Here is a 57,671-nt window from a genome sequence, read left to right as displayed (position 1 = left end):
ATACTGTAGCCTTGATTCGCCGGATAGGGTTGTGGCCAGGCTTTTCTATGCGGATTAGATGGGGGGTTGAGTTCGTAAAATTCGATGTTCGGTGCCACCCAAAAGGCCATTTTCTTACCCCCAGGCCAGCGTATTTTTGGGCGATTTTCATAAGGCCAGTAATCGTAGTAGCCGGGTTCGCATTTCATGATTTACCTCCGCCTATTGCTGTTGAGCAAGCCAATCGAACACTTCTGAAACACTGAGTACATCGGCGTATTTCAGAGACAGATCAGTGAGATTGGCGAAGTGAAAGCTCTCATGCTTATCGGCTACGCACTCTTCCGGTACAATCGCCCTGTATCCTCTGGACAGCGCATCAACGGCAGTGGCACGAATACAGCCTGAGGTTGAACCACCGGTAATGATCACCGTATCTACCTGATGCCAAACTAAAAGAGACTGCAACTGGGTTTCAAAAAATGCTGAGGGCATTTTCTTGAGATAAACAACGTCTTTTTCTCTGTCTATGTGGAGCCGGTCATCAAACTCACTACGGTGAGAATTGAATTTGATATTTTGTAGCGAATCCGGCGTGTCGGTTCGGGTGCCCCAAACACCGGCATCGCAGGCATCAGGCATGTAGGCAACGTGAGTCCATACCACGGGCCAGTCAAGTTGCCGAAATAGTGCAGCGAGTTTGTTAATATATTCCATTTGGTTTGGATCGGTCTCGTACGCCGTTTTGTAGGTATTGACTTCTGTGTAGGCTTTCTGCGGGTCAACGTTTACCAACACGGCTTTATTACCAAATCCAAAGCGTTTGCGAGCCGGATTATTTTTTATGTCGTTATATATCTCGCGGGCAGTTTTGTTACTCAGTTCCATGGGAATTCCTGATTGTTACTTTGGGAAACGGAATAAACAGATTACCCTGTAAACCTACAGAAGGCAGCCCAGAGGGGCTGCAGAGATGCTCAGGTTTTGATTTTTATCAATGGGAGCGGGCCCGAATTACTCAACAATGGCGCAATCGATAATAGAGAGACAAGTAAACGATGGGTAAAGTACTTAGTAACTGGGACGATATTCTGCTGTTGAATAATCAATTGTCAGAAGACGAGCGCATGATCCGCGACATGGCACATGATTTTTGTCAGCAAGAGTTAATGCCGGGGATCTTAATGGCCAACCGGCACGAAGAATTTGACCCAAACATCATGCGAAAATTCGGTGAAGTAGGGTTACTGGGGGCAACCATTAACGGTTACGAATGTTCTGGGGTTAATTACGTCAGCTATGGTTTGGTTGCCCGAGAAGTGGAAAGGGTAGATTCCGGCTATCGCAGCGCAATGAGCGTGCAGTCTTCTTTAGTTATGCACCCTATCTATACCTTTGGAACAGAAGCTCAGAAACAGAAATATTTGCCTAAACTTGCCAGTGGAGAATACATCGGCTGCTTTGGATTAACCGAGCCTGATGCGGGTTCTGACCCGGCGGGTATGAAAACCCGTGCGAAAAAAGTAGAAGGTGGCTATCGCCTAAGCGGCTCAAAAATGTGGATCACCAACTCCCCTATTGCCGATGTATTTGTAGTGTGGGCGAAAAATGAAGCCGAAGATAATCAAATCTGCGGCTTTGTTTTGGAAAAGGGCATGGACGGGCTAAGTGCACCAAAAATCGACGGTAAGCTGTCTCTCAAAGCATCCATCACCGGTGAAATAGTGATGGACAATGTGTTTGTTCCGGAAGAGAACATGTTCCCGGAAGTAAGGGGGCTAAAAGGGCCATTCAGTTGCCTGAACATGGCTCGGTATGGCATTTCCTGGGGAGCGCTGGGAGCGGCAGAATACTGCTGGCATGCGGCCCGTCAGTACGGACTCGACAGAAAGCAATTTGGCAAACCTTTAGCGCAAACACAGCTGTTCCAAACCAAGCTGGCGAATATGCAAACAGAAATTACCTTGGGACTGCAAGCCTCGTTGCGGGTGGGACAAATCATCGACACGGGAAATTGGGACCCGACTATGATTTCTTTAGTCAAGCGCAACAATTGTGGCAAGTCTTTGGATATTGCGCGTTGGGCGAGGGATATGCACGGCGGTAACGGGATTGCGGATGAGTTCCACGTCATACGTCATATGATAAACCTGGAAACAGTGAATACCTATGAAGGTACTTACGATGTGCATGGCCTTATTCTGGGACGGGCTCAAACCGGATTACAAGCGTTTTTCTAAACTAGAAAGGGGCATCAAGCCCCTTTTGTTTATTGTATTTGACTTATATATTCTGCTATTTCTTTTACCTGTATTGACGAAATACCTCGAGACATCATCCCCATTTGCTCACCGTGGCTATCGTTGTCAGCCGACCCCCGAATGCCCTTCTGAAAGTGTTCCATTTGTCTGATGAAGTAATTCTCATCAAGCTCTGATAAGCGCGGTGCGCCTAAGGTTTTATTGCCTTGTGCCTCACGTCCGTGACAGGTTGCACACTTGTTTTGATACACCGCCTTGCCAGGCTCAGCTGTTGTTGTCTGCTGTTCTTCGCGGGGCGAAGCTGATGGCAGTTCACTGAGGTATGCGCTAACTGCTTCCATCGCGTCGCTATCAAGCGTGCCTGCAATACCTGTCATTATTTTTCCCTGTTGGTCGTCCGGATGAGCGCCCCGTGCTCCAGACTTATATTGCATCAACTGACGTAAGAGATACGCTTTATGCTGGCCGGCAAGTGCGGGAGATTGCATGACGGGATTACCTTCGCCGTTCACACCATGGCAGGCAATACATTGTTGATACACCGTTTTACCTTCTTTTGTCTCGGCGCTGACAACCAAAGGTATTGTCGAAATCATGGCAATGTGAATTATTGTGGTTAGTTTAATCATATTGGGTTCCGCAGTACGGCCGCTAACGGATAGCAGGCAAATTTTTTAACTACGTTACCATTACTTTTTTGACTCGGGCTTTAACAAATGTCAAAGGCTGAGTGTTTTAAAACTGTCACAGTGATGAAAAAAACAGCGATATGTTCCTGCATTCCGATATTTGATAAATATCAATTTCAGCGAGGTTTCGCTAAAGACCTTTCACCTAAAACAAGGCTATGCTGATTTTCACTGAAGGAAAATAAATTCATAATAACAATTTGCTAACAAGTATTTAGCAAGATGGGAGAGCAGGTCGTGAGTATTCAAAAACCCCAATTATCGCCAATCACACTGGCATTAATCGCAGCAACACTTTCTTCTCCGGTGTATTCACAGGAAGAAGAAAAAAACGAAAACACCTTGGAAGTGATTGAAATCACGGCTCGGAAAAAATTGGAGAGCATTCGCGAAATTCCCATCGCAATTAGTGCATTTAGTGCAGAAGAAATCGCAAGATCAGGGATGTCAGACGTCCAGGATCTTGCCCTGGCAACACCGGGGTTCTCCTATCGTGAAGGTTATGGACGTACAACGGGTGGCGCATCTAAAAGACCTTCTATTCGCGGTATGTCCAGTATTCTTGGTGAAGCAAACGCCTCTTTTTACGTAGATGGCGTATTTGTGGATGGCCCAATAGGTTCATTTAACCTTGAGAACCTTCAGCGCATTGAGGTTATGAAGGGGCCGCAGTCAGCGTCATTTGGTCGCGGTGCGTTTGGCGGCGCTATAAACTTTATTACCCGTCGCCCGGACGGCGACACCCGTGGAAATGTTACCGTGGAACTGGGGCAGTATGACCTGGCCAAAGTTCACGGCTTTCTCTCGGGAGCATTGGTAGATGATGTGCTTGCAGGAGAAGTGTACTTTTCTACTTACTCTCAGGGCGGTATGTACGACAACGCCTTCAATGGCAAAAGAGAGTTAGGCGAAGAAGACACAGATCAAATCGGGTTTCGTTTAAATTACACGCCTAACGACGATTTAAGTGTGTATTTCGATTACAGCCACACTAAAGACGAAGACGGACAGATTGCATACGGGTTGTGGAATGGTGGTGACAATGATGACCCTACCACTTACTTGCCCATCACTGAAAAATCGAATTGCTATACGCCTACAGAAATATTTGTACCTCCCTATTCATTTTTTGCCAAGCCGATGTCAACTCGCTCGCGGGGCTACTGGTGTGGTGAAATAGAAGCACTTGATGCTTATTATGCTGACAATGACGGCGCACCGGGTAACGAGCGTACAACTGACCGAATGAGCCTTATCGTAGATTATGATTTTGGCGACTGGTCGTTTAACTCTACGACGGGTTACACCACATTTGATTACCGTAACGGCTTTGGCAGCTTTGGCGATGGCACCACAGGGTCGTTCAGTGGTCGCGATGGACAAAAGAGTTTGTCTCAGGAATTGCGAATGGTATCTAACTTCGACGCGCCACTAAACTATCTCTTTGGGTTGTACTACTTCAAATCGGAAAACGGCACGCTGCATAGCAATAGCTGGTCGCTGGCTGACGAAGACTATGACGCATCAAGAGCCGTGGTCTCTGAGGACAATTCCAGCGTGAAGAATCAGGCCGTTTTTGGCATGGTAGAGTGGGACGTATCTGACAAACTGAACGTCTCACTGGAAGGACGTTATCAAAAAGAAGATATCACCCTGGATATCGAAAACTACAGGCGTTCTGACTCAGAGTCTTTTACGGCTTTCCTGCCCCGGGTCGCGTTCACCTATAAGTTTAATGAAACCACGAATATGTATGGTTCTGTGGCGAAAGGAAACAAACCGGGTGGATTTAACAGCGCGTACTATGACCCGGATTACTCAGCCGATCAACTAACAGAGGCGTTGCAAAACGGCCGTTTTGCTTACGAAGAGTCTGAAGTGATGGCCTACGAAATAGGCTTTAAATCGCTGTTTTTAGACGGTCGCTTGTCGTTAGACACCGCTTTGTATTTTCTGGATTGGGACAAGCAAATCCTCACTACTACGGAAACCATGGTTATCGTGGCACCAAACCCAGAAACCGGAGTTGAAGAACCCACTGGCGGTTACTATCCCGAGTCAATTCTTATCAATGCGGGTGAGTCATCTATTAAAGGTGTGGAAATAAGTGGAAACTATCAGATGACGGATGACTTACGGGTACGCTTTGGTTATGCCTATTCTGACGCTCAGTTTGATGATTATATTGATGAAAACGTGCAGGACTTACTCGACACCAACGGCTTGATTAATGACGCGGCCGATCCTGACGGGCAGGTGGCTGGAAATATGATCCCACAAACGCCCAAGCATATGGTCAACCTGGGTATTAGTTACAACACGGAAGTGACAGATAACTGGTATGGCTTTGCCCGGGTCGACTACAACTATGAGTCTAAGCGTTATGTGCAGTCAGCTAACCTGGCTTATGTCAGTGGGTCGTCTGAAGTGAACTTACGAATGGGGCTGGAGAACGAAAACTGGCGCATTACGGCCTGGGTACAGAACGCCTTTGATAATGATACGCCTGAAGCCGTTACCCGTTTGCTGGATTTCCGCGAGTTTATCTTTATTCCTGATGAAACCCGGGCTTCCGGGTGGCGTGGTACGTTTGCCAGAGACTTCGCAGTTACCGCGCCTCGTCCTCGCCAGGTGGGTGTAACCGTGTCTTATAATTTCTAAACGGGTTTATTCTCGGCTCACATAGCTGAACTGCGAAATGGCGTTGTAGTTCGGCTTTATTGGATATTCCCATGCAAATAAAAAACTCAGAAAAGCGCTGGGGAAGTGTCAGTGTTATTATCCACTGGATCTCAGCTGTAGTGATTATTGCTGCCATCACTGTTGGTTTGTGGATTTCCACACTGGAAGAAGGCCAGCCAGGCGCGTTTGAGTTGTGGCTACAACTTATGCCGCTACACAAGTCTCTGGGGATTACCGCATTAATTCTCGTGGTCATGCGCTTTGTGTGGTTAACCCGGTATAAGGTTGTGCCAGCTCGCCTTAATAGTGAGTCGACACTCACACATACGTTGGCCACATGGGCGCACAGGCTGTTGTACTTTCTTATTTTCACAGTGCCATTAATGGGGTGGTTTGCGTCTATGGGCAATGGCGCGAAAACCTATTTCTGGGGCTGGTTCCTCATTCCGAATTTCATCGAAAAAAGTAAGCTTTCTGTCACTGTGTTTTACTGGGTTCACTTTTATCTGTCGTGGGCGTTAGTTGTTTTACTGGTGGCGCATGTTGTCGCTGCAATGTGGCACCATTTTGTGGTTAAAGACAACGTGCTAAAGCGAATGCTCCCTTTTTCCAAGCTACCGTAAATGCAGTGCTAATTAATCGGTCTCTGGTGAGCTTTTTGACAAACGTCAACGACTTATTTTCAGCGTAAATTATTGTCGTAGTCAGTCGCACAAAAACGAGTTAAGCCAATGGTACACAGAACTATAAGAGGCACTATTCAGTACACCAGTAAACAGCCTGAGCGCATGGATAAGGAGCGCGGCAGAGAGTATTTTACGCTGACACAGCAAGCCGATGGCACGCAGGTACTGCAGGCGCATTGTGAAATTGACGATACGCCAAATGTGATACGTGACGTGGTACTCGCCATGAATGCTGATTCCAGCCCCATAGATTGTTCTGTCAGGCTTACCGTGGGCGATCGCTACGAGGGATCTGGCTGGATGCGCTTTGGCAAGCAAGCCGTTGAATGTGAGACTCACAATCAAAGGGATGGTCGGATAAGCCAGAAGGTTGAAATAGACAAACCGGTAAAGTGGCTGCAGGCTCATCCCATAGTAGGCGATGCTTTGCTCATGCGCCTTTACGATCTAAAAAGTGGCCCTGGCAAAACATTTTTTCCCAATCTGTTTCTTACTTCTCCTGATCATCGCGGCGCGACAGGTCCCTTGTTATTTAAAACTGGCTTCGGCATTCGTTACGTGGGAGAGGACGTTGTGACAATAAAGGCCGGGCGCTTCAAAGCCAGGCATTTTCAACTTGTGGATACTGCTGGCAATCTTCCCGAGGAGCACCCTCCCTATAACTTGTGGTGTACTGCTGATGAAGACTACATGTTCTTAAAAGCCGGCGTGGAGGGCTACATGCAAACCCACTATGAGCTTGCTGACTATCAAATTATTGAAGGTGCCTTGTGATGACAAAAGCGTTACCCACCTGGGATGTGTTAACAAAACACGACGTATTTCCCCATGCTAACCACGACGAAGTGGCTCGGTTGAATTTCCTCACGCACTTAAATGTGCATTTAAGCAGCAGTGTGGTACCAGGCATAAAACAAGCTTTCGAAAGCGAGGTGAAACCTGAGTTTGTATGGGCCAATGGCAGAGCGCCGTCTGATCGCCATGAACTGCGAGAAGCCATGTTGCAAAATAGCTATTTTCAAATGTGGTCAGCTTTGCGCAGGAATACCATGGAAATGCGTCAACAAGCTGGGCGAGCTCAAGTGTTGCGACAAATCGAGCCCTTGGTAAGCAAAGTTAACGAGCTGAATCACAACGCGCCTACGTTGCAACTCGATGATGAAGTCACTATTCCGGATAATGTAGGGCTGGTCGATATCCACTGCCAGCCGGGGTGCTACTACACCGAGTATTTTCAGGGTGATGTGACCGTAGCGGCCAGTTATGATTTAGGGTTATTTGTTACCACTGCAGGGCTTTTAGGAGCACTGAGCGATGGTGGTGGTCAGGGCATAGGCAATTGGTTGAAAACTCACCATCCCGATTTTTCGCCTAAACGCATTCTCGATATTGGTTGTACTGTAGGCCACAATGCTGTGCCACTGGCGCAGGCATTTCCCGATGCCGAGGTTATCGCCATTGATGTTGCCAGACCAAGTTTGCGCTACGCCCATGCTAGGGCAAAGTCTTTGGGTGTAGACAACATTATATTTAAGCAGGCAAATGCAGAATCGCTGCCTGAGTTCGAAGACGAGAGTTTTGACCTGATCACCACCGCCATGTTTTGGCATGAAACCTCCTGCACCGCAATGCCAAATATCTTAAAGACAATACATCGGCTGCTCAAACCCAAAGGGCTCACACTACACCTGGAGCAGCCGCAATACGACGGCATGGACATATACGAACAATTCATTCGCGACTGGGACACCTACTTCAACAACGAACCTTTTTGGGGGCCCATGCACGATATGGATCTGGCTGAACAACTTTCTGCAGCCGGGTTCGCCGCAGAGGATATGTTCGAAGTCGGTATCGTGTCTTTTGTGGACGAAAAGGTATTTGGCAAACCAAAAGCAAAGAACAACGGTGAAGATTACGGCCGGGCTCCGGTGTGGAATGCGTTTGGGCTATGGAAAAAGTAAGGGGAAATCATGGCAGATATAGACAAAGTAAACTTAGCCGGCACAAAAGCCAAAGGAAAGCGACCGTATTTTCTGGCTGACAAGCAAACCGAGCAAACCCTGTCAATTACCATGGCGTTGGCAATGGAGTTGGCTGTAGCCAGAGAGCGCATTGATACGCTGGAATGTCTCCTTGAAGAAAAAGGCGTTATTAGTCGAGAGGAAGTGGAGCACTACAAACCCAACGCTGAAGAGGTCGCGCGGCGTAGTCTGCAAACCCAAGAGTACCTCGCCCGAATACTGCGAATTTTGCAGCAAGACAGAGAGGCTTTAGCGGTGAATGACTTGTCTGTTCAAGAGGTGCAAGACATTTTAACCAGGCATCCTGAATGAGAAGGCGACAATTGTGGCAGCGTATTTGATTGTACAGGCAACGGTGACTGACTGGTCTCGCTTTAAGGATTATACCGACCTGGTCCCGCAGCTCATCGAACAGTTTGGTGGTGAGTATGTGGTCATGGATGGTTCGCCGGAGTGGATCGAAGGTGATAGCTGTCCGGGAAGCGTAGTGATATCAAAGTGGTCATCGAAAGAAGCGGCAAAAGCCTTTTGGCATTCGTCGGCATACCAGCAGGCCATTGGTCTACGAGCGGGAACGGGAGATTTTAATATCATGCTCGTTGACGGGTTGAAATAAGGAGTCACATGTATGTCGCAAGCTTATACCGCAATGGCGTTGCAAACCCGGTGTTTTGCAGTGAATCGTCTTTCCACCGAAGATGCCAGAGATAAAATAAACGCAAATATTGACCGTGTGGGCCGACATATTCGCGGCGCTAAAGGGTTTGTCGGTCCAGGGGTTAAACTGGTGGTGTTACCCGAATATTTTTTGACGGGTTTCCCAATGGGTGAGAGCTTTGCCCATTGGCAACAAAAAGCCTGCATAATACCCGAAGGCAAAGAATACGCATTACTCGGCAGAATTGCACAGGACAACGGCATCTATTTGTCAGGCAACTTGTATGAACTGGACGATCATTTTCCCGGTTTATATTTCCAAACAAGCTTCATTCTCGATGATACAGGTAACTGTATACATCGTTATCGCCGACTGGTGTCAATGTTTGCACCTACACCTCACGATGTACTTGATAAATACCTTGATATCTATGGCTTAGAAGGGCTATTCCCCGTTGCACAAACGCCGTTAGGGAACCTGGCTACCATTGCGTCGGAGGAAATTCTGTATCCGGAAATCGCTCGTGCGCTCGGTATGCAGGGAGCAGAGGTGTTCTTGCACTCTTCGTCAGAGGTAGGAGCACCAAACCTCACACCGAAAGACATTGCGAAACGAGCAAGAGCACAGGAAAACCTCGCTTATGTTGTTTCGGCAAATTCTGCCGGCATTGCAGATATCGATTTCCCGGCGGAATCCACAGACGGTCTTTCCAAGCTGGTGAATTTTAAAGGGGAAGTCATGATTGAAGCTGCTATGGGAGAATCTATGGTGGCCAACAGCGAAATTGATCTTGCTGCGCTGCGTCGCTATCGCAATAAGCCGGGTATGGGTAATTTATTGTCGAGGCAGCGAAATGAGTTATTTGTACCCTTTTACAAGCAGGAGGTATACCCGGCAAATACCATGCTAAATGAAAATGGTGATATGAAAACCGTTGAGCGAAGCCATTTTATGCAAACTCAAAGTGACACCATCGCACGCCTTCGGAAAACCGGAGTGATAAAGGAATAATATGCAAATACGCAACCCGAGAACGGGTGAAGCAGATTTTGAGTTGGAAGTCTGTAGTACAGAGCTCATCCACAAAAAAGCCGCTTTACTTCGCGCCAGTCAACCTGAGTGGGAACGCGCAACCGTACAGCACCGAATTGCTGTGTTAAGTGATTTTGCTGCGGCGCTAGGCGATGCCAGAGCAACGCTCATAGATGCTCTGGTGACCGACACCGGTCGATATCATGAATCGGTACTGGAAGTGGATGTGGTTATCAATAACATCAAACGCTGGTGTGGTGATGCCGCAGTGTTACTTTCAATGCCCCCGGCCAGAGCAGGGCAGATCCCCTTTCTGGAAATCACCCAGTCTTATTTGCCCTACCAGTGTGTGGGCGTGATAAGCCCTTGGAATTTTCCTTTGCTGTTGTCGATGGTCGATACCATTCCCGCGTTACTGGCGGGGTGTTCAGTGTTGCTCAAACCCAGTGAAGTCACTTCCAGATTCGTTTCGCCATTTCGTCAGGTACTGGCCAGTGTTCCGGCTTTACACCGGGTGTTTGACGTGGTCACCGGCACCGGTGAAACAGGGCAGGCACTGATAGATACAGTGGACGTAACTTGTTTTACTGGCTCCGTTACCACCGGGCGCAAAGTAGCGCAAAGGTGTGCGCAGCGGTTTATTCCCGCCTTCCTCGAGCTGGGTGGGAAAGATCCTGCGATCGTCTGTGAAGACGCCGACCTGGATGTTGCAGCCAGCGCATTGTGTTGGGGGAGTATGGTGAATGCCGGGCAGTCATGCATGAGCTTGGAGCGTGTTTACGTGCATGAAAAGGTGGCTGAGGTCTTTATCGAAAAACTCACAAACTGTGTGCAAAACCTAAAACACAACTTCCCAGATGTCACCGCAGGGCACATTGGTCCCATTATCTCGTCTGCACAAATTGACATTGTTAAGGGTCAGTTGGCAGATGCAAAGGAAAAAGGGGCCAAAGTCCTTTGTGGCGGTGAAGTCGTCGAGTTAGGTGGCGGTGCCTACTGCCAGCCAACGCTCTTGCACAACGTTACCGATGAAATGAAAGTACTTAAGGAAGAGACCTTTGCCGCTATTTTGCCGGTAGTGGTGGTGACGTCCGATGCGCAGGCAGTACAGAAAGCCAATGATACGGAATACGGGCTCTCGGCGGCGGTATTCAGCCGCAACCTGGATCGCGCTTACAGTATTGCATCACAGTTACACGCAGGTGCTGTGAGTATCAACGACGCATCGTTAACCGCTCTGGTTCACGAAGCGGAAAAACAGTCGTTTAAGTTGTCGGGAATGGGGGGCTCGAGAATGGGGAAAGATGCCATCATGCGGTTTGTCAGGAAAAAAGCATTTATCCGCAACACCGGTACGCCATCGCCATGGTGGTTTTAACCCGGTTTGCAAGCTTACTCCCGGCGCGTACAACACAAATAGTGCCGAATTTTTTCACCCGTTGCGACGATTTGAGAATTGTCAATTTCCCCCTGCCTTGCATCCTTGCTCTCGTTGACTTTACACACTGCTATTAATAAATTTGTCCGTACAAATTTAAATAAGAAATAACCTCACAGCAAGGACATCCCTATGACAACTATCGTTGTGTTATTTAACCTCAAACCCGGCGTTGATGAAGCGGTTTATCAAAAATGGGCAAGGGAAACTGATATGCCTGCAGCTGGTAGGTTGCCGTCTGTAGACAGATTCGATGTGCTAAAAGCAGAAGGTTTGTTGATGTCTGAAGCCACGCCGCCCTATGCCTATGTAGAAATTATTGATGTCAACGATATGGAGCAGTTTGGCAAGGATGTCTCTACTGACGTTATGCAAAACGTGGCCGCTGAGTTTCAGTCCTTCGCTGACAATCCGATGTTTATTCTGACTTCAAAGCTAGGAGCATAATCATGGCTAAATATCCGGAACTCGCGGACAAGGTGGCATTGATTACCGGCGCCGGTCGTCACAAAGGGCTGGGCGAAGCCATGGCAAAAAGACTTGCGGAAGAGGGCTGTAAAGTTGTGATCACCGATATTGGTAGTGCTCAAGGGCAGTTGATGCCAGAAGATGCTATTGGCACTACCAAAGAGATGCAGCAAATCGTTGAGGAAATTAAATCCGCTGGCGGAGAAGCCAGCAGCTATATCTGCAATGTCATGAGTCCGGAAGAAGTCAAAGGTGCCGCGCAGTTTGCAGTAGATACTTATGGCAGCCTTGATATCTGGGTTAACAATGCTGGCATTGGGTATTTGATGAAACCCATTTTGGACATGGATGTAAGCGAATGGGACGCGGTGATGAACGTCAATTTACGCGGCGCGTTTTTAGGCGTCAAATACGCCGCAGAAATGATGGTTGAGCAAGGTAAGGGAGGCCGGATCATCAACATTGGCTCTCAGGCATCGAAATCTGCTTTCCCACACGCATCCGCCTACACCACTTCCAAACACGGCATGAATGGCTTAACCCGCACGGCTGCGCTGGAATTGGGGCCACATCATATTACCGTGAATCAGATTTGTCCCAATCACGTGACCACAGGCCTCGGCGCGTGGCAAAACGCACATTTCTCCGGTGTAACCGGAAAAGGGCATGAGAAGTACATGGAGGACATGAAAGCCCGCATTCCACTGGGACGCCCTGGTATGCAGGAAGACATCGCCAAAGCTTGCGCGTTCTTGTGCTCAGATGAAGCGAGCTATATCACCGGAGAAAGTATGAATGTATCCGGCGGAGAAGAATACCACTAAAGCCCATGGCGTCGTTTACGCGGCGACGTCTTGTCCACGGCGAACACTACATGAGTGAAAGAAGCGATATGACTAAAGATTATGAATGGCCGGGCAACGCCCGACTGGCAATGTCCATTGTTGTCAATGTGGAAGAAGGGTCTGAGTATTCCGTAAAAGATGGCGACAAAGGTATGGAGCCTGTCGATGAATTACAAGTACACCTGAAAAAGCCAATGCGTAACTACGGCAATGAGTCGAATTACCAGTATGGCATTAATGAAGGCGGGCCTCGTATCATTCGTTTGTTGGATGAATATGGCGTGCGTGCAACCTGGACAGCAGCGGCCGTGTCTCTTGAGCGCGCGCCCTATCTGGCGAAAGCCATTGCCGCCCGGGGCGACGAAGCCTGCTCTCATGGTTATCGTTGGGTACATCAGTTTCGCATGAACGAAGCGCAAGAACGACAATTCATTCAGGATGCCGTGGCGAGTATTGAAAAAACCACCGGGCAGCGTCCTTACGGTTGGCTATCCCGTTATTTGTTGACCGAGAACACCCGGCGCCTATTACAGGAAGAAGGGTTTCTTTACCACATGGATGATTACAGTGGAGACAAGCCCTTTTGGGACGCCGTAGAGGGGTCGCAAGAGCCTATGGTGATTGTTCCTTACGCCCTTGATTCCAACGATATGAAAATGTGGGTAGCACCATCTTATACACCGGAAGCCTGGCTCAAATACGCCAAAGATACATTTGACGTGCTGTATGAGGAAGGTGAAACGCAAACCCGGATGATGAGTCTTGGGCTGCACTTACGCATTATTGGCAGACCTGGCCGCATTTGGGCGCTAAAGGCTTTTTTCGAGTACGTCAAAAGTAAGCCAGGTGTCTGGTTTGCCACTCGTCAGGACATCGCAACACATTTTCAAAAACAGGTGACCAAACCGGGCGGTCATGATGAATAACCTTATTCGCTCATTGTTATTTGTGCCGGGTTCTAAACCCGAGCGTTTTGAAAAAGCATTAAACGCTGGCGCAGATCTGGTGTGTATCGACCTAGAAGACGCTGTACTTCCCAGCGATAAGCACACGGCACGGGAAGCTGCCAGTAGCGCAGTCAGACAATTCGGCCGAAAGCTATGTGTTCGTGTTAACCCCTTATCTTCTCCATTAGGTGTCGACGATTTAGTCTCACTAGCCAAAGTACAGCCGCAGTTTGTCATGTTGGCTAAATGCGATTCAGTAGAGCACATCGATAATGCTTGTGAACAGTTGGAGAATACCGAAACCCGCATCATTGCGCTGATTGAAACTATTGAGGGTCTCGCACAGGCAGCCAACATCGCCGCCCGTTCAGACAGGGTCGCAGCGCTGATGTTCGGGGGCGCTGATATGTCGGCAGAGTTACGCTGCGATTTTTCCTATGAGCCGCTACTGCACACTCGCAGCCAACTGGTTCTGGCGGCAGCTAAGGCGGGTGTAGATCTGATTGATGTGCCCTTTGTGGATATTAAAGATGACGCCGGGCTCCTGGCAGAAACACAAAAAATTAAAGCGCTGGGCTTTACTGCTAAAGCGGCTATTCACCCGTGCCAAATTAACACGATACACCGCGCCTTTTGTCCCACAGACGCACAAATTGAAAAAGCGCGCGCCATCCAGAATGCCGTGAATGGACAAGACGATGCAGGTGTGGTGGTGGTGAATGGTCAAATGGTCGACCGGCCCATTATTTTGGCGGCGAAGAGAACACTTCAGCTGGCAAGCGCCGCTGACAATGAACACGTGAATGAGGAATAACAGATGGTACAGAGTGTAAAGAAAGTCGGTGAAAACCGTTACCGGGAGACGTTTGGACGTTACTTTGAAGATTTCCACGTGGGTGATGTTTACGAGCATCGCCCTGGGAAAACCATCACCGAAACAGAAAATCACATGTTCACGCTGATGACCATGAATACCCATCCCATGCATTTCGATGAGGAATTTGCGAAAAAATCTGAGTTCGGACGCACCATTGTTTGCTCGCCACTTACCGTTGCACTGATGGTGGGAATGAGCGTGACGGATTGTAGTCAAAAAGCCATCGCAAATCTGGGCTGGGATGACATTCGAATGACCCATCCGCTATTTGCTGGCGACACCTTATACGCCGAGTCCGAGGTGCTGGAAAAGCGGGAGTCCAAATCCCGTCCAACGCAGGGCATCGTGACTATTCGAACCATTGGGAAGAATCAGGATGGCGTACAGGTTTGCCAGTTTGTGCGCAAGATGCTTATCGCCAAAACCGGCCATGCCGTTGAAGATCTCATCGATTAACATAGAAGGACATTGTGATGTCAGAAGTCTGGTCAAAAGAAGATGAAGTTGCCATTCTGGATATGATTGATAAGTGGGTAGAAAACGATGTACGGCCCATAGCGAAAGAATATGATCAGGAGGATAAATATCCTCACCAGCTGGTAGAGCAAATGAAGTCGCTGGGGTTGTTTGGTGCAACCATTTCTCAGGACTACGGCGGCATGGGATTGCCCGCGTCTATTTACGCCAAAATTGTCATTAAAGTGGCTTCAGCATGGATGGCGCCGGGAGGTATATTTAATTCACACCTCATTCAGGCCTCTCTTATCGAGCGTTGCGGTACTGAGGAGCAAAAAGCGCGAATTTTACCGCGTATGGTAGAAGGAGAGCTCCGTGGCGGCATTGCCTTAACGGAACCCAATGCAGGCAGTGATTTACAGGCAATTCGAACGACTGCTGTGCGAGATGGTGACGACTATATCATCAACGGCGCGAAAACCTGGATCACCAACTCTTTGCATGGCAACTCTCTTGCTGTACTCGTGAAAACCAATACTGACATTGAGCCTCGCCACAAAGGCACATCCATGTTTTTCATAGAAACCAAAGATGCCGACGACAACTACTTGCCCGGCATTGAGGTGATAAAGATGAAAAAGCTGGGCTATCGCGCTATTGATACCTGCGAGGTGGTTTTCACTAATTTTCGCGTACCCGCAGATAACCTGGTTGGCGGGGAAGAAGGCAAAGGGTTTATTCAGGCTGTAGGAGGCTTGGAACTCGGCAGAATTAATGTAGCAGCTCGCGGAGCTGGCATTGCAAAAGGCGCCATGGAACTGGCCGTGCGCTATGCACAGGAACGGGAAACGTTCGGCAAGCCAATTGCGAATCATCAGGCAATTCAGTTGAAGCTGGGTGAAATGGCAACCAAGGTGGAAGCTGCCAGGTTACTCATCGAACAAGCCGCAAATAAATACGATTCTGGTGAGCGATGTGACATGGAGGCCGGCATGGCCAAGTACTTTGGTTCTGAAGCGGGTGTTTTTTGCGCCAATGAAGCTATGCGCATTTTTGGTGGTTACAGTTATTCAGTGGAATATGACATTGAGCGTTTTTATCGCGATGCCATGCTGATGTGTATTGGTGAGGGAACCAACGAAATGCAACGCATTATTATCTCCAAACAACTGGTGGAGCGGTACAAAATATGACTACGCCCGCACTCCCCCTGGATGGCGTTCGTATCATTGCTGTTGAGCAATACGGCGCTGGCCCTTACGGTTCCATGTTTTTATCCGACATGGGCGCAGAAGTGATAAAAGTGGAAAACCCACAAATTGGGGGTGATGTGTCCCGTCAGACAGGGCCGTTTTTCTTAGGTGAAAATGACAGTTACTTCTTTCAAACTTTCAATCTGAATAAGAAAAGTATCACGTTGAACCTAAAATCAGCAGAGGGGCGCAAGGTTTTTGAAGCCTTGGTGAAAACTGCTGATGCGGTAACTAATAACCTCAGAGGCGATCAGCCGGAAAAACTGGGAATTACCTACGACGCGCTCAAACACATCAACCCTAAAATTGTCTGCGGTCATTTATCTGCTTACGGACGAGACAATGACCGTGCTAATTGGCCGGGCTATGACTATCTCATGCAAGCAGAAGCAGGGCTAATGTCGCTCACCGGTGAGCCTGATCAAGCGCCGGCGCGGTTTGGCGTATCCATGGTAGATTTCATGACAGGCGCGGTGGCATCACTTGGTTTAACGGCGGGGTTGTTGGGCGCTTATCGCACAGGTCGGGGGAGGGATGTGGACGTGTCTCTTTTCGATGTGGCATTGCATCAGCTTTCCTATCCGGCTACCTGGTATTTAAATGAAGGTCACATTACCACCCGTGTCGCGCGATCAGCGCACCCTGCTACCGTGCCGTGTCAGTTGTATAAAACGAAAGACAGTTTTATTTTCCTCATGGCAATGACAGACAAGTTTTGGGACATTCTCATGACATTACTGGATGACGCTGTACTGAAAGAGACGAGGTTTAGTACTGTGGCACAACGACGGGAAAACCGCGATATCCTCACCCAGGAGTTCGATCGGGTTTTGTCGGCTCAGGATACTGACTACTGGCTGGCATTGTTGAAGGGCAAGATCCCTTGCGCGCCTGTCTACGATTTACCTCAGGCCATGAATAACCCTTACGTACGGGATATCGGGATGGTTCGGCAGGTACCGCACCCGCAAAATTCACATATGGAAATTCTCGGTAATCCAATAAAAATGGACGGCCAGCGTTTACAGGGCAAGGCCTGTGGCAGCATGGGTAATAATACGGATGAATTAATGGCTGAGCTTGGTTACAGCAACGACGAAGTGGCTGAACTTAAGCGTCAGGGAGCGCTGTAGTCATGAAGTTGGAAGGCATTAAAGTACTTGATTTGTCGTTGTTTTTACCCGGTCCTCACTTTACCATGATGATGGCAGACCACGGTGCAGAGGTGATTAGCCTTGAGCCACCGGGCGGCGAACCTGTGCGACATGTTGGATTGAAGCAAAACGGCGAATCTGTGTGGTTTCGCAATGTTTTCCGGGGTAAAAAATCCATCAATCTCAATCTGAAATCTGAAGCGGGTAAGCAGGCCTTTTTGAGGTTGTGTGGCGAGGTGGACGTGTTGGTTGAAGCCTTCAGACCCGGGGTTGTCGATCGACTGGGTATTGGGTATGACGCTGTTAAAGCCGTAAATCCAGGCATCGTTTATTGTTCTGTTTCTGCCTACGGACAAACAGGACCTAAACGACTTCAACCTGCTCATGATTTAAGCATACAGGCCGATTCCGGCGCGGTGTCAATTAATGAGGGGATGGACGGGCAGCCTGCTCAGCCCGCCATGCCAGTGGCAGACATGGCGGGAAGTTTAATGGCCTTCTCTGGTATTTTGATGGCGCTTCTTCGCAAGCAACAAACGGGTGATGGTGACTATCTTGATATTTCCATGCAGGATTCACTGGTTGCCTGGTACGCCAATGTGATGGGGCCGCCCTTTGCAGAAAATCGCTCTCCCGAACCTAAGGAAGAACGAAGTTGGGGCGGTGCGGCCATGTACAACATATACAAAACGGCAGATAACAAGTATCTCACCTTGGGCGGTTCAGAATTAAAGTTTACCCGCAACTTGCTCGTTGCCTTGGGGCGTGAAGATTTGTATGAACTTTGCACCTTGCCTCCGGGCGACGCACAGGCACAGGTTAAGGCATTCTTTGTAGAAATATTTGCTGGGAAAACACTCGACGAATGGTGTGACTTCTTGTCGGCGGTGGATGTCTGTTGGTCACCGGTGAGAGATCTCAACACCGCCATCAGAGATGCTCATTTACAACATCGTGAAATGTTACTTACCGACGAAAGCGGGAATTATCACCTTGGTGTGCCGATAAAGTACCACCAGGAACCCGCCAGACCGTGTTTTACCTTGCCGGGTTTTAGTGAGCACACGGAAGAAGTGCTACGTGATATTGGTTATTCAAGGGAACAAATAGACAAAATGAAAGCCGATAACGTCTTTCTTTAGCATGGGAAATTGACAATGGTCATTCACCCCGTTTGTGGGCTGTGAGTAAAGTGAGGGTCACACTTTTGATGGATACGACAATGACAAAAATAGTAATCGCGATATTGTTGGGGGCGACATTGGCCGGTTGTGCCACTTCTGTTAAGCAAAATCTATCCGTGGCACAAACTGCACAGAGCAGAGCCGAGGACCCGGTCAAAGAAGCGCTGTTTCATCAGTGGTTTGCTGCTGAATTCGACAACCATGAACAGCATTGGCAGGACAATATCGACAAGCAAAAGCAGCCTGACTTACAAGTTCACGAACATATCCATCATATATTTGCGCCGGTGCCTACGCCTGCTTTGGAAGGGCAAACGTATTATGTGAAGCAATACATGGATGGTGACCCGGCAAAAATTTATCGCCAGCGCTTGTATCAGTTTGTCAGGAATGAGGAAAAAGGAGCTATTCAGCTCAATATCTATCGCTTCAAGAACGAGAAAAAGTTCACCGATGCGCATTTAAATCCCGCTTTGTATGCCAATTTGACACCAGAAGAAATCACTACGTTTCCGGGGTGCGAAGTGTACTGGACATGGAACGGGCGTTATTTTGACGGCGCTATGGAACACAATGCTTGTGCGATTAAATCGTCGCGATCTGGCAAGATGATGTATTTCAATGATGAATTGCGGCTGACTGAACAAGAAATATGGATTGCTGACCAGGCACACGACGCACAAGGTAATCGTATTTTCGGAAACAAAGCTGGGATCCCGCATATTAACCGCAAAGTGACTTATTTCACCGGTTGGGGCGGCAACAGACTCGGCGGCCAAAGTGCGCCTGAAGATGCGAAGTGGGGGTTTACCCGTAGCATTACCATTCACAATGAAGGGCAGATTGTTCCCTTAATAGATGATAAAACAGGGCTGGAAACCGGGTATTCGGTGCAACTGGCTCAGCTGACGTATCAGGGCACAACCGACCCTATTCTCAAACTGGGTATTATTGATAACCAAAGCGGAAAAACCGTCACTTATATCTGGAGTGACAGAGATAACGTAAAGACCGGTATCAATCTGCGCTGGTTGCAAGCCGGTTTAAAAATAAAACAAGACAACCCCCATTTTAGTTTTTAGTGAAGTGGGCAACTATGACTATCAGTAGACTGACGCAGCGCGATCACGAGCAATGGCGATTTTTCATGCCGGGCTGTTGTTGGCGGACGTGAGCGCTTCGGTCAACGCATTCGGTTGGATTTACCGGGCGTGGCTTGGCTCAAGAAAAAAGAAGGTACCTAATAATGTTATTGAGTGAAGTCGTCGCCGGTCTTCGTCAGCTTGTTGGTGAACAACATGTGCTGACTGACAATGCCAGTAAGGTATTGTATGCCCAGGATGTATACGCTCGGGAGGCTCCCGCGGGTGCAGTGATTCAGCCGCAATCGGTTACCGCGCTTAGTCAGGCTGTGAAATTCATTACAGAGGCGGGTTTTGCTGTGCTTCCACGCGGTGGCGGTATGTCATACACCAAAGGCTTAGTCCCGGTAGAGCCGGATACCGTGATTGTTGATATGTCCGGCCTGAATAACATAGTGGAAATCAACACCCAGGATATGTACGTCACCGTACAGGCGGGGTGTACATGGAAAGCGCTACATGAGGCATTAGCGCAAACTGGATATAGGACGCCTTACTGGGGAACCTTATCTGGTATTCGCGCCACTGTAGGCGGAGGATTGTCGCAGAACGCCATATTCTGGGGAAGTGGCCAATACGGCTTTTCTGTTGATTCGGTGCTGTCTGTTTCCGTGTGCCTTGCAGATGGAACCATCCTTGATACTGGCAGTGCCGCACAGGTTAACGGTACGCCTTTTATGCGTCATTTCGGGCCTGATCTCACCGGGCTTTTCTGTTGTGATAATTCCGCGTTAGGAATAAAAACAGACATCACCTTAAGACTGGTTCCTACTTTACCTCACCGCGACGGTGTCTCTTTTTGCTTTCGTCATTTCGAGCAACAAGCCGCAGTGATGTCTGAAGTCGCGCGACAAAACCTGGTGACTGAATGCTGTGGGTTTGACCCCTATCTGCAAGCTCAGCGACTTAAAAGGGAATCGTTGACTGCTGACATGAAATCCTTAGGCGGCGTGTTTAAATCGGCTAACGGATTAGGCGATGCGCTGAAGCGGGGCGCGAAAGTTGCGCTGGCTGGTCGGAATTTTGTCGAAGCCGACGCATGGTCAGTACACTTCTGGGTGGAAGACAGAACCCAGGCTGGTATAGACGATAAGCTAAACGCCATCAGGAAAATTGCGGCGGCTCACCAGGCTACAGAAGTTGCCAATACCATTCCAACCATATTGCGGGGAACTCCCTTCGGGCCAGTCAATAACATGATAGGGCCAAATGGAGAGCGTTGGGCGCCGGTTCATACTTTGGTGCCCCATTCCAAAGCCGTGATTGCTTATCAGGAAACCGAGGCGGTCTTTGCCAGACATAGGGCCAGTATCGACAAGTACACCATTGGTATCGGGTATCTGTTAGCGCTGGTTTCAACCAATGTATTCGTATTGGAGCCGGTATTTTTTTGGCCCGATGAACTGCATGAGCTTCATCACTTTGCCATCGACCCTGGTCACATTAAAAAAGTGAAAGGCTTTTCTGCTAACCCGGAAGCAACAAAAGCGGTGCAGGCCATTCGCGAAGATCTAATCGCTCTGTATAGTAAAATAGGTGGCGTGCATATGCAGGTAGGTAAAACCTATGCGTTTAAAGACGGCATTGTCAGTGCTAACTTTGCATTGCTTAAGCACCTTAAGCAGTACGTTGACCCTAATAACCGAATCAATCCGACGGTGCTGTCGCTATGACCATGCACTGCGGGTTTCAATCTATTGTGCTGGCAAATAGCCAACCCCTTAATATCCGGTTTTTAGAGATTACCGGTGCTGGCACACCGATTATTGTATTGCACCCATCGCCACTCTCTTCTCGTTTCATGCAGCCGCTTATGTCAGTGCTGGCGACGGAGGGTAACCGTATTATTGCCTGGGATACCCCGGGCTATGGCGATTCTGACGCCTTGCCATCAAACGGGGGGAATTTACACGAATACGCTGATTGTTTGCGCGAGTTTATAACCGGTCTTGGTATTAGTTCCGCCATAATTTATGGCAATGCAACCGGGGCCCAAATTGCTATTGAGTTTAGCAAGCTGTATCCAGCTATGTGCGAACGACTTATTTTGGAAAACTGCGCGATTTTCACTGACGAAGAACGGGCCGATTTTTTTGAACACTATTTCCCTGATCTAACACCTCGCGCCGACGGTGGGCATCTGCAAGTAGCGTGGAAAATGGTAAACCAACTGTTCGAGTACTTTCCGTGGTATGACACTTCTGCCCAAGCCCGGTTGAATACGCCGAAACCTGATCTGGATGTGATTCAGGCGACCTTTATGGATTACCTGAAAGCTGGTCCGCATTACGCGTCGGCTTACAAAGCAGCGCTGGAAAACGAAAGGCCCGAAAAACTGCAGGCTGTTAGCGTTACTACAGACATTGTGCTTTGGCAAAGTAGCATGATTCATCATTACTGTGAGCGTCTGCGCGACCTTACATTACCCTCTAATATTGCTCTGCATCGAGCTGATGCCGGGTTAGCAGCACGGACAGAACAACTATGCAAAATACTCAGGTTACGTTAGCCAGTTACCCGGAAGGGTTTCCTGCCCCCGCTAACTTCGCTGTGGTTAATAGCGCGCTGCCCGCATTGGCCGAAGGGCAGGTGTTGGTGAAAACACGGTATTTGTCTCTTGACCCCTATATGCGTAGTCAGTTGGCGGGACGCCATATATCAGGCAGCATTCAACCCGGCGACGTCATGCTCGGTGAAGTGGTGGGCGAAGTGGTGGATAGCAGAGCGCCTGAGTGGCATACAGGAGACATCGTGCGCTGTATGGGAGGGTGGCAAACCTTTTCGGTCCATCACCACAGTCAGCTTTTTCCGGTAACCAACATCAAGAAAATCAGTCATGCGTTGTCAATTCTCGGCATGCCGGGTTTAACCGCATATGCCGGACTCATATGGCAGGCGATGCCAAAACCCGGTGATGTGATTGTCATTCCCGCCGCGACTGGCGCCGTAGGCGCAACCGCAGGGCAACTCGCCAAGCGCGCAGGATGCCGGGTGATTGGGATTGTAGGCTCAGATGAAAAAGTCGCCTATGCCATCGACACACTCGGTTACGACCACTGCATTAACCGCAAGCGTGAAGAGGTTGCAGCAACACTTGATACACTGTGTCCTAATGGTGTGGATATCTATTTTGATCTGGTAGGTGGTGAGCTATTGCACACTGTATCGGCGAGGCTAGCAGTGGGAGCCAGGGTTATTCTGTGTGGAATGATTGCAGAAACCAATTCTAATGAACGTATGGCAGGGCCTTCGCCAGCCTTGTGGATTAAATCACGTGCAACGGTATACGGGTTGGTTGTGTATGATTTTGAACCTCGTAGAGAAGAATTCATTGATGACTGCGTTGACGATGTCAATGCTGGAAAGCTTATAATGCGAGAAGATATCACTTCAGGCATTGAAAACGCTCCCGCGGCATTTTGTAAGCTTATGCGAGGGGAAAACCTGGGTAAAGTACTGGTGAAAATGATATAGCCGACGCCCGGTTTATCAGGCGTTGGCGCTGTGGTGGGGTTAGTCTTTTTCGCTTGCTGGCTCGTCTAGTATTTGGTTTATCTCAAGCCAGTAACCATCCGGGTCGCGGATCATGGAAACATTGACGGCAATTTTGCCACCATTGGCTCTTGGGTAATGCACAATTTCTGGAGATTCAATCACTGTAACACCCGGTGATGCGGCCACTTTATCCCAGCGCTTATCCAGATCTTTTGCATTAATCACCACGATGGGATCACCAGGTACAGGTTCGTCAAATTTTTCCTGACGCTGTGGCTTTTTGGGATGAATATATTCAAGTAAGCCTACTGCGCCAATGAAGTCATCATTGGCGCGCATCAATACTAATCTGCGTTGTCTTGTTTCTCCGTTTTCCATAGGGGAATTGATCATTTGATCGTAAATGACTTTGAGTCCCAGTGCGTCACGGTACAACTTCAACGATTTTTCGGTATCGTTGGTAATAAAGGTGGTTCTGCGAATGTCTACGGGTATCTGCTCGGTTTCCGAAACAGGCGCTGCCTGCGCCAGTGGGCCGCTCCAAAGGGTTAAACCCAGAGCGACGATGAGTATTTTTCTTATCATGACGGTTATCCACGGTTGACTAGTTCATCTGCAAAACGCAGAGCGTGTGGTACTAATCTTTTCTGACTAGTTCCTCTAATCTAAGCAGATAGACAAATAGCACATTGATAAAGGTCAATTACTCACATTTAGCTTTCAGCGTAAGCCTTTAACATATCTTGCTGCAAAATTGTGATTTGGTAATTGCTCTCAATGCTGATAAGCCCGTCTTTTTTAAGCCTGCTAAAGCCACGACTACTGGTTTCCAGGCTCATACCCAGGTAATCCGCAATGTCCTGGCGAGACATAGGGAGATGGAATTTGTTGGAACCGTGGCCCAAGCGGTGCTCCATATCAAGGAGAAAATGCGCCACCCGTTGGTGGGCGGTTTTTTGGCCCATAATAAAAAGCTGATCAAGAATAAGTGACAAAATATGTGAAGTCATTTCCTGATAGCGTTGGCCAATCATGGGATATTTGTCGAATGCGTTTGAAATTAGCTTTTGGTGTATTTTTATTACGGTAGCCTGAGTTAGGGTTTTTGCGCTAAAGCTGTAGTAAGGGAGCTCGGTGACACCCAGCATGTTGCCGGTAAACAGGAAAGCAAAGACTTGTCTAGAACCTGTTGACGTCGAGCGTTCTAACATGATTGAGCCGGATACGGGCACATATACATAGTCATTAGGATCTTTTTCTCTGAGGACGTATTTGTGTGGCTCTACAGTGATTTCCTCTGCTTTCGCGGCGAGCTCCTCGAAAAATTCCGTGGCGCCTTCCAGTTCCCGTATATTTCTTCCAAAACAAGATGCTAAAGACGTTTTGATGGAGACTTTATTGATATCTAGTGACATGTTATGCCTGCTTATTATTGTTGTCGTCTGCGCCATACGCGTGTGGCATGGGTCAAAACGTGACCGGTGCGGATACCGGCCCTTACGTCTTTAGCATATCCAGCATTGAGTAGACTGGCAATGTTTCTACGTACAAAAAAAGAGTGGCTAGGTACAACAAAGTCATGAATAAGTGAGGAATACAGGCTGTCTTCAGACCGGGCTTTCTTACCCGTGAACAGCCTTTGGTTTTGAGGTTGTTTACGCGTGCTTTTTAATTTGCGTTATTAACAAAAGGGCTATGGAAACCAGCACTGCGAACACAATGAAAGCCGGTTGGTAACTGCCGTAAATGTCGAACATCATGCCAGTGATGAAAATGCCCAAGCCACCGCCAAATGCATCCAGCACTGTGATGGTCCCCAGTAGTTTACCTGAGGCTTTAAGGCCGAAACACTCTATGGCATTAAGTTGGAACAAGGTGTAAAAACCACCCCAAGCGAAACCTACGATTGCGACAGAAAACAGCACAGTGGCTTTGTCTGCAACAATGAGCCACAGCAAACCCAAGAGCATTAGGAAGAGGTTTGCGTACAACACTTTTTTGCCCTGAATGCGGTCGGCAATTAAGCCAAAGGCGAATTTACCAACGAGCGCCGGAGTAAACAGCATAGACAGGCCTGCCGCGGCGGCACCTATGTCAAAACCCACATCCTGCAGGTGCAATATGAGATTCGCCTGAAGGCCCAGCAAGCAATAAAAAGTAAGCATGGCGATACAGGCAATAGACCAGAAAGAGCGGGTTTTCAGGGCGTCTCTGTATTCAACCCCCTGACTCGCCACGTTTTGCTCTTCTGCTGAGGCAGACGCGTTAACACCGAAGGGGAGCGCGCCGATGTCAGACGGGCGGTTTTTTACCATGAACGTAGCTAAAATGAGTAGTGCCGAGGGAATAATCGCTGCCATTTGAAAGGCGTCACGCCAATGCACACCATCGGCAATCCAGCCTCCGAAGATTGGCGCCAGTATGGCGCCACCGAGTGAGGTGCCCATAACAGCAATACCAATACCGGTACCCCGAAATTTGACAAACCAGTTTGAAACCAGAATGACTGCTACGTTCAGCCCACAACACAGCAGCACAACGCCGAATGCCATATGTATGAGATACATATGAGTAATATCGGTAATGTATCCGTAGGCGAAGGTAGCAAAAGCAAGGATCACCGAACCTGCCATGATGAGAAGTTTAACGCCGATACGGTCTATGATAATTCCGACAAAGGGAGCGAGCAGGCCGGTCACCACCAGAGTAATCAGCCCTCTGAGTTTTAAATCTCCCCGCGACCAATCGCTGAATTCAGCCAGCAGTGAGCTGTCGAAAGCGGTCAGTGCTGTCAGCGTCATGCCGTTAGAAATTAACAGGCTGACCATAGCAACAAAAACCATTGCCCAGTGTTTGAAATGGCCCTGTGAAGATGACCGGCTGTCTATTGCATTTGAATGTGCACGCATTACTTACCTCTTATTATCATTAGTTGTTGAACCCGGCCAGTTTTTTCCTCCCACCCATTCTCCTGCATAGGCACTGAATTCGTCACAGCTTACGTGATGCCAGATGTCAGCCTGATAATAGGGGTCAGATTGTATAAACTGCATGGCCAGGCTTTCATTCCCGGCTTCCAGTACGTATAAAGAACCGGTTATTTTCTCTTTTTTATCTCTTAGAGGGCCCGCTACTTTAATCACCTCCAAATGGAGGCTAACCCAACTCAAATGCTCGTTAAGATAGGCTAATCTGCTTTTTTCCTGATTGCCATTGTCACGGCACTGAATGCAAAACAACATGTGTAAATGCGATGTAAATTCCGGTTATTGAGTTATCTCACAATGCCTGGCAGGTGTACTTGACAATTGTCAAAACCACTCTCTCACTCGCTGTTATAAAGTACAGTGCTATAGCTGAAGCGATGTGCCGGAAAAATACTCTGGGAAACGAGAATTAAACCCTGATTGCGTTTTGAAAAGTATCGCCTGGTGATAAGCATGGCCGCAGTGCCGGTTTGGGCATTTATGAGCGGCGCCTGAGAAGAAGGTATAAGGCAAGCTTCAATGGTTTGCTCGACTTTTGCGATGTGCTTCATGTTTAAGGCTTTCATCAGCGTTTTTACCGCCTTTTTCGGGTGTTGCAAGCCGGCGTCGATATCGTCACAGCGGGGCAGGCGGAAGATATTGGTATAGCAAACGGGTTTTTTGTCGTGGGGTTCTACGCGAACTCCACCTAGATGAATACACTGATCGCCGGCTGCGCAATCAAGCAGGCGCGCTACATCAGCGGTGGCGGGTACCATATCAGAAACAGCCAGTTTGAAGCGGGTGGCATTGCCGAACATCATCAGCTCTTCAATGCTGTTGATAAACTGATTGATTTGCTCTGGCATGGACGAGCGAACCACTTTAGTGCCGGAACCTTGTCGGCGCTCGACCAAGCCGGTGCGCTGAACGTAGCGCAATGCCTCTCGGGCAGTATGACGACTTACAGAAAAGGTTTCACACAGCTCTTTTTCTGTGGGCAGGGTGTCACCTATGGCAAAGGTACTGTCGAGGACCCGGTGAATTAGCTGTTCACCAATAACCTGATATTTAGCAGGTAACGACTTACTCTGGTTCATAAATTCGAATCTTAATAGCTTAAATTAGAAAGTGAAATTTTAAATATGTCCGGACAAATTGAATGATTAATGTAAAGACAAGAATATGCAAATGCAAGCGTCTATAACAACAAGGCTTCTCGCCGACCTGGCAGAAAAAAACCTAGAGGAAAGCGATCTCAAACGAGCGGCTCTCCATGTGCTGGACTGGATCGCATGTTGTGCACTGGGCCGGTTATCTATAGCTGGTGATGTCTTTCAATCATTAATTGACGACGATCCTATCTCTTCCCCCAAACAGGCAATCAACCTGTTTCACGGAAGGGTACATTGGACGCAGGCGCTTAACATAAATGCCGCACTAGGTAATGTGTTGGAAATGGACGACATACATCGCTCGTCTATTTTACATCCGGGGCCGGTGATTATCCCGGCGGCCCTGGCAATGGCCCAAGTGCAAAAGGCAAGTATGAAAGACTTCCTGGAGGCTGTGATTTGGGGCTATGAAATAACCATTCGCATGGGGGAAGCGGTGGGGAGAAGTCACTATCAGTATTTCCATAATACGTCTTCCTGTGCCGCCATTGGGGCAGCGCTATCGGTAAGCAAAGTACTTAAACTTTCCGACTCCGAAACCGTGTGGGCGCTTGGTAATGCAATGAGCCGCACAGGTGGCATCTGGCAAATGCGCAACGAGAAAGTGTTGACGAAGCAATGGCACAACGCACAGGCAGCTCTCTCTGGGGCCCATGCCGCGTTGGCTGCGAGGCGGGGACTATCTGGACCGGCGTTTGTTCTGGAAGGGCCTCAAGGCGTATTTGCTGCCATGTCTACTGATGCCAGGCCCGAGGTGTTTAATGCGCCGTCCACACACTGGCGTATTCACGATTGTAGTTTTAAACCCTGGCCGGCCTGTCGCCATGCGCACCCGGCCATGGACGCACTGTTATCAGTACTACAGCACGCTGAGGTGGCAGCAACCGATGTAGAAAGAGTAACGATTAACACCTACCGGGATGCCATGGTCTTTTGTGATCGCAGAACACCGGTAACACCTCTGGAGGCCAAATTCAGTATACAGCACGCGGTAAGCTGCTTGCTTCTGTTCCAACAACCTCAACTACATCACTTTGACTGTGATTACATCGCTCGTGAAGATGTTATCGCGCTTCGGGATAGGGTGGATGTTGTATTTGACGCCAACATTGAGAAATTATATCCGGCCCATTACGGCGCCAGGTGTGAAATTTTGCTCAAGGACGGCAAAGTGCTGAGCGCACAGGTAGATGACACCCTGGGCGACCCTGAAAAACCGCTGTCAAAACCTCAGTTTGCGCACAAGATTAGTATGTTGCTGTCTGCAGCTGGCGTGAGCGCCAGCAAGACCGATGCCCTATTAGCCATGGAATGGGCCAAACAAGACGATCTCACTTCGCTCAATCGGTTGCTGGAGGACAAGATATGAGCGCGATGAATCAGCTCATTCGTCATATTGAACAAACCCGATACGAGAGCTTGCCTGAAAGCACGATTGACGCCTGTAAAACCTTTATCCTCGACTCCATCGGGGTGGGGATAAGTGGCTCCAGGGTACACTATGTCGATGTGATAAAGCAGGCGCTCGCCCATCAGGGAAATGCGGCGCAAGCTCAGGTGTGGGTAACAGGTGAATGGGCTCCAGCCCATGTTGCTGCGGCAATAAACGGCTATCAAATTCACAATCAGGAATGGGATTGTGTGCATGAACGGGCCGTGGTGCACCCCATGGCGGTTATACTGTCTGCGTTGGTGGCTTTTGCCCAGAAGGAAAATCTCAGCGGAAAAGCGTTGATACTGGGTGTCGCCGTGGCAGTGGATGTGGCTACGCTTATAGGCAGTTCAGCCTCCTCGGGGCTCAAATTTTTTCGCCCTGCTGTGTGCGGGTGTTTGGGAGCCACGGCAGGTATATGCGCCATGTTGAACATAAAGGGAGTGACGCTGGAAAATGCGCTCGGTATTGCTTACAGTCAAATAAGCGGGACCATGCAGGCACATGTGGAAGGTTCGCCCATGTTGGCCATGCAAATTGCTACTAATGCCGCCACGTCAGTGAATGCAATACAGCTTGCCTTAGCCGGTTTTCAAGGCCCCAAGGACATTCTTGAGGGGCCGTTTGGTTATTTGAAGCTATTTGAAGATTCCTATGACCTCGGTTATTTTCACGCCAATCTCGGCAAGCAATATCAAATTGAACGCGTTAGCCACAAGCCTTTTCCCACCGGTCGAGCCGGCCATGGCACTATTGACGGTATTCAAACACTGCAAAGAAATCACACTATTTCAATTGAACAGATCCACGCCGTAGAAATTGAGGCAACGCCACTGATAAACCGATTGGTTGGACGGCCAGCAAAGGCGGGTATGGATGCTAACTACGCCAAGCTATGCAATGGCTATATTGCCGCAACCGCGCTGTTAACGGGTAGCGTTAACGCGGAGGATTTTAGTGCCGTCAATTTGGCTTGTCCATTGCGACTGGCTCTGGCTGCAAAAGTACATACCAGGGTAAACACTACTACCGACCCAAATGCGCTCGCCCCGGTGACTGTGCGCATAGCGATGAAAAATGGAGAGGTATTGCACGTTGAGCTACCGGCGGTGTTAGGTCATCCAGATCGCCCGTTGTCCGGACAAGCTCAGCTTAAGAAATTCCGCGACGCCTGTAGAAGTGCAGCACGGCCATTTAGTGATACACAAATCGACAATTTGATAAATCGCATAGACACTTTAGAGCAGATGCAAAATATTAAGCAACTTGTAGAACTCACTATAAGTAATATTTAGGCTGACGCATGAGTAGTTACCCCACATATTTTGAATCGTTTGATTACACACAGATGTTAAAAGACTACCCTTTGGGCGATGAACTGATTCGTCGCTTTGAAGGCATGAGTCGGGACGCGTTAACGGCATTGCAGAACGAGCGTTTTCTGCATGTGGTTGCCCGGGCATGGCAAATTCCCTTTTATCAGCGAATTTGGGGTAAGGCCGGCGTCAAGCAAAACGATATTCAGTCTATAAGCGATATCCATAAACTGCCGCTTATCTCTAAATCAGATATTATGGACAGCGTCGCACAGTATCCGCCCATCGGCGATTTTCACGGTCTGGACGATATTCCCCCTGCCCGGCGACCGCCGCTAGTCTTTCACACCACCTCCGGCACAACCGGTACGCCGCAGCCTTTGCTGTTTGGGCCGAAGAGCAGAGAAATTCAGTCACTACTGGTGGGGCGCAGCTATCGTTTTATGGGGCTCAAGCCCGCTGCCACGGTGCAGTCGTGCTACGGTCATGGAATGATAAACGGTGGCCATTACATTCGTGAGGCTGTGACGCATTACACCAATGCCATCTTTCTTTCAGCTGGCACAGGCGTTGAAACCCGCTCAGTACAGCAAGTAAACCTGATGAAAAGCTTTGGCAGCAATGTGCTGGTGGGTTTTGTTGATTACATCAAGCGACTATCTGATGTGGCAAGGGAAGAAGGCATCACACCCGGCGAAGATATTCACATTGATATGATCATCGGTCACTTGGGTATGGAGTCAAGAGAAGCCATTGCTCAAGCGTGGGGAAGCGCAACCCATCAACCCGAACTATTCGATTGGTATGGTGTGGGCGATACGGGGTGTATTGCGGCCGAAGGGCCGGATCACGATGGCATGCACGTGTGGGAAGACGCTCAGTTTCTGGAAGTGCTTGACCCGGACACCAATGAATCTGTAGCCGACGGTGAGAAAGGAAACATGGTGGTCACCTGTCTTTACAAAGACGATGTATACCCCATTATTCGCTTTAACACCCACGACATCACTGAAGTCATTCCCACACCTAATACCACAGGTTTGCCTTTTAAGCGCATTCGTGGGTTTATGGGGCGTAGTGACAATATGGTGAAACTCAGAGGTATAAATATTTATCCTCAAGGCATTGGTCCGATGATGGATGAACGGGAAGAGTTTCTTGGCGAATTCATTTGCCGGGCTGTAAGGGATGAAAACGGCCGGGACGACATGATTGTGATGGCTGAGGTGGCCGTGCCTCGGGAGCAGCGCGATACACTGACACCTGTTTACAAAGCACTGTTGAAACAAAAGATCGGTATTGCAGTGGAGGTAGAGCTGGTGGGAGAGGGCGAATTAACACCTATGACGCAGGTCGATGTAAGACAAAAGCCCATTCGTCTCATCGACGAACGGTTCTGAGGAAACCCGAATGCAACCTGTAGAATTACTCCATCTTGATTTAACGGCACAACTGGCACTCATTGACGATGGCAAGGTAACAGCAGATGAGTTGACGGCCTTCCAGCTGGACTGGATTCACCACCTGAACCCGTTAATCAATGCGTTCATTTCGATTGCAGACAATGCTCGCTGTGATGAACCAGAGGGCCTGCTGCGCGGCGCAGCAGTTGCAGTGAAGGACAACATTAACGTGGCCGGTTTCACAACCACAGCTGGACTGAGTGTGTTGAAAGAGAACCGGGTTCATACTGATGCCAGTGCAGTTGCTAGGTTAAGACAGGCCGGCGGACGATTTATCGGAAAGTTGAATATGAGTGAGGGGGCGTTAGGAGCCAGTAATCACAATGCACATTTTGGCGATTGCTTTAATCCCTTCGATCTTGCGCTAACCCCCGGCGGATCGTCGGGAGGATCCGCTGCCGCAGTTGCATCAGGTATGGTTTCACTGGCTTTGGGCACAGACACCATGGGCTCGGTGAGAATTCCTGCAAGCTACTGCGGCGTGTTTGGTTTTAAGGCTAGCCGTGGGGCCATTTCAAACGCTGGTACCGTGCCGTGTGGCAGGGTAATGGATACCGTTGGCCCAATTGCCCGTTCTGCGAGAGATTTATCTTTGGCGTTTTCCGTTATGCAGGGCTACGACCCTAATTGCCCGCGTTCGGTACCCATGGCGTTTGACCCGGTAATGCCCTCATCACCAGTACTGTTAGTACCCGATGATTTGCCCAACCTGGGTGTCGAGGATGACATCATAAAAGACTTCGAGGCAAACCTTGAAGCCTTTGTTGATATGGGGTGTCAGCTCCGCCGGTTCAGTTTTGCCCACTATGATTTTGGCGCGGCCCGACGGGCCGGATTGATCCTCTGTGAAGCTGATATGCGCCATTTCCACGCTGCTGCCTGGGACGCGTATCCTGATGATTTTTCAGACTATCTTCGCAACTTGCTGTCGTACATTGATAGGAAAACGCCGATGGATGTGATGAGAGCTGAGGTGACACTGGACAACGCGGTGTTAACCGCCCGTACACTATTCTCCCAAGGCGATTTTCTATTGTTGCCCACGGCACCTCAACGGGCCTTCCCTATGGCTGGCGAAATACCGGTGAACCAGGCCGATCTCACTGGGTTTGCCAACCAAGCCGGGCTATGTGCGGTTTCTGTGCCAATGCTATCAGATAACCCTTTGCCCGCTGGAATGCAAATTGTGGGGCAGTTTGCCGCCGATAAACAGGTGTTGGCCCTTGCAGAAATGTGGGAGCAACACGTGCAATTTACTTTTACCATTCCTCAGACGCTGTTAAGCGCAATGGATAACAACTAAACGGAAAACGCTTATGGCCGGTCCATTACAAGGTATAAAAGTACTTGATCTCAGTCGTATTTTGGCGGGCCCATGGTCTACCCAGGTACTGGCAGATTACGGCGCAGAGGTATGGAAAATAGAGCGCCCGCAGCGAGGTGATGACACCCGACACTGGGGGCCTCCCTATGCGAAAGACAAAAACGGCGAACCTAGTGAGGAATCCGCTTATTACCTTTCCGCGAACCGAGGCAAAAAGTCGGTGACGGTGGATATAACTACCGAAGCAGGCCAGGCGCTCATCTATCAAATGGTCGAAGAAGCCGACATTCTGGTAGAAAACTACAAGGTGGGCGGATTAAAAAAATACGGGCTGGATTATACCACCGTCAAACAGCGTAACCCGGCAATTATTTACTGTTCTATTACTGGCTTTGGTCAAACCGGCCCCTATGCACAATGCGCAGGTTACGATGCCATGATCCAGGCCATGGGCGGGCTGATGAGTATCACAGGAGAGAAGGATGGCGAGCCGGGAGCTGGCCCGCAAAAAGTGGGCGTTGCCGTGGTCGATTTGATGACGGGGATGTATGCGGTATCGGGGATCCTCGCTGCGTTGTATCACCGCGTACAAACCGGTGAAGGCCAGCACATAGATCTGGCGCTACTGGATACACAAGTCGCTTGGCTGGCAAATCAGGGAAGTAATTACCTGGTATCTGGAGAGTTACCTAAACGAATGGGCACTGCACATCCAAACATTGTGCCTTATCAGGCCATGAAGGTGAAAGACGGCTACATACTGTTAGCCGTCGGTAACGATGACCAGTTTTCCCGTTGTTGTGATATTCTCGGCGCGCCAGAAATTGCAACCCAACCTGAATTTGCAACAAATGCACAGCGGGTTGCTCATCGCCATTCACTTATTCCGCTTTTGGAGGCCCTGTTAGAAGAGCAGCCTTTGGATGTCTGGCTGGAAAAATTCTCAGCTGCGCATGTTCCTTGTGGACCCATCAATACCCTGGACAGAGTGTTTGATAACGAGCAAGTGAAGTACAGGAAAATGCAGTTTGATCTTCAACACCCCACGTTAGGCACGGTGCCTCAGGTTGGCAACCCCGTCAGATTTTCAAAAACGCCGGTGGAATACAACTCCGCACCACCCTTACTAGGGCAGCATACTGTGGAAATCATCAATAGGCTGACCAAGGTGAAATAACATTAATGTGGCCAGTAGGGCGCTAATTGATAATAGTCATTCTCATACCTGGGTAAATCGCGAAAACTTGACTGCACAGTCCAATCGATTTTCAAACGAGATGCCTAATATGAAAATACTTGTCCCCATAAAGCGGGTTATCGATTACAACGTGAAAGTGCGCGTGAAGCCAGATTGCTCAGACGTCGACCTTTCCAATACTAAAATGGCCATTAACCCCTTTTGCGAAATTGCCGTGGAAGAAGCGGTACGCCTGAGAGAATCGGGAGTGGCCACGGAGGTTGTGGTGGTGTCAATTGGCGAAAAGGCTTGCCAGGAGCAAATCCGTACCGCCCTGGCGCTCGGCGCAGACCGCGGCATTCATATTGAAACTTCATCTAACCTGGGATCCCTGCAAATTGCCAAGCTATTGAAAAGCGTGCAGCTAGAAGAGCAGGCTGACTTAATCATCCTCGGTAAACAATCTATTGACAGTGATAATAATCAGACTGGTCAAATGCTTGCTGCTCTTATGGGTATGCCACAGGGAACCTTCGCATCGAAACTAGAATTAGCCGACGGCAAAGTGGCAGTAACCCGGGAAGTGGATGGTGGTTTGCAAACCTTATCGCTGACTCTGCCTGCTGTGGTGACCACCGACCTTCGTTTAAATGAACCGCGCTACGCATCGCTGCCAAACATTATGAAAGCAAAACGCAAACCCCTCGACGTGAAGTCAGCTGTCGAACTGGGTGCCGCTACCACATCATCTGTAAAGGTTTTGAAAGTGGAAGAGCCTGCTACCCGAACGGCCGGTGTCATGGTGGAATCTGTAGAAGCGCTGGTGGACAAGCTAAAAACCGAAGCAAAGGTGATCTGAATGACGATACTGATTATTGCAGAGCACGCCCAGGGCGAGCTTAAACCTGAAACAAATAAAGTGGTAACCGCGTCTTTGGCTTTGGGCAGTGAGATACACGTGCTGGTTGCCGGATACGATTGCAAGCAAGCTGCAGAAAGTGCAGCCGCGATATTGGGCGTAACCAGGGTGTTGATTGCAGACAAACCCGCGTATCAGTATCAACTGGCGGAAAATGTCGCGGCTTTGGTCGCAGAATTGGCGGGTGGATACGAATATGTGCTAGCGGCAGCAACGACCTCTGGCAAGAACTTCATGCCCCGAGTGGCAGCGTTGCTGGATGTGGAACAAATATCCGACATCATTGCCGTGGAAGCGGCGGATACGTTTAAGCGCCCGGTGTATGCCGGCAATGCTATCGCCACTGTTCAGTCAACAGATCACAAAAAGGTCATTACTGTTAGAACCACCGCGTTTGATGCCGCTGAGGTGGGGGAAAGCGCACCTGTCGAATATCTTGAGACCGACATTGATATGGGCGTGTCGACTTTCGTGGCTGAGACGTTGACGGTATCAGAGCGGCCTGAACTGACCGCTGCCAGTATTATTATTTCCGGTGGCCGAGGCATGCAAAACGGCGACAATTTCGCCATGCTGGAAAGCGTTGCAGATAAGCTTGGCGGAGCCGTTGGCGCTTCGCGGGCCGCAGTGGATGCCGGGTTCGTTTCCAACGATATGCAAGTTGGGCAAACGGGTAAAATTGTCGCCCCGGATTTGTACATTGCAGTAGGTATTTCAGGTGCTATTCAGCACTTGGCCGGAATGAAAGATTCCAAGGTTATTGTCGCGATAAATAAAGACGAAGATGCTCCGATTTTTCAGGTTGCTGATTACGGGCTCGTCGCTGATTTATTTGACGTTATTCCCGTTCTGGAATCCCAGTTATAACGCAGGCCATGTCGTCCCGACTGACTATTTGACAATTGACAATGTTGAAGAAAGTCGGGCTGGTTAACCTATAAAAATAGAAAAATTGATACGGTGAAACGATGTCATTTATTGAAATGTACGAGCTGCCTATTTTACGCTGGTTACACATAGTGGCCATGGTTTACTGGTTGGGCGGTGAATGGGGGGTGTTTCAAACCTCTTTTCACGTAGTCAACCGAAAGCTGTCTATGGCCGAAAGAAAGCGGCACATGGAAACCGCTTACAAAATTGATATCCTCGCCCGAACCGGCATTATTGTATTGCTGCCACTGGGTATGCATATGGGCTATTTCTGGGGCGTTCAACCATACGGAGGGGCGTTTATCTGGGCTGTGTGGATTTTCTATTTTGCGTGGCTTGGACTGTGTTGGGCGGCGTTCTTCAAACGAGAAACCGATATTGGTATCCGGCTGACGAAAATAGACGAAGCTATTCGTTACGTAGTGATACCTCTGGTATTTGTTTCTGCCGCTGCGTCTTTGATGGGGTACGGTCCGTTTAATGCGGAAACTGCGCAAAAATGGTTTTCAATTAAATTGCTCATATTCTCACTACTATTGATAATTGGCCTGATTTTACGGTTCATTATGCGGGAGTGGACAATGATGTTCCGCATACTGGCAGAACGGGAAGATCAGCAAGTAGAAGACAGACTGGAGAAATCCATTAACTTTGGACGCAATCTCGCTTATTTGTACTGGATAGGTATTCTCACCGTGGCATTCTTTGGTGCAGTAAAACCGATTTAACCTTCTTTATGAGTAAGGTTCGTCATTCTTACAGGATGACGAACCGTTTATCATCCTACCAGTTCTATCCGTTCGCCGCTCGGTCCAGTTAACAGTATGACGCGATTCGAGGGGTAGTAGTTGTCCTTTACAGTGTGTATTTTGGCGCCAAATTCACAAGCTAAAGCATCAATTTTTTTCGTTTGAACTGTAATAAGTGCAATCCCGGAAGGCAGAGAACCGGCATTGTTAACAACGGGCTTCGCCTGCTGTAACTCGTCAATTTCAAACAAACAGCGGCCGTCTAACTGCAAGGTTGCAACGGGAAACTGATGGTTTGTATCCAACCCCCAAGCATTGTTTAATACCGAGACTTTCGTGTTGAAGCACAACGCTTTGTCAGCGTTGTTCAGTTTTTCATAAAACGCCACTGATGCGGCGCGGCTGTGAGTACTTAGTACAGGAATAAACAAGCTGCCCGTTGTTGCATGACTAATGGGGAGTTCGAAGGGGGGAACCGGTCTCTCTACCTGTGTAAGGTATGCGACCTCTCCGGCAGGGCCGACAACTTGCATTGCCTTGATGGCGTCACTGACTTGCAGGTAGGCGGGTTCGCCAATAATGTGAAACTGACAGTCGTTAGTAAACGCTAATCTGAGTTTGTCTACGTCGCCGACACTGCTCTCAAGAGACATCCAGCCATGGGTTTTCAGCGGCTCAGGCGCGGTACAGTTTGGGTCTTCTACCACTCGCAGCCAACTGTGCCCATTGGCTGACTGCAGCACGCACATGGGGTGGCCCAGTAGGCTTGGTGCTTGCCACAACGCACTGAGTTCCTGAGACACTACATCCTGTTGAACCAAAGTAAAACCCAAGGTTTGCTGGTAAGCCAACACTACTTTGGATAGGTTGTTAGTCAGTAATGTGGCGCCTGCTACTGGCCCTAGTCGACGCAATGGTTTTGATTCATTACTCATATTGGCTGCCTTCGTATTGCTGACCCTCGGCCAATATGCGTGGTGTGCCCAGTAATTCATTGAGACCCGACAGATCAAGCATGCGATGGCGATAGGCATTTGTATTGCCTTTTTCTTTTAATGAACTTAAGAACTCTTGGGCCATGCAGGTATAGGCCCGTACCATGGCACCTGGAAATATTGCCAGGCTATAACCCATTGCTTGTAGGTCGGTTGCTGATTCTATAGGTGTGGAGCCGCCCTCTACCATATTCGCGAGCAGAGGAATTTTGTTGGCAAATGCCTGATTGATGCGTTGCATCTGATCAATGGATTCCGGTGCTTCTATAAATAGCACATCAGCACCAGCTTCATAGAAAGCGTGAGCTCTGTCTAAGGCCGAATCGAAACCCTCAACTGCAATGGCATCGGTTCTGGCAACAACAAGCGTATCCTCGTTGCTTCTGGCATCCACTGCGGCTTTCACTTTACCAATCATTTCTGCTTTGCTGATTAAGGTTTTTCCTTTTAAGTGGCCACAACGCTTGGGCATTTGTTGATCTTCTATTTGTATTGCGGTTGCCCCAGCTCTTTCAAACCGTTTAATGGTTCTCTGTACATTGATGGCATTCCCGAACCCTGTATCTGCATCAACAATCATTGGTAGTTCGGTACGCTCGCGAATGACAAAAATAGTGTCTGATACTTCGCTCATGGAAACCAAGCCGATGTCGGGTCGACCAAATCGGGTATAGGCAATACTGGCGCCAGACAGGTACATTGCGGCGAACCCTGCTTTTTCAATAAGGGATGCAGACAGTCCATCGTAACCTCCCGGTGCCACCAGTATATCGTTGGATAATATTAGTTGTCTTAGGGTTTGGGTTTGCATAACGACTCCTATTGCGGTGTAAAACGCCCTTTCAAAAACGGCATCAAACCGCCTGCATTGACAATTTTCATGAGTTCTTCGGGAATGGGCTCACATTGAAATGATTGTGCTTTCGTCTGATTTACTACACTACCTGAAACGGGGTCGACACTAACTATGTCACCTTTTTCAACGTTCGCCAGGGCAGGGCAAAAGAGCACGGGTAAACCCAGGTTAAGGGCGTTTCGATAGAATATTCTGGCAAAGGATTTTGCGACCACGGCTGACACACCTAGTTCTACAAGTACCTGGGCAGCCTGTTCCCGGGACGATCCTATTCCAAAGGCGTCGCCCGCCACGAGCACGTCACCTTTTGCCACCTGATGGGCAAAGTCCTTATCGATGGCTTCCAGACAGTGAGACGCTAGTTCGGTCAGTGGTGCTTTCATGTATGGACCAGGCGCGAGTAAATCAGTATCTATTTTGTCGCCGTACACCCATGCTTTTCCGCATAATGCTGTCATTTATATCTCCTGAGTACCGGGGGTGAGAAGTGGGCGGGGGTCTGCAATTTTCCCCATCACCGCTGATGCAGCAACGGTATACGGAGAGCCAAGATAGACACTGGAGTCGGGCGACCCCATGCGGCCTTTAAAGTTACGGGAAGTAGATGATATACAATTTTCACCGTTTGCGATGGCACCGGCACCCATGCCGGCACAGGCCCCGCATCCTGTGGGCAGAATAATAGCGCCTGCATCTGTTAGTATTTCCAGCGTGCCGTCTTTTGTCGCCGCGTTGGTTGTTTTTACCGATGCCGGAGCAATTAGCAGACGGGTACCTTTTGAAACGGTTCTGCCTTTCAGAACCCGTGCCGCCATGTGAAGATCAGATAACTTTGCGCCGGTACAGGCACCTATGTAAGCCTGGTGAACCGGAATATGAGCAAATGTGTCAACGGGGTGCGTGTTTTCAGGGCTGTGTGGGGCAGCAACCTGAGGTACCAGTACTGATGCATCGAAGCGGTATCGGGCTTCGTAGTGACAGTTGGTATCGCTTGTCCAATTGAGCAGACTATTGTCGACGGATGCTCCGGTATCGGTTATCCACTGAGTTGTGGTTGTATCTGCTTCAATGATACCGGTTTTGCCGCCGAGTTCGGCAGACATATTGCACATGACCATGCGCTCGTACATGGACATAGCGCGAATGGTCGAGCCACCAAATTCCATGACCTTGTAGTTGTTGTTCATACCCAGTTTGGCGCACAGAAATAGCATTATGTCTTTGGCGCTACATCCGTCGGGAAGGACCCCGTCCCAGTCTATGCGGATCGTCTCTGGTACTTTTATCCATATTTCTCCAGTGGCCAGTACGCCAGTCATTTCCGTAGCGCCTATACCAACCATGAAAGTGCCAAATGCACCGCCTGTAGGAGAATGTGAGTCTCCTCCCACAAGAAACATACCGGGTTTAAGGTGACCTTGTTGAGGTAACATGACATGACAGATCCCCTGCATATCATAAAAGTGGCCAATGTGTTGGTCTTGGGCCCATTGTCGGGTAAGGGCAAGGATTTCCGCACTTTCCGGGTCTGTGGCTGGCACAAAGTGATCACTCACCAATACCACTTTTGATGGATCCCACACTTTTGCACCAAGTGCTTCAAGACGGGATTTAATCCGTCGTGGGCCCGATGAGTCATGCATCAGTACCATGTCCAGTTGACAGGTTACTATTTCTCCAGGGGAGACGTATTCATTGCCACTTGCCCTGGCAATAATTTTTTGCGAAAGGGTTTGTGGTGAGGGCGTCGATGGCAGCATCTTGTTATCCTTTGTTAACGTGCCCACGATTTGCTTAAAGGCAAAAAGTCAGCGCAACAGGCTTGTCAGTATGTGATTGCTGGTGTTATTTGTTTAATTCAGTGATGTAAGCCAACCAACAACGTTCATTTTAGTGGTTTTTATGGTGCTTAAAGGGCACGGCGAATACAACAAACTATGAAAGTGAGCAGGGATGATTTTGATAAATGTCAACAGTTAAGCTAACAGTAGACGGTGCGGTGGCCCGTATTCACATAGACAGAGCAGAAAAACACAACGCACTGACCCAAACTATGTGGCAGCAAATCGCATCACATTGCCAAACGCTGGAGAGCAGTATTCACCCGCGGCTGTTGATTGTCTCAGCGTCGGGGCAAAAAGCCTTCTGTGCCGGAGCTGACATCGCAGAACTCTCCGATATTATAAGTGACGAACGCCGTCTTGTGGATAACAACAAGGTGGTACAGGAAGCACAGCGTGCATTGCAAAACCTACCCTTCGCAACCCTTGCGGCTATTAATGGTGTTTGTGTTGGCGGTGGCCTTGGCATTGCCATGTGTTGCGACTTTCGCATTGCCGCAGAACACAGTAAGTTTGCTATTACTCCGTCAAAACTGGGGTTGCTATACAGTATCGAAGATACAAAGCGGCTGGTGTCGCTCGTGGGGCTGGCTAGGGCAAAAGAGCTGCTGTTCCTGGGGGCAACCATTGATGCTCATACCGCTTGTCAGTGGGGGTTACTGACCCATGTAGTATCCGCTGATATGCTTGAAACCAGCGTGTCGAACTTTAGTGAAAAAATACTTGACGTCAGTCCTTTTTCGGTGGCTGGAATGAAAAAAACACTTCATGTGTTGTGTGGAACGTCACACCACAGTGAAGCTGAGATCAAAGCGCTGTTTGACGCGGCCTTTTCGCAACCTGATTTCGCTGAAGGTGCACAGGCATTTCTGGAAAAACGACCACCGGCGTTTGGGCGCACAATAGGAAAAAAATCGTGACTGAAGCATTAATTGACCGGGGATTTTTACCCGTTGAAGGTCTCACGGGGTTTTCCTGCCATATTGGCCCGTTTTACGAGAAGACCCATGACGATGGCACCATTCATCGGGCTGTGATGATGGCAGATCATCATTTGAATCCGGAAGGCGTGGTACACGGCGGTGTTTTGTTGTCATTTATGGATTACGTCATCTATCGGGCAATTGGCGACGATATCGGCCACCAGATCCAATTTGCAACCATTAATCTCAACACGCAATTTCTGGCAGCGGCAAAAAAAGGTGACATCGTTATTGGCATGGGAAATATGGTTCGCAAAACGCGCAGTGTCATCTTTGCCCACGGGCAACTATTTACGCAGCAGCGTCCGGTAATGACAGGGTCGGGGATCTGGAAAATTATCGGTCGATAATGCAAGCTGTATCAGGCTGGACTTTACCGCCGTTGTATCGGGAATTTGACAATTCTCAAAGCGCAAAGAAGAAGAAAAGACAACACTGAATTGTGCTATTAGCTTTCCCTCTAAGGAATAACAATGAAAATAAAAACTCTACTCACCGCGCTCTTCCTGGCAGGGGCAAGTGCGGGTGCCGGTGCCGCGAGCCGCATCAATTTGAATACCGAAGAAGGCAATACGGCGGCCATGCGCAAAATCCTGTGTTCCACAGAAGACGGCAAAGTGTCTTACTGGCAATGGAAGGGCAAAGCCTATTCGCGCAGAATGGGAGAAGCAGACAAGCATCTGTTCAATGTGGAAGGAATGAGCGCCAGAGCTTGTGACACCATTGATGGTGGTGTAAAGGGGAAAACCTACAAACTTGTCACTCGTGAGATATTGCTGTACACAGATCCGAAGACTGGCGAACCTATGGACAACTGGGAAAACCCCTTTTCCGGTGAAAAAGTGGACGTTGTTCACGTGACGAATGACCCGGTGAATCAAGGGCCAAGTTTTCCACGCAATGAAGAAGGAGTTACCTTTCCGTGGAAAAAACGCTTTATGGGCGAGGTTGATGGCCCGTTGTGGTCGTTGATGTTTGACGTCCCGCTTTTCTATCACAATGTGCTGGGTGGTGATTATCAAAAGCAGATCGGTGGTGTATATCACGCGACGGAGATGTTCGAGTTTTCCGGAGACACTAACAGCTTGCTGAACGAAGACTTTGCCCACGTGCACGTCGACTGGATAAGGGTGTCAGACTGGCTGCCGTGGATGATGATGACAGGCCGCGAGGGAATGATTTACTTCCATGCTTCGGGTTATAAACAAGAGGCATATGAAGATTTGTCCCCCGTGCTGAAGGCGTTCATAGAAAATCATGCACCGGCCTATAAAACCGCACCGCCTCTTGACGATGAACGGGCAAATGAAACGAGTTGGTCAACTTACAAAGACGACGTTCAAGGCGCACCGTTTAAAAAAAGCGGCCACTAGTACCGCTCAAATAAATGTACACTGGCACAGTGTTACTGTGTGAAAACAGAACAGCGTTTTGTGACACCCCAAAAGCCGCCATATGAGTGGCTTTTGCGTTATGAGATACAGGTACCCTAGAGTTAAGCAAATTATTTTATACCAAGGCTTGCGTGAATAGATTAATTGTTGTACATTACGCGCCCTTTTGAAACACAATGGGAAGCCGTTAGAGCAAATATTCTCGGGTATTTGCGAGGCGTTAGACCCAAAAACGAGAGCATTAACATGGCTAAAAAAGTAACTGGCTTAATTAAGCTACAGGTTGCAGCTGGTGCTGCTAACCCGTCTCCACCTGTTGGTCCTGCACTAGGTCAGCACGGTGTTAACATCATGGAATTCTGTAAGGCTTTCAACGCAAAAACTGAAAGTCTTGAGAAAGGCGCTCCGGTACCAGTAGAAATTACGGTATACGAAGACCGCTCTTTCACATTCGAAACGAAGACTCCTCCTGCGTCTTACCTGCTTAAAAAGGCTGCTGGCATCAAGAGTGGTTCTGGTCGTCCTAACACTGAAAAAGTGGGTAAAGTGACTCGCGCTCAATTGGAAGAAATTGCCAAAACTAAAGAGCCGGATCTAACTGCAGCTGATCTGGATGCAGCAGTTCGCACTATCGCGGGTTCTGCTCGCTCAATGGGCTTGAACGTAGAGGACTAATCGAATGGCAAAATTAACCAAACGCGCTCGCCTGATCCGCGAGAAAGTAGACGCGACTAAAGATTACGATATCAACGAAGCTGTTGCTCTGTTAAAAGAACTGGCTACTGCTAAGTTCGCAGAAAGTGTAGACGTTGCTATCAACCTGGGTATCGATGCTAAGAAATCTGACCAAAACGTTCGCGGTGCAACCGTACTGCCAAACGGTACTGGTAAAGAAGTTCGCGTAGCAGTGTTCACTCAGGGTGCAAACGCTGAAGCCGCTAAAGAAGCGGGTGCTGACATCGTTGGTATGGAAGACTTAGCTGAGCAAGTTAAGAAAGGCGAAATGAATTTTGACGTGGTAGTTGCCAGCCCAGACGCAATGCGCGTTGTTGGTCAACTGGGTCAAATCTTAGGTCCTCGTGGCCTGATGCCTAACCCTAAGACTGGTACTGTTACACCAGACGTTGCTACAGCAGTTAAAAATGCTAAAGCTGGTCAGGTTCGCTACCGCAACGATAAGAACGGTATCATTCACGCCAGCATTGGCAAGATTGCTTTTGAAGCTAACCAGATCCAAGAAAACCTGGAAGCGCTTCTCGAAGCACTGAAGAAAGCGAAGCCTTCTTCAGCTAAAGGTACTTACATCAAGAAAGTCAGCTTGAGCACCACTATGGGCGCTGGCGTATCTGTTGATAAAGGTACTGTAGGTCTGTAAGACTTTTCTCAGGTGGCATAAGCCCATCTGTCTCTTAAGGTTATGGGTTGGAGCTGTTGAATATCGCCAAAAGCGAATATTAATAGCTCCCGTCCAAGACCGCAGGCGCTAAACGGCAAAAGAATTAAGAGAGCTTTTGCAAAAACGTTTGGCTTAAAAACACAGCCTGCGCAGACGGTGGTTTCGACTCAGACTCTCTGGGATAACGAACACCGTAGAGCGGTACAACCACACCGTGGATGTATCAATCTGTGAACACTGATGAATGGGAAGGGCAACCGGAACAAACATCAGATTTTATGAGGTGAACTCAGTGGCACTAGGTTTAGCAGCAAAAAAAGAGATCGTAGCAGAAGTTTCTGAAGTTGCGTCTCGCGCTCTATCCGTAGCCGTTGCTGAATACCGTGGGATGGAAGTTGCAGAACTGACTGACCTGCGCGTTAAAGCTCGTGAGCAAGGCGTATACCTGAAAGTTGTACGTAATACTCTGGCTAAGCGTGCATTGGCAGACAGCAAATTTGCAGACTTGGATAGCGCCTTAACTGGCCCGCTTATCTATGGTTTCTCTATCGATGCACCTGGCGGTGCAGCACGTCTTTTCAAAGACTTCGGTAAGACTAATGATAAGCTGAAAGTTACTGCTCTTTCAATTGGTAGCGGCTTACTTGGTCCAGAAAAACTGGATGCAGTAGCAGCTCTGCCTACCCGCGACGAAGCGCTTGCGAAATTGCTTGCGACCTTCAAAGCACCAGTTGGGAAATTCGTTCAAACAATCAACGAAGTTCCTGGCAAGTTTGTGCGTGTATTGGCGGCGGTCAAAGACACCAAATAATTGGCGTCTTTGGCATATTGATTTTTTTAACATTTTAATCCCAGGAGTTTAGAGAACATGGCTCTGACTAAAGAAGATATTTTAAACGCGATCGCTGAAATGCCAGTAATGGAACTGGTTGAACTGATCGAAGCAGCTGAAGAAAAATTCAACGTTTCTGCTGCAGCTGCTGTTGCAGTTGCTGGCCCAGCTGCTGGCGGTGACGCTGCTGCTGCAGAAGAGAAAACTGAATTTGACGTTGTAATGACTTCATTCGGTGGCAACAAAGTTGCTGTTATCAAAGCGGTACGTGGCGCAACTGGCCTTGGCCTGAAAGAAGCTAAAGAAGTAGTTGAATCTGCTCCTAAAGCTATCAAAGAAGGCGTATCTAAAGATGAAGCTGAAGCACTGAAGAAAGAGCTTGAAGAAGCTGGTGCAGAAGTAGAAATCAAGTAATCTGTTTGTTCAGATTACCTGCCTTAAACGGCAAGGCTGGTGGTTAATATTGACCACCAGCCTTTTTGCGCTGTAGGGTGTACAGTTTTTAACCCTTTACTGTACTACTCCAAAAAGCACATCGGGAAAAATAAAAAAGCATAAAACCAACATGTTAACTAATATATGGTTGAATTTTGGTGTATGCTAAGTAATTACCCCGAAAAAGGGTCGTGGAAGTTTGTTGTTTGATTAGTTCAGACAGCAGGTTGGGTCAAAAATCAGCAGGCTGAGGAACCCATGGTTTACTCTTATAGCGAAAAGAAACGTATCCGTAAGGATTTTGGCAAACACCCACAGGTATTGGAAATTCCATACCTCCTTTCAATTCAGCTAGATTCTTTCAAAAAATTTATTGAGATCGATGCAGACGGTCAATACGGTTTAGAAGCTGCTTTCCGTTCTGTGTTTCCAATTAAAAGCTACTCAGGCAGCTCTGAGCTGCAATACGTCAGCTATCGCCTGGGCGAGCCCGTGTTTGACGTTAAAGAATGTCAAATTCGCGGTGTAACCTATTCAGCTCCGTTAAGAGTAAAACTGCGTCTGGTTCTGTACGATAAAGATGCTGCACCTGGTACTGTAAAAGACATTAAAGAACAAGAAGTGTACATGGGTGAAATTCCATTGATGACAGAGAACGGTACGTTCGTCATCAACGGAACAGAGCGTGTTATCGTATCTCAGTTACACCGTTCCCCTGGTGTATTCTTTGATCACGACAAAGGCAAAACCCACTCATCAGGTAAAGTGTTGTATAACGCCCGCGTTATTCCTTACCGTGGTTCGTGGTTAGACTTTGAGTTCGATCCTAAGGATAACCTGTTTGTTCGTATTGACCGTCGTCGTAAGTTGCCTGCAACGATAATCTTACGCGCGCTTGAAATGACAACAGAAGAAATCCTGGATTTGTTCTTTGACAAGGTACGAATTCGAATTGAAGACAATAAGCTTCTGATGGAAGTGGTACCCGATCGTCTGCGCGGCGAAACTGCTCAGTTCGATATAAAAGACAACGAAGGTGAAGTTATCGTTGAAACGGGTCGCCGTGTATCTGCACGTCACACTCGTGCTCTGGAAAAAGCCGGCGTCACTGAACTTGAAGTACCAGCGGAATATATGGTTGGTCGTGTTTTCGCGCGCACTTACGTGAATGAAGACACTGGCGAGGTTATCGTTAACGCAAACGATGAAGTGACCCTGGAGTTGATGGCTGAACTCAGCCAGGCTGGCGTTAAAGAGTTTGAAACACTGTATATCAATGAACTTGATCACGGTTCTTATATTTCTGATACGCTGAGAATTGACAGTTCAACAAACCGTCTGGAAGCACTGGTCGAAATTTATCGCATGATGCGTCCTGGTGAGCCACCGACAAAAGACGCTGCCGAAACCCTGTTCGACAACTTGTTCTTCTCTGACGAACGTTACGATTTGTCATCTGTTGGCCGTATGAAGTTCAACCGTCGCTTAGGCCGTGAAGAACTCGTTGGTTCAGGTACTCTTGACAAAGACGACATCGTTTCGGTTATGAAGCAACTTATTCTTATCCGTGATGGTAAGGATGAAGTCGATGATATCGATCACTTGGGCAACCGCCGTATTCGCTCAGTGGGCGAAATGGCTGAAAACCAATTCCGCGTGGGTCTGGTACGTGTAGAACGTGCAGTTAAAGAGCGTTTGTCTCTGGGTGACCTCGACAACGTAATGCCACAGGATTTGATCAACGCCAAGCCAATTTCTGCAGCAGTTAAGGAGTTCTTTGGTTCTTCACAGCTGTCTCAGTTCATGGACCAAAACAACCCGCTGTCAGAAGTGACGCACAAGCGTCGTATTTCAGCATTAGGTCCGGGTGGTTTAACCCGAGAACGAGCTGGCTTCGAAGTGCGAGACGTACATCCGACGCACTACGGACGTTTGTGTCCAATCGAAACACCGGAAGGTCCAAACATCGGTTTGATCAACTCGTTGGCAAGTTTTGCACGTACCAATGATTTTGGTTTCCTGGAAACGCCGTTCCGTCGTATTGAAGACGGTATTATTACCGATGAAATCGATTATTTGTCAGCCATCGAAGAAGGCCAATTCAAAATCGCACAGGCAAATGTGGCGGTTGACGAAAATGGTGCGTTGGTCGATGACTTGATCCCTTCACGTCACCGTGGTGAGACCACGCTGATGCCGAAGGAAGAAATTAGATATATGGATGTGTCGCCTCAGCAGATCGTTTCAGTTGCTGCCAGCATCATCCCGTTCCTGGAACACGATGACGCCAACCGAGCATTGATGGGTGCAAACATGCAACGTCAGGCAGTACCCACTTTGCGTGCAGACAAGCCGCTGGTAGGTACAGGTATGGAGAAAACCGTTGCGGTTGACTCTGGTGTAACTGTGGTTGCCAAACGCGGTGGTACGGTGGATTACGTCGATGCCAGTCGCATTGTTATCAAAGTGAACGACGATGAAATGCTACCTGGTGAAGCGGGTATCGACATTTATAACCTGACGAAATACACCCGTTCTAACCAGAACACCTGTATCAATCAAAGGCCTACCTGTAACGTTGGTGATCCTATTGTTACCGGCGACGTGTTGGCTGACGGACCGTCTACTGACCTGGGTGAGCTGGCCCTTGGTCAAAACATGCGTATCGCGTTCATGCCTTGGAATGGTTATAACTTCGAAGACTCGATTCTGATTTCAGAACGCGTTGCTCAGGAAGACCGTTTCACGACTATTCACATTCAGGAATTAAGCTGTATTGCTCGTGATACCAAGCTTGGGCCAGAAGAAATTTCTTCTGACATCCCAAATGTTGGTGAAGCTGCATTAGGCAAACTGGATGAATCTGGTGTTGTTTACATCGGTGCGGAAGTAAAAGGCGGCGACATTCTGGTTGGTAAAGTAACGCCAAAAGGCGAAACACAGCTAACACCAGAAGAAAAACTGTTACGTGCAATTTTCGGTGAAAAAGCGTCTGACGTTAAAGATACCTCACTGCGTGTGCCGAACTCTGTTCACGGTACCGTTATCGACGTCCAGGTATTTACCCGCGACGGCGTTGAGAAAGACAAGCGCGCACTGGAAATTGAAGACATGCAGTTACGTCAGGTTAAGAAAGACCTGTCTGATGAATTCAATATTCTTGCAGATGGTATCTTTGCCCGTGCTCGTAACTTGCTGATAAACGCTGGTGTCGATGAAGCCAAGCTGGAAAGCATGCCTCGTGAAAAGTGGTTGGAAATTCCACTGACTAACGAAGACGCGCAAAACGAGCTTGACCAAATTGCTGAACAGCACATCGAAATTAAATCTGATTTCGATAAGAAGTTTGAGAACAAGCGTCGTAAGATCACCCAGGGTGATGACCTTGCGCCGGGCGTACTGAAAATCGTTAAAGTTTATCTCGCGGTTAAACGTCACATCCAACCGGGTGACAAGATGGCTGGTCGTCACGGTAACAAAGGTGTTATCTCAACGGTTATCCCTGTCGAAGATATGCCTTACGATGAAAACGGCACGCCGGTAGACATCGTATTGAACCCACTGGGCGTACCGTCGCGGATGAACATCGGTCAGATCCTTGAGACCCATCTGGGTATGGCGGCTCACGGATTGGGCGTGAAAATCGACAAGATGCTCAAAGAGCAGGAAGAACTGGCCAAGCTACGTGGTTTCCTCAAAGAGGTGTACACACTCGGTGAAAACCACCAGGAAGTTGATATTGACAACTTCACTGACGATGAAGTGTTGCGTCTTGCTGATAACCTGCGCAAAGGTGTTCCTGTTGCGACACCAGTATTTTCTGGTGCGAAAGAAGCAGAAATTAAAGCGATGTTGAAACTGGCTGACCTGCCAGAAAGCGGACAAATTACCTTGTTCGACGGCCGTACTGGTCGCGAATTTGAACGTCCGGTTACTGTAGGTTACATGTACATGCTGAAACTGAACCACTTGGTTGACGACAAGATGCACGCGCGTTCAACCGGTTCTTACAGCTTGGTAACACAGCAGCCTCTGGGCGGTAAAGCACAGTTCGGTGGTCAGCGCTTCGGTGAGATGGAAGTGTGGGCCCTCGAAGCATACGGTGCAGCCTATACCTTGCAGGAAATGCTTACGGTTAAGTCTGATGACGTTAACGGCCGTACCAAAATGTACAAAAACATCGTTGATGGCGATCACAGAATGGAGCCAGGTATGCCTGAATCCTTCAACGTATTGCTCAAAGAGATTCGTTCACTCGGTATCAACATCGAGCTGGAAGAAAAGTAATACGGCAATTGCCATAGTATGATTTGATGGCCCGGTTCGCCGGGCTATAGAGACTGACTCCGCCGGGAGAGTAATGTGAAAGACTTATTAAAGTTTCTAAAGCAACAAAACAAGACCGAAGAGTTCGATAATATTCGAATTGGTCTATCATCACCTGACATGATTCGTTCATGGTCATTTGGTGAAGTGAAGAAGCCTGAAACCATTAACTACCGCACGTTCAAACCAGAGCGTGACGGATTGTTCTGTGCGCGTATTTTTGGACCTGTAAAAGATTACGAATGTCTTTGCGGTAAATACAAGCGTCTGAAGCACAGAGGTGTTATCTGCGAAAAATGTGGCGTTGAAGTAACGCTGACTAAAGTACGTCGCGAGCGTATGGGTCACATCGAGCTGGCAAGTCCAGTTGCGCACATTTGGTTCTTAAAATCTTTGCCGTCACGTATCGGTTTGATGTTAGATATGACATTGCGCGACATCGAGCGCGTATTGTACTTTGAATCTTACGTAGTTACCGAGCCTGGTATGACTACCCTCGAGCGCAGTCAACTTCTGAGTGAAGAAGAGTACCTGGATGCACTTGAAGAGCACGGCGACGAGTTCGAGGCGAAAATGGGTGCTGAAGCCGTTTTCGATTTGCTGAAAGTACTCGACGTGGATGCAGATGTTGCAGCTATGCGTGAAGAGTTGCCTTCCATTAACTCTGAAACTAAGCGTAAGAAAATCACTAAGCGTTTGAAGTTGCTTGAATCGTTCCAGCAATCTGGCAACAAGCCAGAGTGGATGATCATGACTGTACTGCCCGTTCTGCCACCGGATTTGCGTCCTTTGGTTCCATTGGACGGTGGCCGTTTTGCGACTTCTGACCTCAACGATTTATATCGCCGTGTTATCAACCGTAACAACCGTTTGAAGCGGCTGTTGGACCTGGCTGCGCCAGATATCATCGTACGCAACGAAAAACGCATGCTTCAGGAAGCGGTTGATGCCTTGCTGGATAACGGTCGTCGCGGTCGTGCGATTACCGGTTCTAACAAACGTCCTTTGAAATCTTTGGCAGATATGATCAAAGGTAAGCAAGGTCGTTTCCGTCAGAACTTGCTTGGTAAGCGTGTGGATTACTCCGGCCGTTCGGTTATTACCGTTGGTCCTACTCTGCGGTTGCACCAGTGTGGTCTGCCGAAGAAGATGGCTCTTGAGCTGTTTAAGCCATTTATTTACGGCAAACTGGAAGGTCGTGGTTTAGCCACTACCATTAAAGCTGCCAAAAAATTGGTAGAACGCGAGGCGCCAGAAGTATGGGACGTTCTTGACGAAGTCATTCGCGAGCACCCAGTATTACTCAACCGTGCACCAACACTGCACAGATTGGGTATCCAGGCGTTCGAACCTACCCTGATTGAAGGTAAAGCTATTCAATTGCACCCGTTGGTGTGTGCGGCGTACAACGCTGACTTCGACGGTGACCAAATGGCGGTTCACGTTCCTTTGACCATTGAAGCACAGCTTGAAGCCCGTGCATTGATGATGTCAACGAACAATATCTTGTCACCTGCAAACGGTGAACCTATCATCGTACCTTCACAGGACGTTGTATTAGGTCTTTACTACCTAACTCGGGATAAAGTTAACGGCAAAGGTGAAGGCATGGTATTTACCAGCCCGCACGAAGCTGAGAAAGCGTACCGAACCGACGCAGCAGAACTGCACGCCCGCGTGAAAGTGCGTATTACTGAATACGATGTTGCTGAAGACGGCACCAAGACTGAAAAAGTTACGTTAACTGAGACAACGGTCGGACGTGCAATTTTCTCATTGATTTTGCCAAAAGGCTTGCCGTTTGAAATCATCAACCAACCTATGGGCAAGAAGCAAATTTCACGTTTGTTGAATGCTTGTTACCGTACGTTAGGTCTGAAAGACACAGTAATTGCAGCTGACCAAATCATGTACACCGGTTTCCACTACGCGATGATCGCGGGTGCGTCGGTCGGTATCGACGACATGGTTATCCCCGATGCTAAGAAAGACATCATCGAAGGGGCGGAAGCTGAGGTTATCGAGATTCAGGAACAGTTCCAGAACGGTCTTGTTACCGCCGGTGAACGTTACAACAAAGTTATTGATATTTGGTCAAACGCTAACGAAAAAGTTGCCAAGGCCATGATGGATAACCTGAAAACTGACACGGTTATCAACCGCGATGGCGAACAGGAAGAACAGCAATCATTTAACTCAGTTTATATGATGGCGGACTCCGGAGCCCGTGGTAGTGCTGCTCAGATTCGTCAGTTGGCGGGTATGCGTGGTCTGATGGCAAAACCAGACGGCTCAATTATCGAAACGCCAATTACCGCAAACTTCCGTGAAGGTCTGAACGTACTTCAGTACTTCATTTCGACTCACGGAGCGCGTAAAGGTTTGGCCGATACGGCTCTGAAAACAGCGAACTCCGGTTATTTGACTCGTCGTCTTGTAGATGTTGCCCAGGATTTGGTTATCACTAACGATGATTGTGGTACGTTCGAAGGCGTTAAAATGTCACCCCTGATTGAAGGTGGAGACGTCGTTGAGCCATTGCGTGAACGTGTACTGGGTCGTGTTGTTGCTGAAGACGTTATTAAGCCAGGCACCGATGAAGTTCTGGTCGAGCGTAACACACTGCTGGACGAAGCGCTGGTAGATATGCTTGAAGCTAACTCGGTCGATCAGGTGATGGTTCGTTCCGTTATCACTTGTGACAATGACTTTGGTGTGTGCGCGAACTGTTACGGTCGTGATCTTGCACGTGGCCACATGGTTGCAAAAGGTGAATCTGTCGGTGTTATCGCTGCACAGTCCATTGGTGAGCCAGGTACACAGCTGACCATGCGTACATTCCACATCGGTGGTGCGGCATCAAGAGCCTCTGCTGAAAACAGCGTACAGGTGAAGACGGCGGGTAGCCTGAAGATGCACAATGCGAAGTTTGTTCGCAACACTGATGACAAAGTGGTAATCGTGTCTCGTTCAACTGAACTGACAGTGATCGACAGCCATGGTCGCGAGAAAGAACGCTATAAAGTGCCTTATGGCGCGATTCTGTCTGTAGACGATGGTGCAGCAGTAGAAGCTGGCGAAATCGTAGCAAACTGGGATCCGCACAGTCACCCCATTATCGTTGAGCGTCCGTCGAAGATTTCTTTTGCAGACATCGATGACACTAACACCGAGATGCAGCAGGACGAACTGACTGGTCTGACCCGTATCGTGGTGAAAGACCTCGCGAAAGTGAACGCAAAAGAGCCTAAGTTGATTCTTGAAAGCGAAGAAACCGGCTTACAAGAAATTCGTTTACCGAGCTTCACCACCATTGAAGCGGCCGATGGAAAGCTTGCTCACGCCGGTGACGTGTTAGCACGTATCCCGCAGGAGAGCTCGAAAACACGTGACATCACGGGTGGTCTGCCACGCGTAGCTGACTTGTTCGAAGCGCGTAAGCCCAAAGAGCCTGCTATTTTGGCTGAGATCTCTGGTTCTATTGGCTTTGGTAAAGAAACCAAAGGTAAGAAGCGCTTGGTTATCACACCAACTGACGGCGGCGAAGCTTATGAAGAGATGATTCCCAAGTGGCGCCAGTTGAACGTGTTCGAAGGTGAACATGTTGAGCGCGGTGAAGTCATTGCCGATGGTCCTGAGTCACCACACGATATTCTGCGTCTGCGCGGCATCAGTGCGGTGTCTAACTACATCGTGAACGAAGTGCAGGAAGTATATCGTCTGCAAGGTGTAAAAATTAACGATAAGCACATCGAAGTAGTCATTCGCCAGATGTTGCGTAAGTGTATTATTACAGCTCCAGGTGATACCCAGTTCCTCGAAGGCGAACAGGTTGAGGTTGCTCACGTTAAGATTGCTAACCGTGAAATGGAAAAAGCCGGTAAGTTACCAGCACTGTATGAAACACAGCTGTTGGGTATTACCAAGGCGTCACTGTCTACAGAGTCATTTATCTCAGCGGCATCTTTCCAGGAAACAACCCGCGTGCTAACCGAAGCTGCGGTACAGGGCAAAGAAGACGATCTGCGCGGTCTGAAAGAGAACGTTATTGTTGGTCGACTTATCCCTGCAGGCACAGGTTTTGCGTACCACGAGCGTCGTATGCAGAAACGTGCAGAAGATATCGAAGAAATGTCTGTTTCCGCTGCAGAAGCAGAGCAAGCGTTAACTGAAGCGTTGAATGCGGAAGTTGGCAACGACAGCACAACAGACGAGTAAGTGAATCAGACAGATGACAGATTACGGTCATCTGTCTGTGTTTTGGTGGCGATCAAGGAATAATCATGTGGTTATCCTTTGTACACCTTGACACTGGCTTATGAGATCATTAGAATTCCGCGACCCGAATTTGGGATAAACCGCAATATTGCGGCTAACCAACAAAGGTCGCGGTTTTTATTGGTGTAGGAAAAAGATAGAGCGTCTTTTTGCAAAACCGGTAATCACATAGTGCCGCAAAGCAGACCCGTCCATGGTAACGGGTTTTTATTGTTTATAACCAGGAGCTAGTTAATGGCAACAGTTAACCAGTTAGTGCGTAAGCCACGCCGTCAGCCAGTTGCGAAAAGCAACGTAGCTGCACTGCAAGCTTGCCCACAAAGACGTGGTGTATGTACACGTGTATATACTACTACGCCTAAGAAACCAAACTCAGCACTACGTAAAGTGTGCCGTGTTCGTTTAACAAACGGTTTTGAAGTTTCTTCATACATCGGTGGTGAAGGCCACAACCTTCAGGAACACAGTGTTGTTCTCATCCGTGGTGGTCGTGTTAAAGACTTACCAGGTGTTCGTTATCACACAGTTCGCGGTACTTTGGACTGCGCAGGCGTTAACGATCGTCGTCAAGCCCGTTCTAAGTACGGCGCAAAACGGCCAAAATCTTAACGGTTCTCCGTTAGTAAGGCCAAACTGAAGTAATTAGAGTTTTGGGATTTCCCTGAATTCATACGGAGAATTGTAAAATGCCAAGAAGAAGAGTCGTAGGTCAACGTAAAATCCTACCTGAACCAAAATTTGGTTCACAACTGCTTGCTAAATTCATGAATGTCGTAATGCTCGACGGCAAGAAATCAGTTGCTGAAAAGATTGTTTACGGTGCGCTTGATATTGTTGCTGAAAAAACCGGCAAAGCACACTTAGACGTGTTCGAAGATGCACTGGACAACATTCGTCCTACAGTGGAAGTTAAATCACGCCGTGTAGGTGGTTCTACTTACCAGGTACCTGTAGAAGTTCGTCCTGTTCGTCGTAACGCGTTAGGTATGCGTTGGTTGGTTGAAGCGGCACGTAAACGTGGCGAAAAATCCATGGCACAACGCCTTGCAGCTGAAATGTTAGATGCAGCAGACAACAAAGGTTCTGCGGTTAAGAAACGTGAAGACGTTCACCGTATGGCCGAAGCGAACAAAGCGTTCGCACACTATCGTTGGTAAGCAACGAATAAACTGAGAGAGATGTATGCCTCGTAAGACCCCAATTGAACGTTATCGTAATATTGGTATTGTCGCTCACGTAGACGCGGGTAAAACCACCACTACTGAGCGCGTCCTGTTTTACACAGGGCTTTCCCATAAAATCGGTGAAGTACATGATGGTGCAGCCACCATGGACTGGATGGAGCAGGAACAGGAGCGTGGTATCACGATTACTTCTGCTGCGACCACCTGTTTCTGGTCGGGTATGCAACAACAGTATGACCAACATCGTATCAATATCATTGATACGCCGGGACACGTAGATTTCACAATAGAAGTTGAACGGTCGTTGCGTGTACTTGATGGTGCGGTAGTGGTGTTCTGTGGGTCTTCAGGCGTAGAGCCTCAATCAGAGACAGTCTGGCGACAGGCTGACAAATATCGCGTACCGCGCATGGTTTTCGTCAATAAGATGGACCGTGCCGGTGCCGACTTTGAACGTGTTATTGCACAAATCCGTAAGCGCTTGGGCGCAAACTGTGTACCGATTCAATTGAACATCGGTGCAGAAGAAGAATTCCGTGGTGTCATCGATTTAATCAAGATGAAAGCCATAAACTGGAATGCAGAAGACATGGGTATGACCTTTACCTATGAAGACATTCCTGCAGAACTTGTGGACAAGGCAGAACGCTACCGCACTGAAATGATAGAAGCAGCTGCTGAAGCATCAGAAGTGCTCATGGAAAAGTACCTGGAAGGTGAAGACCTGTCCGAAGCGGAAATCCGCGAAGCACTGCGTACCCGTGTTCTAAATAATGAAATTGTATTAGCTGCCTGTGGTAGTGCCTTTAAAAATAAAGGTGTTCAGGCAGTATTGGATGCGGTTATTGAATATTTGCCTTCTCCCGTTGACGTACCTGCAATTGAAGGGGTACTGGAAGATGAAACAGAAGGCGAAAGACACGCAGACGATAACGAGCCGTTCTCGGCGCTGGCATTTAAAATTGCCACCGACCCGTTCGTGGGCACTCTCACGTTTTTCCGTTGTTATTCAGGTGTGGTGAATACGGGGGATACTGTATTCAACCCAGTGAAGAGCAAGCGGGAGCGATTTGGTCGAATAGTACAGATGCATGCGAAAGATCGCGAAGAATTGAAAGAAGTTCGCGCGGGTGATATTGCGGCCGCTATCGGACTAAAAGATGTGACCACCGGTGATACCTTGTGTGATCCTAATCATGTTATTACACTAGAGCGCATGGAATTTCCCGACCCGGTTATTTCTATTGCGGTTGAACCTAAATCTCAGGCTGATCAGGAAAAAATGGCGTTGGCGTTGGGTAAATTGGCTGCGGAAGATCCGTCATTCAAAGTACACACTGATGACGAATCCGGTCAGACCATTATCTCAGGTATGGGCGAACTGCACCTGGATATTATCGTCGATCGTATGAAGCGCGAGTTTAAAGTAGAGTGTAATGTTGGTAAGCCGCAGGTAGCCTACCGAGAAACCATTCGCAAAACGGTTGAAGCGGAAGGTAAGTTCGTCAGACAATCAGGTGGTCGCGGCCAGTTTGGCCATGTCTGGTTGAAGATAGAACCGCAGGAAGAAGGTGCAGGCTACGAATTTGTAAACGAAATCGTTGGCGGTGTAGTACCTAAAGAGTTCATTCCCGCGGTGGACAAAGGAATTCAGGAACAGCTGCAAAATGGTGTGCTTGCAGGGTATCCGGTGTTAGATGTAAAGGTTACGCTGTTTGATGGTTCATACCATGATGTTGACTCTTCTGAAATGGCGTTTAAAATCGCCGGCTCTATGGGGTTCAAGAAAGGGTGTGCTGAGGCAAATCCGGTATTGCTCGAACCCACTATGAAAGTTGAAGTGACAACTCCGGAAGATTGGATGGGTGATGTTGTTGGCGATCTCAATCGTCGTCGCGGCATGATCGAAGGTATGGAAGACGGTGTAGCGGGCGTAAAACTAGTACGCGCGAAGGTACCACTTTCAGAAATGTTTGGGTATGCCACTGATTTGCGTTCACAAACGCAAGGTCGCGCGTCATACTCTATGGAGTTCTTCAATTATTCTGAAGCGCCTAGCAATGTTGCTAAAGCAATTATCGAATCTAGAAATTAAATCTTAATGAAGGTTCGGTCCGGTCTGTCTTGGGTCGGACTTTTAACTTAGGAAACGAGAAAAATGGCAAAAGAAAAGTTTGAACGTACGAAACCCCACGTAAACGTGGGTACAATCGGCCACGTTGACCACGGTAAAACCACTCTGACTGCAGCAATCACTACTGTTCTTGCAAAGACTTACGGTGGTTCAGCTCAGGCATTCGATCAAATCGATAATGCACCTGAAGAAAAAGCACGTGGTATCACCATCTCCACTTCACACGTTGAATATGACACGCCTACTCGCCACTATGCGCACGTAGACTGTCCTGGGCACGCTGACTACGTTAAAAA

54 protein-coding genes (1 of these 54 running past the window's edge) are annotated in these 57,671 nt (G+C 48.5%); 42 read left to right on the top strand and 12 right to left on the bottom strand.

Features of this window, described 5'->3' with window-relative positions; translation table 11 throughout:
- Together KO518_RS17265 and KO518_RS17260 are read right to left on the bottom strand one after the other, a co-directional pair.
- Positions 1-188: the start of a polysaccharide deacetylase family protein gene (locus KO518_RS17265; RefSeq protein ID WP_216027109.1), read on the bottom strand. 757 nt of this gene lie to the left of the window's left edge; only the first 188 of its 945 coding nucleotides appear in the window; its start codon is at positions 186-188; its stop codon lies off the left edge, out of view.
- 13 nt (positions 189-201) lie between these two features.
- Complete coding sequence (locus KO518_RS17260; protein WP_216027108.1) at positions 202-867, bottom strand: isochorismatase family protein; 666 nt, start codon at positions 865-867, stop codon at positions 202-204.
- Between the two features lie 170 nt (positions 868-1,037).
- Between KO518_RS17260 and KO518_RS17255 the strand changes: the two genes are divergently transcribed.
- Positions 1,038-2,219 carry an acyl-CoA dehydrogenase gene (locus KO518_RS17255; RefSeq protein WP_216027107.1) on the top strand — a complete coding sequence of 394 codons (1,182 nt, stop codon included), beginning with the start codon at positions 1,038-1,040 and terminating at the stop codon, positions 2,217-2,219.
- A 29-nt stretch (positions 2,220-2,248) separates the two neighbouring features.
- Here the strand turns inward: KO518_RS17255 and KO518_RS17250 are convergent, their stop codons facing one another.
- Entirely contained in the window at positions 2,249-2,869 is a 621-nt protein-coding gene (locus tag KO518_RS17250; protein ID WP_216027106.1) for a cytochrome c, read from the bottom strand.
- Between the two features lie 297 nt (positions 2,870-3,166).
- Here KO518_RS17250 and KO518_RS17245 point away from each other — a divergent pair, with 297 nt between their 5' ends.
- From KO518_RS17245 to KO518_RS17150, 20 genes are all read left to right on the top strand, one after another.
- The gene (locus tag KO518_RS17245; protein WP_216027105.1) at positions 3,167-5,590 is read left to right on the top strand and encodes a TonB-dependent receptor; all 2,424 of its coding nucleotides are present in this window, start codon (positions 3,167-3,169) and stop codon (positions 5,588-5,590) included.
- Positions 5,591-5,661: 71 nt separating this feature from the next.
- The gene (locus KO518_RS17240; protein WP_216027104.1) at positions 5,662-6,234 is read left to right on the top strand and encodes a cytochrome b; all 573 of its coding nucleotides are present in this window, start codon (positions 5,662-5,664) and stop codon (positions 6,232-6,234) included.
- A gap of 108 nt (positions 6,235-6,342) precedes the next feature.
- The gene (locus tag KO518_RS17235) at positions 6,343-7,071 is read left to right on the top strand and encodes a hypothetical protein (RefSeq protein WP_216027103.1); all 729 of its coding nucleotides are present in this window, start codon (positions 6,343-6,345) and stop codon (positions 7,069-7,071) included.
- Complete coding sequence (locus KO518_RS17230; RefSeq protein ID WP_252736263.1) at positions 7,071-8,261, top strand: class I SAM-dependent methyltransferase; 1,191 nt, start codon at positions 7,071-7,073, stop codon at positions 8,259-8,261. Before KO518_RS17235 ends, KO518_RS17230 begins: the two co-directional genes overlap by 1 nt.
- Positions 8,262-8,270: 9 nt before the next feature.
- The gene (locus tag KO518_RS17225) at positions 8,271-8,633 is read left to right on the top strand and encodes a hypothetical protein (protein WP_216027101.1); all 363 of its coding nucleotides are present in this window, start codon (positions 8,271-8,273) and stop codon (positions 8,631-8,633) included.
- A gap of 13 nt (positions 8,634-8,646) precedes the next feature.
- The gene (locus KO518_RS17220) at positions 8,647-8,937 is read left to right on the top strand and encodes a DUF1330 domain-containing protein (RefSeq protein ID WP_216027100.1); all 291 of its coding nucleotides are present in this window, start codon (positions 8,647-8,649) and stop codon (positions 8,935-8,937) included.
- Positions 8,938-8,949: 12 nt separating this feature from the next.
- Positions 8,950-9,990: a nitrilase-related carbon-nitrogen hydrolase gene (locus tag KO518_RS17215; protein ID WP_216027099.1), complete on the top strand. Its 1,041-nt coding sequence runs from the start codon at positions 8,950-8,952 to the stop codon at positions 9,988-9,990.
- Position 9,991: 1 nt separating this feature from the next.
- Positions 9,992-11,389: an aldehyde dehydrogenase family protein gene (locus tag KO518_RS17210; protein WP_216027098.1), complete on the top strand. Its 1,398-nt coding sequence runs from the start codon at positions 9,992-9,994 to the stop codon at positions 11,387-11,389.
- A gap of 192 nt (positions 11,390-11,581) precedes the next feature.
- Complete coding sequence (locus KO518_RS17205; RefSeq protein WP_216027097.1) at positions 11,582-11,896, top strand: REDY-like protein HapK; 315 nt, start codon at positions 11,582-11,584, stop codon at positions 11,894-11,896.
- A gap of 2 nt (positions 11,897-11,898) precedes the next feature.
- Positions 11,899-12,741 (top strand): SDR family NAD(P)-dependent oxidoreductase, encoded by an 843-nt coding sequence (locus KO518_RS17200; protein WP_216027096.1) that lies wholly within the window; start codon positions 11,899-11,901, stop codon positions 12,739-12,741.
- Between the two features lie 68 nt (positions 12,742-12,809).
- Positions 12,810-13,688: a polysaccharide deacetylase family protein gene (locus tag KO518_RS17195; protein WP_216027095.1), complete on the top strand. Its 879-nt coding sequence runs from the start codon at positions 12,810-12,812 to the stop codon at positions 13,686-13,688.
- Entirely contained in the window at positions 13,678-14,523 is an 846-nt protein-coding gene (locus KO518_RS17190) for a CoA ester lyase (RefSeq protein WP_252736262.1), read from the top strand. Before KO518_RS17195 ends, KO518_RS17190 begins: the two co-directional genes overlap by 11 nt.
- 3 nt (positions 14,524-14,526) lie before the next feature.
- A complete protein-coding gene (locus tag KO518_RS17185; protein ID WP_216027094.1) occupies positions 14,527-15,042 on the top strand; it encodes a MaoC family dehydratase in 516 nt (171 codons plus the stop codon).
- 17 nt (positions 15,043-15,059) lie between these two features.
- Entirely contained in the window at positions 15,060-16,235 is a 1,176-nt protein-coding gene (locus KO518_RS17180) for an acyl-CoA dehydrogenase family protein (protein ID WP_216027093.1), read from the top strand.
- On the top strand, positions 16,232-17,428 hold the full coding sequence (locus KO518_RS17175; RefSeq protein WP_216027092.1) for a CaiB/BaiF CoA-transferase family protein: 1,197 nt from the start codon (positions 16,232-16,234) through the stop codon (positions 17,426-17,428). Before KO518_RS17180 ends, KO518_RS17175 begins: the two co-directional genes overlap by 4 nt.
- Positions 17,429-17,430: 2 nt before the next feature.
- Positions 17,431-18,591, top strand: a complete 1,161-nt coding sequence (locus KO518_RS17170; RefSeq protein ID WP_216027091.1) for a CaiB/BaiF CoA-transferase family protein — start codon at positions 17,431-17,433, stop codon at positions 18,589-18,591.
- A gap of 80 nt (positions 18,592-18,671) precedes the next feature.
- Positions 18,672-19,715, top strand: a complete 1,044-nt coding sequence (locus KO518_RS17165) for a CpcT/CpeT family chromophore lyase (RefSeq protein WP_216027090.1) — start codon at positions 18,672-18,674, stop codon at positions 19,713-19,715.
- Positions 19,716-19,879: 164 nt separating this feature from the next.
- Positions 19,880-21,448 carry an FAD-binding oxidoreductase gene (locus tag KO518_RS17160; protein ID WP_216027089.1) on the top strand — a complete coding sequence of 523 codons (1,569 nt, stop codon included), beginning with the start codon at positions 19,880-19,882 and terminating at the stop codon, positions 21,446-21,448.
- Positions 21,445-22,284, top strand: coding sequence for an alpha/beta fold hydrolase (locus tag KO518_RS17155; protein ID WP_216027088.1), 840 nt, complete (start codon positions 21,445-21,447; stop codon positions 22,282-22,284). The genes KO518_RS17160 and KO518_RS17155 overlap by 4 nt, the downstream gene beginning before the upstream one ends.
- Complete coding sequence (locus KO518_RS17150) at positions 22,260-23,249, top strand: NADP-dependent oxidoreductase (protein ID WP_216027087.1); 990 nt, start codon at positions 22,260-22,262, stop codon at positions 23,247-23,249. Before KO518_RS17155 ends, KO518_RS17150 begins: the two co-directional genes overlap by 25 nt.
- Positions 23,250-23,288: 39 nt before the next feature.
- On the opposite strand, the gene KO518_RS17145 is transcribed toward KO518_RS17150, so the two are convergent.
- The 5 genes from KO518_RS17145 to KO518_RS17125 form a co-directional block, all read right to left on the bottom strand.
- Positions 23,289-23,855 carry a VOC family protein gene (locus KO518_RS17145; RefSeq protein ID WP_216027086.1) on the bottom strand — a complete coding sequence of 189 codons (567 nt, stop codon included), beginning with the start codon at positions 23,853-23,855 and terminating at the stop codon, positions 23,289-23,291.
- Between the two features lie 128 nt (positions 23,856-23,983).
- Positions 23,984-24,685: a Crp/Fnr family transcriptional regulator gene (locus KO518_RS17140; protein WP_216027085.1), complete on the bottom strand. Its 702-nt coding sequence runs from the start codon at positions 24,683-24,685 to the stop codon at positions 23,984-23,986.
- A 240-nt stretch (positions 24,686-24,925) separates the two neighbouring features.
- Positions 24,926-26,179 (bottom strand): MFS transporter, encoded by a 1,254-nt coding sequence (locus tag KO518_RS17135; RefSeq protein WP_216027084.1) that lies wholly within the window; start codon positions 26,177-26,179, stop codon positions 24,926-24,928.
- Between the two features lie 3 nt (positions 26,180-26,182).
- Positions 26,183-26,512 carry a YciI family protein gene (locus KO518_RS17130; protein WP_216027083.1) on the bottom strand — a complete coding sequence of 110 codons (330 nt, stop codon included), beginning with the start codon at positions 26,510-26,512 and terminating at the stop codon, positions 26,183-26,185.
- A gap of 83 nt (positions 26,513-26,595) precedes the next feature.
- Complete coding sequence (locus tag KO518_RS17125) at positions 26,596-27,336, bottom strand: GntR family transcriptional regulator (RefSeq protein ID WP_216027082.1); 741 nt, start codon at positions 27,334-27,336, stop codon at positions 26,596-26,598.
- A 91-nt stretch (positions 27,337-27,427) separates the two neighbouring features.
- Here KO518_RS17125 and KO518_RS17120 point away from each other — a divergent pair, with 91 nt between their 5' ends.
- From KO518_RS17120 to KO518_RS17085, 8 genes are all read left to right on the top strand, one after another.
- Positions 27,428-28,780, top strand: a complete 1,353-nt coding sequence (locus KO518_RS17120) for an MmgE/PrpD family protein (RefSeq protein WP_216027081.1) — start codon at positions 27,428-27,430, stop codon at positions 28,778-28,780.
- Positions 28,777-30,138, top strand: coding sequence for an MmgE/PrpD family protein (locus tag KO518_RS17115; RefSeq protein ID WP_216027080.1), 1,362 nt, complete (start codon positions 28,777-28,779; stop codon positions 30,136-30,138). Before KO518_RS17120 ends, KO518_RS17115 begins: the two co-directional genes overlap by 4 nt.
- Positions 30,139-30,146: 8 nt before the next feature.
- Positions 30,147-31,559, top strand: coding sequence for a phenylacetate--CoA ligase family protein (locus tag KO518_RS17110; RefSeq protein WP_252736261.1), 1,413 nt, complete (start codon positions 30,147-30,149; stop codon positions 31,557-31,559).
- 10 nt (positions 31,560-31,569) lie between these two features.
- Positions 31,570-32,925, top strand: a complete 1,356-nt coding sequence (locus tag KO518_RS17105) for an amidase (protein ID WP_216027079.1) — start codon at positions 31,570-31,572, stop codon at positions 32,923-32,925.
- Positions 32,926-32,938: 13 nt separating this feature from the next.
- Positions 32,939-34,123 carry a CaiB/BaiF CoA-transferase family protein gene (locus KO518_RS17100; protein ID WP_216027078.1) on the top strand — a complete coding sequence of 395 codons (1,185 nt, stop codon included), beginning with the start codon at positions 32,939-32,941 and terminating at the stop codon, positions 34,121-34,123.
- A gap of 109 nt (positions 34,124-34,232) precedes the next feature.
- The gene (locus KO518_RS17095; protein WP_216027077.1) at positions 34,233-34,982 is read left to right on the top strand and encodes an electron transfer flavoprotein subunit beta/FixA family protein; all 750 of its coding nucleotides are present in this window, start codon (positions 34,233-34,235) and stop codon (positions 34,980-34,982) included.
- Positions 34,983-35,909, top strand: a complete 927-nt coding sequence (locus tag KO518_RS17090; protein ID WP_216027076.1) for an electron transfer flavoprotein subunit alpha/FixB family protein — start codon at positions 34,983-34,985, stop codon at positions 35,907-35,909. It abuts the gene before it with no gap.
- A gap of 101 nt (positions 35,910-36,010) precedes the next feature.
- Positions 36,011-36,700: a hypothetical protein gene (locus KO518_RS17085; RefSeq protein WP_216027075.1), complete on the top strand. Its 690-nt coding sequence runs from the start codon at positions 36,011-36,013 to the stop codon at positions 36,698-36,700.
- Between the two features lie 50 nt (positions 36,701-36,750).
- On the opposite strand, the gene KO518_RS17080 is transcribed toward KO518_RS17085, so the two are convergent.
- Genes KO518_RS17080 through KO518_RS17065 form a run of 4 tightly spaced genes read right to left on the bottom strand, consistent with a single transcriptional unit; the run spans position 36,751 to position 40,332 of the window.
- Positions 36,751-37,656, bottom strand: coding sequence for a hypothetical protein (locus KO518_RS17080; protein ID WP_216027074.1), 906 nt, complete (start codon positions 37,654-37,656; stop codon positions 36,751-36,753).
- A complete protein-coding gene (locus KO518_RS17075) occupies positions 37,649-38,527 on the bottom strand; it encodes an oxaloacetate decarboxylase (protein WP_216027073.1) in 879 nt (292 codons plus the stop codon). The genes KO518_RS17080 and KO518_RS17075 overlap by 8 nt, the downstream gene beginning before the upstream one ends.
- 8 nt (positions 38,528-38,535) lie before the next feature.
- Entirely contained in the window at positions 38,536-39,030 is a 495-nt protein-coding gene (leuD, locus tag KO518_RS17070) for a 3-isopropylmalate dehydratase small subunit (RefSeq protein WP_216027072.1), read from the bottom strand.
- Entirely contained in the window at positions 39,031-40,332 is a 1,302-nt protein-coding gene (locus KO518_RS17065; protein WP_216027071.1) for a 3-isopropylmalate dehydratase large subunit, read from the bottom strand.
- A gap of 206 nt (positions 40,333-40,538) precedes the next feature.
- On the opposite strand from KO518_RS17065, the gene KO518_RS17060 reads away from it, so the two are divergent.
- The 13 genes from KO518_RS17060 to KO518_RS17000 all read left to right on the top strand — a co-directional run.
- Positions 40,539-41,333 carry an enoyl-CoA hydratase/isomerase family protein gene (locus KO518_RS17060; protein WP_216027070.1) on the top strand — a complete coding sequence of 265 codons (795 nt, stop codon included), beginning with the start codon at positions 40,539-40,541 and terminating at the stop codon, positions 41,331-41,333.
- Positions 41,330-41,746: a PaaI family thioesterase gene (locus tag KO518_RS17055; protein ID WP_371742353.1), complete on the top strand. Its 417-nt coding sequence runs from the start codon at positions 41,330-41,332 to the stop codon at positions 41,744-41,746. The genes KO518_RS17060 and KO518_RS17055 overlap by 4 nt, the downstream gene beginning before the upstream one ends.
- A gap of 123 nt (positions 41,747-41,869) precedes the next feature.
- Positions 41,870-42,769: a DUF1838 family protein gene (locus KO518_RS17050; protein WP_216027069.1), complete on the top strand. Its 900-nt coding sequence runs from the start codon at positions 41,870-41,872 to the stop codon at positions 42,767-42,769.
- 267 nt (positions 42,770-43,036) lie between these two features.
- Positions 43,037-43,465 carry a 50S ribosomal protein L11 gene (gene rplK / locus KO518_RS17045; RefSeq protein ID WP_169211502.1) on the top strand — a complete coding sequence of 143 codons (429 nt, stop codon included), beginning with the start codon at positions 43,037-43,039 and terminating at the stop codon, positions 43,463-43,465.
- Positions 43,466-43,469: 4 nt separating this feature from the next.
- Positions 43,470-44,165, top strand: coding sequence for a 50S ribosomal protein L1 (rplA, locus tag KO518_RS17040; protein ID WP_216027068.1), 696 nt, complete (start codon positions 43,470-43,472; stop codon positions 44,163-44,165).
- A gap of 313 nt (positions 44,166-44,478) precedes the next feature.
- Positions 44,479-44,997 (top strand): 50S ribosomal protein L10, encoded by a 519-nt coding sequence (rplJ, locus tag KO518_RS17035; RefSeq protein WP_216027067.1) that lies wholly within the window; start codon positions 44,479-44,481, stop codon positions 44,995-44,997.
- 57 nt (positions 44,998-45,054) lie between these two features.
- Positions 45,055-45,432, top strand: a complete 378-nt coding sequence (gene rplL, locus KO518_RS17030; protein ID WP_015068303.1) for a 50S ribosomal protein L7/L12 — start codon at positions 45,055-45,057, stop codon at positions 45,430-45,432.
- 279 nt (positions 45,433-45,711) lie between these two features.
- Entirely contained in the window at positions 45,712-49,740 is a 4,029-nt protein-coding gene (gene rpoB / locus KO518_RS17025) for a DNA-directed RNA polymerase subunit beta (RefSeq protein WP_216027066.1), read from the top strand.
- Between the two features lie 75 nt (positions 49,741-49,815).
- Positions 49,816-53,997, top strand: coding sequence for a DNA-directed RNA polymerase subunit beta' (gene rpoC, locus KO518_RS17020; RefSeq protein WP_216027065.1), 4,182 nt, complete (start codon positions 49,816-49,818; stop codon positions 53,995-53,997).
- A gap of 294 nt (positions 53,998-54,291) precedes the next feature.
- A complete protein-coding gene (gene rpsL / locus KO518_RS17015) occupies positions 54,292-54,666 on the top strand; it encodes a 30S ribosomal protein S12 (RefSeq protein WP_070123207.1) in 375 nt (124 codons plus the stop codon).
- Between the two features lie 77 nt (positions 54,667-54,743).
- The gene (gene rpsG / locus KO518_RS17010) at positions 54,744-55,214 is read left to right on the top strand and encodes a 30S ribosomal protein S7 (RefSeq protein WP_216027064.1); all 471 of its coding nucleotides are present in this window, start codon (positions 54,744-54,746) and stop codon (positions 55,212-55,214) included.
- A gap of 25 nt (positions 55,215-55,239) precedes the next feature.
- The gene (gene fusA / locus KO518_RS17005) at positions 55,240-57,336 is read left to right on the top strand and encodes an elongation factor G (RefSeq protein ID WP_216027063.1); all 2,097 of its coding nucleotides are present in this window, start codon (positions 55,240-55,242) and stop codon (positions 57,334-57,336) included.
- 63 nt (positions 57,337-57,399) lie between these two features.
- Positions 57,400-57,671: GTP-binding protein (locus KO518_RS17000; protein ID WP_252736070.1), on the top strand; the 272-nt coding region annotated here is incomplete at its 3' end.

The organism is Aestuariibacter sp. A3R04 (assembly GCF_018860805.1).
Classification (GTDB): Bacteria; Pseudomonadota; Gammaproteobacteria; order Enterobacterales; family Alteromonadaceae; genus Alteromonas.
Note: the sequence above shows the minus strand (reverse complement) of the source record. Positions and strands in the feature narration are given on the sequence as shown.

Bases quoted from the DNA above. Each gene is read 5' to 3' on its own strand.
- KO518_RS17260 (WP_216027108.1), bottom strand. From the start codon at position 867: ATGGAACTGAGTAACAAAACTGCCCGCGAGATATATAACGACATAAAA.
- KO518_RS17255 (WP_216027107.1), top strand. From the start codon at position 1,038: ATGGGTAAAGTACTTAGTAACTGGGACGATATTCTGCTGTTGAATAAT.
- KO518_RS17250 (WP_216027106.1), bottom strand. From the start codon at position 2,869: ATGATTAAACTAACCACAATAATTCACATTGCCATGATTTCGACAATA.
- KO518_RS17240 (WP_216027104.1), top strand. From the start codon at position 5,662: ATGCAAATAAAAAACTCAGAAAAGCGCTGGGGAAGTGTCAGTGTTATT.
- KO518_RS17235 (WP_216027103.1), top strand. From the start codon at position 6,343: ATGGTACACAGAACTATAAGAGGCACTATTCAGTACACCAGTAAACAG.
- KO518_RS17230 (WP_252736263.1), top strand. From the start codon at position 7,071: ATGACAAAAGCGTTACCCACCTGGGATGTGTTAACAAAACACGACGTA.
- KO518_RS17225 (WP_216027101.1), top strand. From the start codon at position 8,271: ATGGCAGATATAGACAAAGTAAACTTAGCCGGCACAAAAGCCAAAGGA.
- KO518_RS17215 (WP_216027099.1), top strand. From the start codon at position 8,950: ATGTCGCAAGCTTATACCGCAATGGCGTTGCAAACCCGGTGTTTTGCA.
- KO518_RS17210 (WP_216027098.1), top strand. From the start codon at position 9,992: ATGCAAATACGCAACCCGAGAACGGGTGAAGCAGATTTTGAGTTGGAA.
- KO518_RS17205 (WP_216027097.1), top strand. From the start codon at position 11,582: ATGACAACTATCGTTGTGTTATTTAACCTCAAACCCGGCGTTGATGAA.
- KO518_RS17200 (WP_216027096.1), top strand. From the start codon at position 11,899: ATGGCTAAATATCCGGAACTCGCGGACAAGGTGGCATTGATTACCGGC.
- KO518_RS17195 (WP_216027095.1), top strand. From the start codon at position 12,810: ATGACTAAAGATTATGAATGGCCGGGCAACGCCCGACTGGCAATGTCC.
- KO518_RS17190 (WP_252736262.1), top strand. From the start codon at position 13,678: ATGATGAATAACCTTATTCGCTCATTGTTATTTGTGCCGGGTTCTAAA.
- KO518_RS17185 (WP_216027094.1), top strand. From the start codon at position 14,527: ATGGTACAGAGTGTAAAGAAAGTCGGTGAAAACCGTTACCGGGAGACG.
- KO518_RS17180 (WP_216027093.1), top strand. From the start codon at position 15,060: ATGTCAGAAGTCTGGTCAAAAGAAGATGAAGTTGCCATTCTGGATATG.
- KO518_RS17175 (WP_216027092.1), top strand. From the start codon at position 16,232: ATGACTACGCCCGCACTCCCCCTGGATGGCGTTCGTATCATTGCTGTT.
- KO518_RS17170 (WP_216027091.1), top strand. From the start codon at position 17,431: ATGAAGTTGGAAGGCATTAAAGTACTTGATTTGTCGTTGTTTTTACCC.
- KO518_RS17165 (WP_216027090.1), top strand. From the start codon at position 18,672: ATGACAAAAATAGTAATCGCGATATTGTTGGGGGCGACATTGGCCGGT.
- KO518_RS17160 (WP_216027089.1), top strand. From the start codon at position 19,880: ATGTTATTGAGTGAAGTCGTCGCCGGTCTTCGTCAGCTTGTTGGTGAA.
- KO518_RS17155 (WP_216027088.1), top strand. From the start codon at position 21,445: ATGACCATGCACTGCGGGTTTCAATCTATTGTGCTGGCAAATAGCCAA.
- KO518_RS17150 (WP_216027087.1), top strand. From the start codon at position 22,260: ATGCAAAATACTCAGGTTACGTTAGCCAGTTACCCGGAAGGGTTTCCT.
- KO518_RS17145 (WP_216027086.1), bottom strand. From the start codon at position 23,855: ATGATAAGAAAAATACTCATCGTCGCTCTGGGTTTAACCCTTTGGAGC.
- KO518_RS17140 (WP_216027085.1), bottom strand. From the start codon at position 24,685: ATGTCACTAGATATCAATAAAGTCTCCATCAAAACGTCTTTAGCATCT.
- KO518_RS17135 (WP_216027084.1), bottom strand. From the start codon at position 26,179: ATGCGTGCACATTCAAATGCAATAGACAGCCGGTCATCTTCACAGGGC.
- KO518_RS17130 (WP_216027083.1), bottom strand. From the start codon at position 26,512: ATGTTGTTTTGCATTCAGTGCCGTGACAATGGCAATCAGGAAAAAAGC.
- KO518_RS17125 (WP_216027082.1), bottom strand. From the start codon at position 27,336: ATGAACCAGAGTAAGTCGTTACCTGCTAAATATCAGGTTATTGGTGAA.
- KO518_RS17120 (WP_216027081.1), top strand. From the start codon at position 27,428: ATGCAAGCGTCTATAACAACAAGGCTTCTCGCCGACCTGGCAGAAAAA.
- KO518_RS17115 (WP_216027080.1), top strand. From the start codon at position 28,777: ATGAGCGCGATGAATCAGCTCATTCGTCATATTGAACAAACCCGATAC.
- KO518_RS17110 (WP_252736261.1), top strand. From the start codon at position 30,147: ATGAGTAGTTACCCCACATATTTTGAATCGTTTGATTACACACAGATG.
- KO518_RS17105 (WP_216027079.1), top strand. From the start codon at position 31,570: ATGCAACCTGTAGAATTACTCCATCTTGATTTAACGGCACAACTGGCA.
- KO518_RS17100 (WP_216027078.1), top strand. From the start codon at position 32,939: ATGGCCGGTCCATTACAAGGTATAAAAGTACTTGATCTCAGTCGTATT.
- KO518_RS17095 (WP_216027077.1), top strand. From the start codon at position 34,233: ATGAAAATACTTGTCCCCATAAAGCGGGTTATCGATTACAACGTGAAA.
- KO518_RS17090 (WP_216027076.1), top strand. From the start codon at position 34,983: ATGACGATACTGATTATTGCAGAGCACGCCCAGGGCGAGCTTAAACCT.
- KO518_RS17085 (WP_216027075.1), top strand. From the start codon at position 36,011: ATGTCATTTATTGAAATGTACGAGCTGCCTATTTTACGCTGGTTACAC.
- KO518_RS17080 (WP_216027074.1), bottom strand. From the start codon at position 37,656: ATGAGTAATGAATCAAAACCATTGCGTCGACTAGGGCCAGTAGCAGGC.
- KO518_RS17075 (WP_216027073.1), bottom strand. From the start codon at position 38,527: ATGCAAACCCAAACCCTAAGACAACTAATATTATCCAACGATATACTG.
- leuD (WP_216027072.1), bottom strand. From the start codon at position 39,030: ATGACAGCATTATGCGGAAAAGCATGGGTGTACGGCGACAAAATAGAT.
- KO518_RS17065 (WP_216027071.1), bottom strand. From the start codon at position 40,332: ATGCTGCCATCGACGCCCTCACCACAAACCCTTTCGCAAAAAATTATT.
- KO518_RS17060 (WP_216027070.1), top strand. From the start codon at position 40,539: ATGTCAACAGTTAAGCTAACAGTAGACGGTGCGGTGGCCCGTATTCAC.
- KO518_RS17050 (WP_216027069.1), top strand. From the start codon at position 41,870: ATGAAAATAAAAACTCTACTCACCGCGCTCTTCCTGGCAGGGGCAAGT.
- rplK (WP_169211502.1), top strand. From the start codon at position 43,037: ATGGCTAAAAAAGTAACTGGCTTAATTAAGCTACAGGTTGCAGCTGGT.
- rplA (WP_216027068.1), top strand. From the start codon at position 43,470: ATGGCAAAATTAACCAAACGCGCTCGCCTGATCCGCGAGAAAGTAGAC.
- rplL (WP_015068303.1), top strand. From the start codon at position 45,055: ATGGCTCTGACTAAAGAAGATATTTTAAACGCGATCGCTGAAATGCCA.
- rpoB (WP_216027066.1), top strand. From the start codon at position 45,712: ATGGTTTACTCTTATAGCGAAAAGAAACGTATCCGTAAGGATTTTGGC.
- rpsL (WP_070123207.1), top strand. From the start codon at position 54,292: ATGGCAACAGTTAACCAGTTAGTGCGTAAGCCACGCCGTCAGCCAGTT.
- rpsG (WP_216027064.1), top strand. From the start codon at position 54,744: ATGCCAAGAAGAAGAGTCGTAGGTCAACGTAAAATCCTACCTGAACCA.
- fusA (WP_216027063.1), top strand. From the start codon at position 55,240: ATGCCTCGTAAGACCCCAATTGAACGTTATCGTAATATTGGTATTGTC.